This window comes from Hymenobacter lutimineralis, assembly GCF_008271285.1.
In the GTDB taxonomy this organism is placed as follows: Bacteria; Bacteroidota; Bacteroidia; order Cytophagales; family Hymenobacteraceae; genus Hymenobacter; species Hymenobacter lutimineralis.
On the sequence record NZ_VTHL01000015.1, the window covers coordinates 56619 to 112248 of the forward strand.

Genomic DNA, 55630 nt, shown 5'->3' on the forward strand with positions numbered 1-55630 from the left:
ATAACGAGGAAGGTCGCCTTACCGTGCAGGACCTCAGCCTCGACTACGTACACGACCACAGCGGGGCCACCAATAAAATTATGCAGTGGCTGGCGGAAAGATGAAGAAGCCAGTAACCGGATAAGCCCTCACCCATTCACTCATTTACCCACTGACTCCTTCACCGCATGACGGGAACCATCGTTAAATCTACCGGCTCGTGGTATGTGGTGCGCGAAACCAGCACGGGGCAGCTGCACCGTTGCCGGCTGCGCGGCAAATTCAAGCACAAAGGGCTGAAGGTGAGCAACCCGCTGGCGGTGGGCGACCAGGTAGATTTTACCGTGGAGGAGCAAACCGAAGGCGCGGGCGTGATTCACCACATCGAGCCGCGCCGCAACTACATCATCCGCCGCTCGGTGCACAAGACCGAGCACGCCCACATTGTTGCCGCCAACCTCGACCAGGCCCTTTTGGTCGTCACACTGGTGTCGCCGGCTACATCTTTTGGGTTCATCGACCGGTTTCTGGTTACCGCCGAGGCCTACCACATTCCCGTCACCCTCATCTTTAACAAGGTAGACCTCTACGACGAGGACCTGCTCGACTACCAGGAGCAGATTGCCGGTATGTACCTGCGCGTGGGCTACCCCAGCTTGCGCAGCTCGGCCCACACCGGCCAGGGTGTAGCCGACATCGATGCGCTGCTGGATGGCAAGGTTTCCTTGCTCTCAGGCCACTCCGGGGTGGGCAAAAGCACCCTGATCAATGCGCTGGTACCCGACCTGGATTTGAAGACGGCCGAAATCAGCGAGTTTTCGGATAAGGGCGTCCACACCACCACCTTCGCCGAAATGCTGGAGGTGCGACCCGGCACCTACCTCATCGACACGCCCGGTATCAAGGAATTGGGACTGGTGGATATGAAGCCCGGCGAGCTGGCCCACTACTTCCCGGAAATGCGCGCCCTGCTCAACCAATGCCGCTACCACAACTGCCAGCACCTGCACGAGCCCGGCTGCGCCGTGCGCGAGGCCGTAGACCAGGGCCGCATTGCGCTGCCCCGCTACGATAGCTACGTGAGCATGCAGCAAGGCGACGACAACCGGAAGTAGAACAATGAGTGAATAGAGTGAATGGAGGAAGAGTATGGTTGTCATCCTGAGCGCAGCGAAGGACCTTCTCACGTTAGAACGAAATCGGTAACAACGACTCGTGCAACCGTGAGAAGGTCCTTCGCTGCGCTCAGGATGACAACTTCACCCATTCTACTTATTCGGCCGGCGGCAGAAGTACCTGGTCGATGACGTGGGTGATGCCGTTGCTCGACACGACGTCGGGAATAGTGACGGTGGCGTTGTTGATCATGACCTTGCCATCCTTCACGGAGACTTTCACTTTCTCCCCATTCACCGTGGTTAGCTGCTGCCCGTCGCGGAGGTCGGCGGCCATGATGCGGCTGGGAATGACGTGGTATTTGAGTACGCCCTGCAGCTTTTCCTTGCTTTCGGGACGCATCAGGCCCGCTACAGCGCCATTGGGCAGATTATTGAAGGCCGCGTTGGAAGGTGCAAACACGGTGTAGGGGCCGGCGCCTTTGAGCGTTTCGGCCAGGCCGGCGGCCTGCACGGCCGCTACCAGGGTTGTGTGGTCCTTGGAGTTAGCGGCATTAGCTACAATATCCTTATCGGGCGTCATGCGGGCCCCACCTACTTCTACACCCTGGGGCTTGCCCATCCGGGCCGAGTCGGTGCTCATGGCAGCCGAGTCCTGCAGGGTCATGCCCGTGGGCTCGGTGGTTTCGGTGGCGGGCTGATCGGTACCGCAGCTGGTGAGTAGTACGCTGCCAGCCGCGCAAAACGCCATAGCCGCATTTCGTAAGGTCTTCTTCATCGAAAAAATCGAGTTAGGTGGAGGAAAAGGAAAGTGGGAACTGCCCGCATTTGTTGGGCGAAGATAGACTAGCGCCCCACTTACGCACGCATCCAGAGGCCGGATGTGGGCCCGCCAAATTGGCTACCTTTGCCTGGCCCCGCCGCTTTGGCCTGGGGCATTCACTTCTATTCTTCCCTCCATGAAAACCGCCGAAATTCACACGAGCAAAGGGGTTATGAAGGTCGAGTTCTACGAGCAGGACGCGCCCAACACCGTTAAAAACTTTACCGACCTGGCCAAGCAGGGCTTCTACGACGGCCTGAAGTTCCACCGCGTCATCCCGAACTTCGTGGTGCAGGGTGGCTGCCCCAACTCCCGCGACGGCGCCAAGGGCACGCCCGGCACCGGCGGCCCCGGCTACAAAATTGACTGCGAGCTGAAAGGCGGCAACCAGTACCACGACCGTGGCGTGTTGAGCATGGCCCACGCCGGCCGCAACACCGGGGGCTCCCAGTTCTTCATCGTGCACTCGCGCGACAATACGGCCCACCTCGACGGCAACCACACCTGCTTCGGCAAAGTAGTGGAAGGCATCGACGTCATCGACCAGATCAAGGCCAACGACGAGATTCAGAAAATTGTGGTGAGCGAGAACTAAGCCTCCTTGCCCAAAAAGCAAAAAGCCCCGCGCACTTTTGGTACGCGGGGCTTTTTTAGAAGGCTGTGTCTGCAAAGTTGTTCAGATCTATTCGACCGTCATGCTTCGGCTTCGCTCAGCATGACGGTCAACGAGTTCGAAATGAATTTTCGGACACAAGTAGCCGCTAGGGTTTCACCCGCACGTAGCGCTCAATGTTAATCTGGTCTACACCGGCGCTGGCTACCTTCTCCACCCCACTTTGCGTGAGAGTATCGTTTTGTAACGAGAGGGTGAAGGCAAAATCATTATCCTCCCAGTTGCGGGCGCTACAATACTCCAGGTGCTCCCGGTAGAGGCTGTCGTTAAGGGAATACCTACCGCCCCCCGCCACAAACACCGCCGCTGAATCCTGGCCTTTGCTTAAGTCATGCTGTAAGAAGGCGAAATGGGTGTCATTGATGACTTTGATAAAAGATTCGTTTTTGCTGACGGTGGTGGTTACCGTGTCTCCCTTCTCAATAACGGTTCTGTTAACAAGCTGCCAGGTACCGGTTATGGGCATTTTACTGGCTTTTGGAGTTGTCTGCGTTCCGGAAGTGCATGCCAGGAAGCTGACAACTACAGCGGTGAGGGCGACGACCGTTCCTGCTCTCATTGAATTGGTTCTTTTACAGATCCTGCACTATTGCTACTACGTTAGCCAAGGCACCGGGCTTTTATACTACCCGCGCAACTGGCGGCGGCTAAGGTAGCAGTATTGTATATAGACCTTTAAAGCTTTTTGCGCACGGCGGTGTCTAGGCAAAAGCCCCCTCACGCAGTGCAACGGCTAGGCGGACTTTCGACGCTGCCTGTCATCAGCCACAACACATGGCGGAATTGAAACGCCCCGCGCATCTTTCGATACGCGGGGCGTTTCAACGTTAAGCATCTGGCAATTCTTCAGGCTTAGGTTGCCGGACAAACCGCAAGAACTCTCTTTCCATAGCGCCAAACTCCTGGAAGTTCCGGCGGCTCTCTATCAGCCCAACCCGATTCGGCCCGCCGCCATCCAACGGGTGCTCCAGCTGGTACCAGTCATCCTCCCAAAAGCAGACAGGGCAGATTTCATAGGTCCCCGTTGTGCCTTCGGACAAGGTGAAATAGCTACAGCACGGACACTGTTAGTTACCGAAGCGGTTGGCGGGGTACATAGAGGCTACTTCCGCTTGCGCTTTTTCGAGGACTGGTAGTCCTCGTCATCATCGTCATCGTCGCCGCCGAAGTTGGGCATGGTGAACATGCTGCTGAGCAGGTCCTTGAACTGGGCACCGGCGGTGAGGCGGTTGCGGGAAATCAGGCTCATTTCGGCCATGCCGTGGAGGGCAAACTCCATCCAGAAGGCGGCGTTTTCCTGGGTGAGCTCCGTAGGCACGCTTTGCTGCACCAGCTCGCGCAGGCCGGGCACCACGCCCAGCACCTTCTGGTAGTCCTCATCGGAGGCGTCGTGCAGCAGGTCGATGGTGTGGGCACCAAACCAGTCCTGCACGGGCTTGTAGGGGTTGGGCTTGTCTTTCTGCTTTTTGGCTTTCTCGGGGTCGGGGAAGTACTGCAGGAACTGAGTGCGGATGGCCTTGCCCATGAGCTTCTCGGCCACGATGCCGGCTCCCTCCTGCTCGCCCTCGTACACCAGCTCTACCTTGCCCGTCACGGCCGGCACCGCCCCGATGAAGTCGCCCACGCGCACGTAGGTTTTGGCTTCGCCGTTGATGAGGGCGCGGCGCTCGGCCCCGGCAATTACCTGCTCGTAGGCCGAGATGGTAAGGCGGGCCGACACGCCCGACTTGGCATCCACGTATTCCGAGGAGCGGGCCTCAATGGCAATCTGCTCCACCAGGTCGTACACTACCTCGTTGGTAGTCACCAGGCCGCGCTGCTCCTCGCGGATGCGGGCTTCCTGCTTGGTGATGCGCTTCCCGATTTCCAGGCTCTTGGGGTAGTGGGTGATGATCTGGGCGTCGATGCGGTCCTTGAGCGGGGTCACGATGGAGCCGCGGTTGGTGTAATCCTCGGGGTTGGCCGTGAACACGAACTGGATATCCAGGGGCAGCCGCACCTTGAAGCCCCGGATCTGAATGTCGCCTTCCTGCAGGATGTTGAACAACGACACCTGAATGCGGGCCTGCAAGTCGGGCAGCTCGTTGATGACGAAAATGCCCCGGTGGGCGCGCGGAATCAGACCGAAGTGAATTACCCGCTCGTCGGAGTACGGCAGCTTGAGCGTAGCCGCTTTGATGGGGTCGGCGTCGCCAATCAGGTCGGCCACCGATACGTCGGGGGTAGCCAGTTTCTCGGTGTAGCGGTCGTCGCGGTGCAGCCAGCTGATGGGCGTGTCGTCGCCTTTCTCCTCAATGAGGTTCTTGGCAAACACCGACAGCGGCTGCAGGGGGTCGTCGTTGAGCTCGGAGCCGGCTACTATCGGCACATACTCATCGAGCAGGCCCACCAGGAGGCGGGCAATGCGGGTTTTGGCCTGCCCGCGCAGGCCCAGCAGGTTGATGTGGTGCCCGGCCAGAATGGCGCGCTGCAGCTCCGGAATCACCGTTTCTTCGTAGCCGAAGATGCCGGGAAACACGTCTTCTTTCGAACGGAGTTTGGTAATCAGATTGTCGCGCAGTTCCTGCTTCACGCTGCGGGGCTGGTAGCCGGACTGCTTCAGGGCACCCAGGGTGCGTATATGGTCGTGGTTCATCGAGATAGGTAAGGGAATTCGAGCTTCCTGCGTAACATAACCGGCAAAGGGGGGCGGAGGTTCAGAAAGTAGGGGGCCGATGGTTGTGGGGACGGGGCTTGCGCCTGCCCGCCGTATGCGCCACATTGCCCGGGTATAGCCGCGTGGCGCAGACGCCGGGCGGGGACGAGCCCCGCCCCTACCTCGTTTATCTGGGTGAGGCACCCACCCCGCCGCTGCACGGCACTGCAACTAGCCCGCACGCCGGGCGGGGACCAGTTCCGCCCCTACTGCTCACATTTTCAGGCAGAAATAGCCCGCAAAAGCTTGTCGTTACCGCCCTAAAATATCTATACTTGCTAATACTCCCTATTCTTCATTTCTCATGAAAAAATTCTTCAAAATTATTGGCGGCCTGGTGGCCGTGGTGGTGCTGGCAGTGGCGGGTTTTGTGGTATTCGTACAAGCCCGGGGCATTCCTTCGTACGACGTGCCTAAGGCTCCTGTCAGCCCGGCACCGGTTGCTACGGCGGCGCAGGTGGCCCTGGGCGAAAAGATTGTGCTGGCCACCTGCGCCGACTGCCACCGCAACCCGGAAACCAACACGCTGGCCGGCCAGAAGCTGCGCGACCTGACGCCGGACTTTGGCGCGGTGTACTCAGCCAACATCACCCAGGACAAGCAGCACGGCATTGGGGCCTGGACGGATGCCGAGCTGACGACCCTGCTACGCACGGGCATCGGTCGTGACGGGCGCTACCGCGTGATTATGCCCAGTTTCGCGCTTATGTCGGACGAGGATATGCAGGGTGTGCTGGCTTTTCTGCGCTCCGACAACGCCCTGACCCGGGCTACGCCCACGCCCTCACACGAGCAGGAGCCTTCGTTTCTGCTGAAGGCCCTTACCAACACGGTGATGAAGCCTACCCCCATGCCCACGGCCGCCGTGGCTACCCCCGCCCCCACCGATGCACTGGCTTACGGCCGCTACCTAGTAGTGGGCCGCTACAAGTGCTACGAGTGCCACAGCAAAGACTTTAAGAGCAACAACCCCCTGGAGCCCGAAAAATCGGAAGGCTACCTGGGCGGCGGCAACAAGCTACTGAACCTGCAGGGCCAGGAAGTAGTGTCGCGCAACCTCACCGCCGACGCCGAAACCGGTCTGGGCGACTGGACCGAAGCGCAGTTCGCGCAGGCCATCAAATTCGGAATGTCGCCGCACGGGCCGCTGAACTACCCCATGCCCAAGTACTCCCAACTGGCCGATGAGGAAGTAAAGGCACTGTATGCCTACCTGAAGTCGGTGCCTAAGCTGCAGAACGCCACCCCCGAGGACAAAGGCGCCGTAGCCGCCCGGTAGGGACTATTTGTTACAAGACTACGGCACTAATCTTCCTGTTGAGCGAAGCACTCGGCCAGCATCATTCAACGAAGCGGGAGAGATGCTTCGACTCCGCGGGCGCCAGATGAAGCAGGACAGACTAAAGTGGCGCGTCCGGCCCATCTCTTATTAGCTCATACCCAAGCGGGCACCCTCATTCATGGGGGTGCCCGCTTGTCGTTATGGCCTGCCCATCACATGCTTATGCGAGTGACACGCAGGGTCGTGCGGCTTACCTTTGTAACACTTCACGCCTCTTCTTCCTGCTATGAAAACCTTTTTCCTCTTCATCAGCTATGGCCTCGCCGCCGCCCTGTTTTTGGCCGCATACGCAGCCATGTTTGCCAGTCTGCGCGGGCTACCCCGTTACCCACTGCCTGGCCTGCGGGCCCAGGCAGTACCCGGGCTCCGGCCTGCTGCCAAGCCAGCTACTCGCCACCTTGTGGAGCCGGCCTTCTTTAAATCCCGCCAGCGCATAATTCCGCGCCAGCCGGCCCTGCTACTTGCTGCCAAACCCTCCGTGCAGCCGCATTACCAGGGCTAACGCCGCGTCTCACATCATCATGCGAGTGCCCCGCGTATAGCCCGCCGCTACTTTTGCTATCCTGAATTCCGCCTCTGTTTTCCCTTTTCGAGCTATGAAAAAAATCTTTCGCATCCTGGGCTTTACCGTGGCCGGGGTATTCTTTCTGGTGGCCTGCGCCGCGGCATTTGTGAGTGTAAGCGGCATACCTTCCTACGACGCCCCCAAGCCCCTGGTAGCCAAAATCGACTACACGCCGGTGCGGGTAGCGCAGGGGCAGAAAATTGTCAACTCCATGTGCGCCGACTGCCATTTGAACCGCACGACCGGCGCCCTCACGGGCAAGCCCTTGGATGATATGCCGGTGGCTTTCGGGAAGGTGTACTCGGCTAATATTACGCAAGACAAGCAGCACGGCATTGGGGCCTGGACGGATGCCGAGCTGGTCGGCATGCTGCGCACGGGCATCGGCCGCGACGGACGGCAACGGGTGATGCCCAACTTCGTGCATATGTCGGACGAGGATGTCTACAGCGTCATTGCCTACCTCCACTCCCCCGACGCCCAGGTGCAGGCCAACCCTACTCCCTCACACGCGCAGGAGCCTTCATTTCTGCTGAAGGCCCTCACCCATACCGTGATGAAGCCCACGCCCCTGCCCACGATGCCGGTAGTAGCCCCGCCGACCACCGATGCCGTCGCCTACGGCCGCTACCTGGTAATGGGGCGCTACAAGTGCTATGACTGCCACAGCAAGGACTTTAAAACCAACAACGACCTGGAGCCCGAGAAATCGGACGGGTATATGGGCGGCGGCAACGAGCTAACCACGCCCAAGGGCCAGCCCATTCTCAGCCGCAACATCACCCCCGATCCGGAAACCGGTATCGGCGACTGGACAGAAGCGCAGTTTGTGCGGGCCGTGCGGTTTGGCCTCTCGCCCCACGGGCCTCTGAACGCGCCCATGCCCAAGTTCTCCCTGATGGAGGAGAATGAGGCCAAGGCTATTTACGCCTATCTGCAAACCGTGCCGGCCCTTAAAAACAACGTTCCTGCCCTGGGAACTACAGCTGCCGTGGCTACGCGTTAGGGAAAACCATACGCCACGGAATTGAAACGGCGGCCCTTCTGGTGGAAGAGGGGGCCGCCGTTTTCTGCTTGCAGGAACGAAGCAGACTGACGTGATGAGGCGGGCAGCACGGGGCAGCGGCAGGCAGACGCACCATCTTGGATGGCTAAGGCTGCCGCTAGGGACGCCTGTTATCTTTCATTGGCTAAAGCCTTTTCCAAAACCGCTACCACCTCCGGACCAGAAGAAGGCCGGGGAGCCGCCCCGCGCCAGATGCGCCCGTCGCGCCCGATAACCCAGTAGCTGGGGAAGCTGCTTACCCCGTAGGCCGACGCAGCATTGGAGGCACCGGGGTCGAGCAGGTGTACGCTGTTGGGGCTGGCGAGGGCAAACTTGCGGATGGCCTGCTGCCATTCCTCGGCTTTGCGGTCCACGGAGATGTACAGAAACACTACGTCGCGGCCCAGAAACTGCTTTTTAAGTTTCTCCGCGGCAGGCGCTTCGGCCAAACAGGGGCGGCAGCTGCTGTACCAGAAGTCAAGGTAGATGACTTTGCCCTTGAAGTCGGCCAACGAAACAGTTTTTCCCTGAGCACTGCGCAGACTGAAAGCGGGAGCCGGCTGGCCAGTTTGCAGGCCTGCCGTAGTCTGCCAGGCAAGGCGCACATTCCGCACATACATAGAATCCTGAGTGCGGGCAAAATACGTGGGCAGCAAGCTCCCTACCGCCTCGCGGGTAGTAGTAGGATGGTCGTAGAGCTGGCCCATCAGCAACTCCCCTATTACCTGGTCGCGTAAAGGGGTTTCGCCCAGGTCGGCCGTGGCCCGTGCATACAGCTTCTCCGGCAGGCCGGGGGCTGAGGCTAGCTGACCCGAAGGCGGCAGCAAAAACAAGTAACTGTAGGCGCCGTGGAAAAAAGCCAGCGTCTGCATAAAAATTGGCCGAGCAGCCCACATCCCTTCGGCGGGCAGCGGCATCATTTTCAGGAAATCAAAATAGCCGGCTGGTAGCGTAGGCTCCTGCTGCGCCTGCCCTTTCTGGTTGCCCGCATAGCGCAGCATGGACAAGCCCCGCTGCAAATCGAGCAGCTGCCGACGCAGGACAACTAACTCCGCAGGCAACGGCGCTTTGGCCTGCCAGGAAGCCAGCGTATCGAGTTGGCGCTGGCGGTAGGCATCAGCAAGCTGCACAAACCCTGCGGGCGTAGCCGCCCCGTGCTGGCTTTCGGGTAGGTTCCCGAAATCGTAGTCAAAGTGGCGCTGGGCCTGGGTGAGGTAGTTGTTGACGTGAGCCCCTCGCCCACTAAACCGCAAGGTCTCCAGCAGATTTTTCCGGTCGACGGTGAGCGTGAGCGAGTCGCCGGGGCTGAGGTATACCGTGAGGGAGTTCCCCATCCCCAGCTGCGCATCAAAGGCTTCGGTAAGGCCCGTCAGACGCATTTCAAACGAGCCGTCGGCGGCGACTGGAAATTTGAGCTGGGTACGCTGGAGCTGGTCAGGCTCTTTGCGCCACAGCCGCACAGTATCGTTGGGCGCTACATTGCGGATAGTGCCGCGCACTACAGCAGTCGTAGGCGGTGACAGCGCAGGGGCGGTACGCACGGCGGCCGGGCGTGCCATGGTGCAACCGCACGCCAGCAGGAGCAGATAGCAATAACGTTTCATAGGTGCAGGAGACACAAAAAGCCGCCGAAGTAACAAACCTTCGGCGGCTTTTCTGCTAACCGTCACGCTGCTAAGAAGCTAAGTATCTTCTGAGCAACGCCGCTCCTTGGCCACTGCGGCTACAGGGACTTGCGGCGGTTGCGCTTGTAGTCTTCAAAGATCATATGACCCAGACCTTTCAACGAGGAGTAGTAGGCCTTGCCCTGGTTTACTTCGGTGAATTCCTCCACGAAGCGGCGCAGATACGGGTCGTCGGCAATCATGAAGGTAGTGATGGGCACCTTGAGGCGGCGGGCGGCGGCGGCCAGGTTCAGGGTTTTGTTCACGACTTTGCGGTCCAGCCCAAACGAGTTTTTGTAGTAGCCGGTGGGCTCCTTCAGGCAGGTGGGCTTGCCGTCGGTAATCATGAAGATTTGCTTGTTGGCCGTCTTCCGCTTGCGCAACAGGTCCAGGGCCAGCTCTAGGCCGGCCACGGTGTTGGTGTGGTAGGGGCCCACCTGCAGGTAGGGCAGGTCCTTCACCTCAATCTGCCAGGCGTCGTTGCCGAACACGATGACGTCGAGGAAGTCCTTGGGGTACTTCTGCTTTACCAGCTCGGCCAGGGCCATGGCCACCTTCTTGGCGGGCGTGATGCGGTCCTCCCCGTACAAGATCATGGAGTGCGAAATGTCAATCATGAGCACCGTGCTGGTCTGCGACTTATGCTCGTTCTCACGCACCTGCAGGTCGCCTTCCGTGAGCATGAACTCGCCCGAGCCCAGGCCGTGGTTGAGCTGGGCATTGCGGATGCTCTCGGTCATGGAAATCTGGTCGAGGGAGTCGCCGAAGCGGAACTCGCGCATGTCGGTGCTTTGCTCGTCGCCCTGCCCGGTGTGGGGCGTGCGGTGGTTGCCCGTGCCCGACTTCTTGAGCTTGCCGAAGATTTCCTCCAGGGCCGAGCGGCGAATGTTCTGCTCGCTCTTGGCCGTGATGTTGAACGCCCCCGGCTCCTGCGGATTCTCATCGATGTAGCCCTTCTTCTTGAGGTCTTCGATGAAGTCACCCATGCCGTACTCGTTGTCGGTGAGGCCGTACTGCTTGTCCAACTCATTCAGCCACGACAAGGCCTCGGCCACGTCGCCGCTGGTGATGGTGACGAGCTGCATAAATATCTTGAAGAGGGAGTCGAATCCTTTTTCGGACGACTCCTCGGGCGTGAAATCCCGAAAACGAAAGCCTGCGGACATAATTCAAAAGAATGAGCACTTAGAACAACGCGGGGCCGATTTTAGTTGTGAGGCTGCCTTGGTGCAGCCGATTACTCTGGCTACTACCGCCTCGCTCATTACCGATTCACCTTCTTTCCAATCCCCCATGAAAGCTATTTGGAACAACACCGTACTCGCGGAAAGCAATGATACTGTGGTCGTTGAAAACAACCATTATTTCCCGGCTGATTCCTTGAAGCAGGAATATTTTGAAGACAGCATTGCGGGTACTACCTGCCCCTGGAAAGGCCGGGCCAGCTACTACTCGGTGCGCGTAAATGGGGAGCTCAACAAGGACGCCGCCTGGTACTACGCCGACCCCAAGCCCGCCGCTGAGCAGATCAAAGGCCGGGTGGCTTTCTGGAAAGGCGTGCAGGTAGTGGCCTAGCGCAACCCGGGGCCCGCTGCCGCGGTAGAAAGAGCATGTTCAGACCCACCACTACCGCCGCCCGGGGCGCCGCCAGCCTTGCTTCGGCTAGCCTGTTTATTTGCCTGCTCAGCAGCTGCGACTCGCAACGCTCCACCATCGAAAGTACGCCGGAACTAAGCCAGAGCAGTGCGCCTACGGCGCCCGCCACCACGGTCAGCTTCCGCAAGGAGTTGGCTGCCGACGATCTGCGGTTTCTGGTGCAAACGACGGGAGAAGGGAGCAGCCGCCAGCTTAGCGTGCGGGCCGAGAAAAACGGTCGGGAACTAACCACAACGACCCAGGCCCTGGATGGCACGGTTACCGATGCCGTGGTCACGAACCTGAACGAAGACAAGTACCCGGAGCTGCTCGTGTTTGTGCGCGATGCCGGCACGGGGTCCTACGGGCAGTTGGTTGGCTACGAGTTTATGAATCAGGGCCGCAAACCCGTGGCACTACCGGCACTTCGGGGTAAAGCCGCCACGGGCTACCAGGGCCACGACGAGTTCCGAATTGAAGGCCGGGAATTGCTGCGCACGTTCCCCGTGTTTCAAGAGGCCGACGCCAATTGTTGCCCCAGCGGCGGCAAGCGCACCGTTCGGTACCAGCTGGCCGGCACGGGGCTGACCTTCCAGCAGCTCACCTTCGCTGATGATTTATCGGCCAAGTAAGGTGCCTTCTACCTAAAAAAAGCCTGCCCCAGCTTAAGTCCGGGGCAGGCTTTTTTTAGGTAGTACAAACGGACCTATTCAATCCATTTGAACTTGTATTCGAGCTTGGGCACCGGCATCCGGTCGGCCACCCGACGCAGACGATTGGGCAGGGCCATGATGTACTCCCGGGCTTTTTCGGCCGCCCCGTTCAGGTTCGAAATCTGGTCGATTTTCCAGTCCTTAATCAGGGTTTCCAGAATGTCGGTGTAGTCCTGGCTGGTGTACACGCCCAAGCGCTGGGCGGCGTCGGTAAAGTGGCCGAAGGTCTTGCCCATGTCTACGCCCAACTCGCGCATGTAGTGAGCAGGCATCACAATCTTTTTGCGCATCATATCCTCGAAGGCCAGCATCATCTCGCTGGGGTCTACTTCGAAGATTTTCTCCACAAAGGTTTTGTACACGCGGGCGTGGCGGGTTTCGTCACCTGCTATCATGCCGCAGATTTTGCTGAGCTGATCCTCGCCTACTTTGCGGGCCAGCGTACCCACGCGGCGGTGCGAAAGGTTGGTAGCCGTTTCCTGGTAGCTGGTGTAAATGAAGGCCCGGTACGGGTCGTGGGCCGTACCCAGGTCGAAGCCGTCGGCAATGAGGTACTGGGTGCTCACCTCAAACTCGCGCATGTTCACGCGGCCGCTGAGGTAGAGGTAGCGGTTGAGTAGGTCGCCGTGGCGGTTTTCCTCGGCCGTCCAGCCCCGGATCCACTGGGCCCAGCCGTTGTTGGGGTCGCGCCCCAGGTCATCCAGCTGATGAAACCAAGCCTCATAGTTGGGCAGCGCTTCTTCGGTAATGGTGTCGCCAATGAGTACGGCCAGCAAGTCGTAGCTCAGGTCTTTGGCCCGCTCGCGCAGCTGCTTTACTTCTTCGAAGAAAGAATCCAGGCGTGAGTCGGGGAGGAAGTCGGATGGCTGCCAGCTGTTCTCTACACTTTTCAGAAAAGAACCCAGGTTCTCTCGCAGGAAAGGTTCGAGATACTGCAGCACTTCCCCGCGGGAAGTGAGCGATGCAATCATGGTGGTAAAGAAAAAAAGGGAGTTCGGGAATCGAACGCCAAATGTATTGATTCACTTTCAGCACATACGCGGTAGGCCGGGCCGTTCCGCCTATAAAATTTTGGCTTTTAGCGGTATTTTACCGTTTGTAAGGCCATTACATACAGCCTTGGCACGGACGTATAGGAACTCCCTACCCGCTCCCGCGTAACCAGCCGCCACTGCGGCTCGGCCGGGGCAGTGCGCAAAGCGAGCTGCTTGTTGAGCAAGTAGGCCGTAGTAGGTGTCAGGTACCATTTCACGGCCGCCCGACGACGCGCCAGGCTCTGCAGGGCCAGCACCACATCGGTAGTGCCCGTGAGGTGCTTACGTAACTGAGCCTGCGAAGGATCGGCCGTGTACCAACCGGTGACGGACATAAACAGCACATTGCTTCCCAGGCGAGGCCGGCGCCACGGGCTTTGCGCTTTGTAGGCCAGCTCCAGCACGTCCGTGACGACCACGGCGGCCGGGTACGTGCGGCGGCGCATTTCCCGGAGCAGCTGCAGCCCCCGGTGCTGCTCGGCGCGCAGCATCTGCCGGCGGTGCCCGGTCTTGACGGCGTAGGGCAAGGCCGCTATGCCCAGCACCAGCACCAGCGCCCGCACGGCCCGCCGCTCCGACTCAATTTGGTCGCGCAGCACAAAAATCAGGGCGCTGAGCACCACCAAGTCCAGCAGTGGCAAGGCCAGCCGGGGGGGCAGCTTGAGCACTACGCCCAAACCCAGCAGCAAAACTGCCCAGGCAGCCAGGGCCAGCCAGAACTCCCAGCGCCGCCGCAGGTCGGGATGCGCCAGCACCCAGGCCAGGAGAGTAGCCATTGCAAGCAAAGCCGGGAAGTAGTCCCGAATCAACAGCAGGATGGTAGCCCGCAGCTTGAGGGGGGCCACGTGCTGGCGAAAAAATGGGACGTCGGTCTTGGTTGCCCGGGTAAACAGCGCCTCATTCACCAGCGTGGAATCGGCAAGCATCCAGTTGGCGGCCAGCTCCAGCCCCAGGGAGTCAGCAGCCGACTGGGGCCGGAGCTGGTAGAGCTGGTAGTCGTTGAGGTTGGATTTGAGCACGTCGAGGCGGCGGTAGGCGGCCTCCGTGGGCAGACGCAGCAGGGCTACGCTTAGGCCGGCCACCAGGGCCCAGGCCAGCGCCCCCGCTGCCAGCGGCATAGCCCGGCGCCCACTCAGCCACCACACCCCGGGTAGGGCAACCAGCAGGGCTACATCGGCGGCGCTGGGCCGGATCAGCCAGGCTACCACAAAGGCACCCAGGCCTACCACCTGCGCCCAGCGCTGGCCGTGCCGCTGGGCGGCATACAGCAGCCCGCAGCCTGCCAGCAGCACCGGCACGCGCAGGTAGTTAAACCACAGAGCATGCTCCAGCCACAGCGTACCGTAAAACAGCACCAGCAGCAGCGTAATCTTCCAGGTAGGCACGCGCCCGCGCAGAAGCCGGTCGATGATGGCAAAGGCCAGGGCCGTGGCCCCGTATAGCAAGCCGAAAAGCAGTACTCCGTACCAGGGCACGGCAGGCCATGTTTGGCAGAGGAAAGCCAGCAGCGAGCTTAGCCCGTGCAGGTACAGGTGCAAGTCCCCTACCGGGCCGGCCGCCGTGACGCCCCGGATCAGCTGGATAATGGCCAGGTCGTCGTTGGTTTCGAAGTAGCATCCCAGCTGCAGGCCCGTAACCAGCAACAGCGCCGCCGGCAACAGCAGAGAGTGTACATAACGAGGCCAGCGCGGGAACATGACTGCGAAGGTTGGACGAAGAATCGGGAATAGAAAATCGGGGCTGCCTACCGTACAGGTTTCCGGTGAATGTGGTTGCTTTGCGGGTGTGAACCGCTCCTTTCTCCGTCTGCCTCACTTCGCGTTGCTGGGCGTGGTGCTGTTTACCACCGTGTTCTTCTGGCTGGCCCACGAGGGGCTGTATGCCTTGGACGACTATTACTACGCCCGCTACGCGCACCAGCTGCTGACGGGCGCCTTTCGGGTGGAGCCCGACCCCCTGGGCCTACTGCACGACCCCCTCAAAGAACGCCCCCTGATTTTTGGTCCGGTGGCGTTGCTATACCGGCTGTTCGGCATTTCGATTATCACCACCACGCTCTGGCCGCTGCTGGCTACGCTGGGGTGCGCAGGGTTGCTATGGGCACTCTACCGGCGGCGCCACCCCGTGACGGCGGCGGGGGCCATGCTGCTGCTGGGGCTGCATTACTTTACCCTTAACCTGGCCACCTACCTCTATCCCGATAATATTCTGATGTTCTGGTGCCTGGCCAGCGCCGCTGCTTTGCTGCAGGGCCGCCGACCGCCGCAAACCCGGCCCGCGGCCTGGGGAGCAGGGTTTGCGGTGTTGAACTTTGCCGCCCTGCTCAGCAAGGAAACCATAGCCTACTACCTGCCCTTTTACCTACTGTTGCTGGGGCGCGACGTGTGGCGGCGTCAGCATCTTCGATTCTGGTTTTCGGCCCTGCTGGTGGGCGGAGCGCTGCTGGCGGGGCTGCTGCTTTTCTACCAACACTATACCCACGATGCCCTCTACCGCCTCCATCTGATTGAGAATACCAACGCCTTCCTGAGTGAGGGCAACTACCTCTCGGGCAACCGGGCCAGCCTGGTGGCGCGCCTGACCTGGCAGCCGGTAGCCTTCTTAGTAGGGAGCGGCCTGGGGGTAGCTTTCCTCCTAGCGGCCTGGGCTGCTGTACCCGCTTCATCTACAGAACAAGGGCCAAACGATGCCCGGTACTGGCTGGCGCTGGGCGGCTGCACGCTGGCTTTTTACTGGTGGGGCAGCACTTCGTTGGCGCACTACAATCCTATTTCATTGTTGCCGCGCATGACCACTCCCCTGCTGCCGCCCCTTTGTCTGGCCGCGGGATTTGGCCTGGAGCGGCTGGTGCGCTCTGGCCGCGGGGCGGGGCTGCTGGGCGGCCTGCTGCTAGGCTCTGCCGCCTGGCTGCACAACGGTGTATCCCTGCTCTACGGCGGCATGGGCTTGTTCTGCCTGCTTCTGACGAGTCGGCAACAGCTACGGGGGTTCTCGCGCTGGCTGGCCCCAGGCTCGGCTTCCCTGGCGGTGGGGGCCACAGCTGTGCTGGGCGCGCTGCTGGTGGTGCGCCCGGCCTACATCATGCTCAAGCCCACCAACTCCGCGCATTTCGCCCAGCAGCGCCTCATCCAGCACCACCTGCAGGGCAAGCCCGGCGGGGTGGTGCTGGTAGACGACTACCTGATTGGCAACTACGACTTTTTCTACGATTTCCGCGTGCCCACTACCCTTTCGTACCGTCGCTACTGGGCTCGCGACTCGGTACAACTAGGTCCGGGGCAGCACGCCTGGCTGCTGCTCAACCGCAGTATCCTGAGCAACGACGAACTCACCCGCAAGCTCATCCGCTACTCCCCCGACTCCGTGCTGAGCTGGTTTCCAAGGCGGCGCCTGTTGGCCCAGGATGGCACCGTGGAGCTATATCAGGTTTCGCTGTCTACTCCTGCCCAGGAGAACAGGCCGTTAGAACCAGCGCAGCACGCGCAGGGCTCCGCCCAGTAGTTGATCGGAAAGCTGCACTGCCCGGAGCTTGTGCAACAGCTGGTACAGCTCCCAGGCACCGGCAAAGCTCCGCCAGCGTGCGGCCTGGTGCATTTCCCAGCGCACCCGTTCGGCCAGCGCCTGCCGCTCCGCAGCCTCGCGGCAGAGCAGCAAGGCTTTCTGGCAGACTTTGATGGTGGACGCCAGGTACGGGTCGTGGGGGCGGTAGCCGCGCCGGGACATGGCCTGGGGGTGGCGGCGCTTTTGGGTGGTCACCTCATCCAGCAAGTAGAACTCCCAGTCGCGGGAAGCCCGTACCCAGAAATCGAAATCCTCATAGGCCAAGGTTTCATCGTAGCCGCCCAGGGCTTCCAGCGTGGCCCGGCGCATCAGCATGGTGGGCGTGCTGATAAAGTAGCGGCGCAGCACGTCGGCAAACACCCACCCGCTGGCCGGCCGGGGCGCCAGAATCCGGCCCTGCCTATCCCGCCGGAAGTGTCGCCTCATCACCCGCCCCTGCTCGTCAATCAGCTCGGCATCGGAGTACACCACACCGTAGCTGCCGGGCAGTTGCTGGAAAGCAGCGACTTGCTTGGCTACCCGCTCGGGCAGCAGCACGTCATCGGTAGCAAAGTCGATAACAAACTCGCCCCGGGTGCGCACCAGACCTTGGTTGAATGCCCGGCAGTTGCCCAGGTTCTCGGGCAGCAGCAGCAGTTGCCAGGTGGGGTTGGCCGCCGCGTATTCCCGCAGAATAGCCGCGCTGCCGTCCGTGCTGGCATCATCTACCAATATAACCTCCAAGTGCGGGTAGGTTTGGGCCCGAATAGAGTCAAGGGCGGGGCGCAGGTAGGGCGCGTGATTGTAGCACAGGGCCACAATGGTTACCAAGGGAGCGGACACCGGGCTAAGCATAACGACTCGGCCACCAAACAGACCTGAAATAAACCAGCCCGCCCAGCAGCACCAGCCCAAAGCGGGCCGCGTGGGCCAGGGGCGCCCCCAGCAGGCCATAGCGGGGCAACAGCACGGCCAGCAGCACCGCATACGCCCCCGCCGACAGTGCCTGCACCAGCACGTACCGGCCTACCTGCGCCCTCGCCGTTAGTAGAAACAGCAGCAGCCAGCTCATGAACTTAGCCCAGTCGCCGAGGAGCTGGGGGCCCAGCAGCGGAGCGGCCGCCGCAAACGAGGTATCAAACAGCAAGGGCAGCAGCCACCCGCGCAGCACATACAAAGCCCCCAGCCCCAGCGCCAGCACTGGGGCCAGCAACGCCAGCACCGTACGCACATACTTCCGCAGCTCCGCGGGTTGGCCCGCCAGCGCCGCCAGGCGCGGGTAGTACACGCTGCTCATCACGGCCGAGAAAACCATGGTATAGTTGTCGGAGAGTTTGGCTACGGCCTGCCACAGGTCGGTCTGGGCCAGGGAAAAGTAGCGAATCAGCAAGCTGCGCATGGCAAAATCCACGGCCTTGCTGAACAGCAGAATGCTGACGGCCATAAGCAGAAAACGCCCCAGCTCCCGTAGGGCCGGCCGGCTCACGGGGCCGCGCAGACGCGGCAGCAGCCCTTGGCGAAACGCTACCCAGACGGTCGGCAGCAGTGTAAGCCCCTGCCCCAGCAGATACGCCAGCAGCAGCGTGGGCACCGACCAGCCCAGGCCCAGTCCCACGCCCACCGCCAGCAGCCCGAATCCGCTCAGCAGCGTGGTCAGCACCACGTAGGCGCGCAGCCGCCCTGCCGCCAGCAGCACCGTTACCAGGTAGGTGTGCCCGGTGAGCACCGCTATGCCCAGGGCAAACAAAGCCACCCACAGCCACGAGGGGCTAAACACCCCGAGCAGTTCCGTACGGCCCAGGGCCAGCACGGCCGCCCCCAGCGCGAGTACCAGGGCATTCAGCACCAGCCCGACGCCAAACCAGACGCGGTACCGCCCTGACCCGGCCCGCAGGGGAGCCAGGTATTTTACTACCCCACTATGCACCCCGTCGTTGGGCAGGGTGGTAAACAAGGCCATCAGGTTCTGAAAATGCGCCAGCAGCGTGAGGCCGCCGGGCCCGCCGTAGAGGGCCAGCAGTTTGTTGAGGGCCAGGGCACCCGCCGTGCGCGCCAGAATGGCTACCCCGGAACCGGCCGAGCCGCGCACGAAGCGCCCTGCCACCGAGGGCTGCTTGTCAGCCGGCGGCGCAGTAGAGGGAGCAGAAGAAAACACGCGGCGCAGCATCAATGGGGTTGGCACCCAAAGGTAAACTTCAGGCTTGGTACGCCTCCCAAGTGTTCCTTGAACCGCAACAGCGAAAAGTTGGGCTCCTGCCCCAGCATGGACGTTCCCAGGTCGAGGAGCGTCATGCCGTTGGCCTGCCCGAAATGGTGCAAACCAGCCGTGAGCAGCACCACCGGGCTAAACGCATTGTAAGCCCGTGGGCTAGCCGGCGCAAAGTTGTAAAGCACTGCCCCGTTCACCCGCACGGCAATGGTGAGGGCGGCCCATTCCCCATTGGCATCCCGTACTGAAAACAGGAAATAGTCGCGGGGGAAGCGGCGGAACAGCGCCTGGAGCCGGGCCAGGTCCACCGAAAAGTGCTGGTTTTTTTCCTGCCGGCACTGCACGATAAACTCGTAGGCGGCGGGCAGCAGCAGGGGCGGCTCCTGCTCGAAGTGCAGGCCGGCGCGCTGGCACTTACGCAAGCGGCGGCGCTCCGAAGGATGCAAAACACCCTCGAAGGAGGTAGTCAAATCCAGATGATAATTAACCTCGGCCAGTTGTATGGCATAGCCCAGGACTGTTAGGCTTTGCGCTAGGCGCACGGCATTACGTGGGCTATAGGCGGCGGGGGCACATTTAATTTCCAGCGTTTCGATGCCCTGCATGCGCAGGTAGTGCTGAGCCGCTTGCAAAAAACGATGCAGCACTTCGCCGGGCACTGCTTCTGCGAGTTGCACTCCGCCAAAAGGAGCCTGATAAGCGTTGCGGGCAGCACCAGCGCCTGTGGCAAACACCGTCAGCCAGCCAATGGTCTGCCTTTTATGGACATCCTCCAGACAAAACAACCATTGCATAGGCGAGGGGGAAGCTACCTCCTGGTAGGCCGGCAGGAGATACAACCAGGGCTCAAAGGCCAAAGGAAACTCGGGGCCTGCGCCCTGCCCTGCCCGCACCCGCACCCGCAACTGGTAGCGCGCGGCCACAGCCGGGAGCGACAGATACACATCAGGAACGGAGGCAATAGACACGTCGCGGAACATGGGAGAAAACGAAAGTACGGAAACCCGGTAGCTCTGATGGCACGCCTAGCCGGTTTTTGGTCTTTTCGGGCTTATTTGCGTAGGAAGCCCCGGCTTTCTTCTCCTTCCTTCGCCTGCTTTCATGGACCCGCAGCTTTCTTCCTCCCTCACCGCTGAGTCCGACGACCCCTCGGAAACCACCCAGCGCAGCCACGTCTCCGACCGTCAGGCCACCCAGCAGGCCCGCGAGCAGGTGGTGGGCCAGCGCCCCGGCACGCTCACGGTCTCGGCCGATGCGCTGGCCCCACGCCTGTTCATGATTTCCTACGACGCCGATGAGTTCATCGAGCACGAGTACGCCAGCTACGACGAGCTATTGGCCTTCTTCCGGCAGAACAGCCACCTGCGCCACTGGATTGACATTCGCGGCTACAACGACCTGGGGCTGATGGAGCGCCTGATGCGCGACTTCGAGCTGCCTGCCCTGCAGATGGAAGACGTGCTCGGCGACTACCAGCGCGCCAAGGTGGAGGAGTTCGGCAACGGCCGCCTGTTCCTGGTTTCGCGCATGACGGACTTCACCTCCCAGCTCGAAGTGGACGACGACCAGCTGAGCCTGTTTACCGGCCCCAACTACGTACTCTCGTTTCAGGACGACTACAACGACTGCCTCGACGCCGTGCGCCACCGTATCCGCTCGGGCCGCAGCCAGATCATGCGCCGTCCGCCCCTCTACCTGGCGTATACCCTCACCGACGTGGTGCTGGACCACTACTTCCCCACCATGGCCGCCATTGGCGACTACATCGAGCATCTGGAGGAACTGATTTTCCGCTCCAAGCGCGCCGACCGCCGCCTGCTGGGCCGCATCCTGCAAGTCAAGAAAGATATTGTGCGCTTTCGGCGGCTGGTGTACCCGGAGCGCGACAAAATCACGGAAATCCTGCGCATGCCCGACGAAGTAGTGTCTGAGGACATGAAGGCCTTTTTCCGGGACTGCTACGACCACGCCATCCAGACCCTCGACTTGGCCGAGAGCTACAAGGAATCCGTCAACAGCCTGGTGGAGCTCTACCTGTCGGACCAAAGCAACCGCATGAACGAGGTGATGAAAGTGCTGACCATCATCAGCTCCATTTTCATTCCTCTAAGCTTTGTGGTGGGCCTGTACGGCATGAACTTCCAGCGCGAGAACCCGCACGGCGGCATCAACCCCCTCAACATGCCGGAGCTCTATCACCCGCTGGGCTACCCGGTGCTGCTGGGCGTGCTGTTAGCGGTGGTGATAGTGCAGCTGGTGTACTTCTACCGGAAAGGCTGGCTTAGCTAGCGCAGCGGCGCGGCTAACGGCAGGCGGCCATCATTGGGCACGAGCACGCGCTTCAGCTGCCGGCCCTGCACGTGGTAGAGCTGCCAGGCATTGGCCCCCACATCGTAGGTGGCCTGCACCCCGCCCACGGTGCTGGGGAAGGTTTGGTTGTTGAGCAGCTGACCCTTGGCATCAAACAAGTACACCTGCTGGGGCCCGGGGTCGGTAATGGCTACGAGCCGGCGGCCAGACCCGTAGTCGAAGAACTGCACCGGCTTTTCGTCGGCCGTGAGGAAGTGGCGCGTGAGCAGGCGCCGCCCCGCCGCGTCGAAGATGGTGAGCTGGCCGGTGGGTTCCTGCCGGGCCACCACGTAGCTTCGCTGCAGCTGATCGGGAATGATGCGGAAGGTGGTACCCCGCGTCCAGGTGCTCAGCCGGTTCCGGTTGAGGATGTACCCGCTCAGGTTGAACTGCACCCGCTCCCCCTGCTGGGTAACCACCGTCAGGCGGCTGCGCTGCAATGTGGGGCCAGCCTCCACGAAGGCAGCCGTGTGCAGACGGGCCCCCACGCTGATGGGGAAGCCGGGATAAGTACCGCCCGCGCGGTCGAAGGCGAAGATGTAGCCATTCTCCAGGAGCACCACCAGCACATCGGAGCCCCCAATAGTGAGGTAGTGCGGCGGGGCGGCCGGGGCAAAGTCCAGCCGCTTGGGCTGCCAGCCCGGCAGGGCGTTGCCGTTGGTGTCGAACAGGAAGAAGTTGCCCCCACCCCCACCCACCAGCAGGCGGGCCGGCTGCCGGCCGTCGGCCCCCGAAGTAACCAGGGAGCTAGCCTGCACCGAGTCGGGCAGGTTCAGGGGAAAATGCGGGGCCGCCCGTCCCTGCACGTCGTAGTGGTACACCCGGCTAGGCGTAGCCACCAGGAAACCCTGACTGCCGCCCAGCGCCAGGCGCCGCACCGGCCCTACCAAAGGCCCATTGAGCGTATCGGACCAGGCAATAATGCCCTCCGGGGTGATGTAGTGGAGCACGTGGGCGCTGTCCTGGGCCAGAATGCCCGGCGTACGGGCGTTGGCCACGCTCACCAGCACAGGCGGGCTCGTCAGGGGCGTGGGAAAGCGCAGGCCACTGGTTTCGCGGGTGAGGGAGCCGGTTTGCGTGGCCACCGTAGCAGCGGGGCGGCGCAGGAGGATCTGCGTGAAATACTGGCCGGCGGGGCCCTCTTCTACTTCGGCGGGCACCAGCTGCAGCGTCACCTGAGGAAAGCGCTTAAACAGGGTTTCGTTGCGCAGTAGCCCCGCCCGCCGCTCTTCCCGCAACCCGCGCAGCAGCACGTTCCAGCTATTCTGCGTGTCCAAGAACAGGCTGAAGCGGGCCAGGGGCTGGGTTTCCTGCAAAAAAGCCACTTGGGTGGGCGAGCGGGTCCAGACGTTGCCCGCCGCCACATCCTGCAGCCAGGGCCGGAGGGCGGCAGGGTCATCGGCGAAGGCCACGTAATGGCCTACCTGCGCTACGGCCCCCGCCGCCGGAAATCCCCCGAACATGGGCCCGAGCAGGCGGGCAGGCACTTCAGGCAAGCCCAGGCTATGAATCTGGTAGGGGCCTACCCGCTCGAAAGCCGGGCTGGCCCCAAGGGCGCGCCGCAGCTGCCCCAGCAGCGTTGCTACCCGGGTGGGGTTCTGGCAGCGCACCAGCACCAGCCGGGCCGGGGCCTGCCGCGGCGAAGGAGCCGCCAGGTAGCACAGGGCCGCCTCTTGGGTAAACTGGCGCCCGAGGCTGTCCAGGGCGCTGGCCGTAGCCGAATCGGGCGCGGCCAGCGGGCGGCCAGTACGCAGGCTGCCCGGCTGCTCTACTCCCAGGTGCATGAGCACGGCCGTGCGCAGGGACACTACCTCGGCCATGCCCAAGCGCTGCGCGGCTTGCCCGTGCACGCGCTGGTGCAGGGCGTCGCGGGCGGTTTCGGGGTTGGTGAAGCCGTTCATCAGCAGCTTGTTGCCCGCCAGCTGCACTTCCAGCAGGCCGTTGCGGCCCAGACCGGTGAGCACCTGCGCGCTGGGCCGGAGCTCGGGCCGAAAAAACACATCCAGAAAGGGCGGCAGCTGGCGGTAGTTCACCAGCAGGGTAGCATCTACCTCCCGCAGCTGCAGGTAGTCGATGTTGCGGAAGTCGGCCGCTACGGAGGCTTGGCCGGGGTGGCCAATGCGGGCAATGACCTTCTCAATCAGGCCCGGGTTGCTGCTGATGATAAGATGGTTGCGGTAGTTGAAGTACGTAACGCCGCTGCCGTTGCCGCGCTCCTGCACCGCCGTGAGCACGTGGCCCTGGTAGGTGCGGCTGCTGACGCGAAAGCGCGGATGGCGGGCCAAGGCTTCGGCGGCGGCGCGCACCTGCCGGTATTCGCGCACCGTGTTCAACGGCACCTGGTACAGCAAATCGAAGGAGCCCGGCCCGGTGATGTGCACGGAAGCCAGCACCGTTTTGCGGCCCAGGAAGCGCAGCAGGTTGTGGCGGCTGTTGGTCAGGGAGTCGAGCAGCTGGGCGTTTTCTTCCACTTGCTGGAAGTAAGGCAGCGCGGCCAGGTTGTCCCAGAGCTGGGTTTCCCGCAGGTGACGCACCAGGGTGGGATGGTCGCGGGTGGCCAGCACCAGCACGGCGTCGTCCGGCACCAGGGACCAGGCATCTACGGGTACCTGCGCCACGGTGCGGCGGTAGTACACGTAGGAGCCGAGCGCGGTAAGCAGCAGCAGCCCCGCCAGAAACACCAGTAGCTTATTCGACATGCAGCACGGGGCGGGAGGAAAATCGGAAGCGGCAAAGGTAACGACCTATTCGCTGCCCGCCGGCCAGGAGCCTGCGCCCGGGCTTAGTCCTGCTGGGAGGGCAGGTGCTCAGGCACGGCGGTGGCGGCGCGGTGGGCCAGGCGGTACGTCAGGGCCAGCACCACGTTGTGCTTGGCCGAGGTAACCTGCGGAACAAAATGCCCTTGCTTGTAGGCTGGCAGGTTGTAGTTGGCCTGGTTTACCCAGCCGGCCTGGGCCGTGAGGTGCTTGTTGAACTGGTAGCCGGCCCCGGCGTACACCCGGTTGCGCTCAAACACCGGCCCCTTCGGGTTAAGGAAGATTTCATCGTACACCGACAGGAAGACCGTACCGGGGCCGATGGCGCTTTTGTTGAGGGGCAGAAACGTGTTGAGGCGGTAGCGCAGGCGGTTGCGGGTACCGGTACTGTCGCCGCTGTAGTTAAACCAGCGCTGCTCCAGGCGGTAGCGGTGCTCTACCCGCAGCCGCGCCATGTACTGGTTCAGGGTAATCTGCAGCCAGAGGCGCGCCTCGGTGTTCAGCGGCCCCTCGCCCACTTCCTTTGGCTTGTAGGTGGCGTAGCGCCCCCCCGCCAGCATCACGGTGAAGTTCTTATCGAGGTCGTAGCTGACGCCGCCCTTCAGCTCGTGGTAGAAGTACTGCGAGAACAGGCCATTGGTGCGCACCTGCACCTCGCCGAAGCCGCCCCACTTTTTCTCGGGCGTGCCGGGCAGCTGCACCGTGCCGATAAACCAGCTGCCCCAGGTGCCCGGCGTCTGGGCGCGGCTGAGGGTGGCTTTTCCTACCATTGCCCCCAGGAGGCCCACTGCGCACACGGCTTTGTTCATGACAAGTGCTGGTTTTTAGCGCGGCGAAGGTACAGGAGAACCTGAAAAATCACCGCAGCCTGTCCCAACTTCTTTCCCGCCCCCCGGCCGCCCGGGCGTAGGCTAGCGACCCACGGGTGGCTGCCCCACGCGGGCGTAGTCGAAGCGCACCGGGGGCTGCACGGCGTGGTAGCCGTCGAGGCCCGAAATGCAGGTAGTGCCCAGGGCTTCCAGGTCCAGGGTACCATCGGGGCGCAGGCCTTCTTCGTGCAGGTACACGTGCTCTACCGCCCCCACCAGCAGCACCGTGCCGTTGGAGAGGGGCACCTGCTGCTGCAGGCGCAGCCCGATGCTCACCGGACTCTCGGCCACGTAGGGTGCGGCAAACCCGTCGCGGTACACCGGGGTGAACCCGCAGGCCGCAAACTCCGATACCTCGGGACCGAAGTTGGCGGAGGTATAGTGCGCGGCCGCGGCCCGGGCAAGGGGCACGTGGTTGAGGGTATAGCAGCCGCTGCTGAGCAGGTTCTGATAGGTATGCCGGGGCACCGTAGCCGGCCGCGTAACCAGCCCCAGCAAAGGTGGGTCGGAGCCCAGATGCAGGGCCGAGCTGAAGATGGCCAGGTTGGTGACGCCATCGGGGGCCGCCGTGCCTACCAGGTTGGCGGGCTTAAACCCAGGCAGACTGTTGACCAGATTGAGACGGTAGATTCGCTCCGCCGCGTGGATGTCGGCAGCCGTGAGGTGTAGCATAGCAGGTCGCGTAAGAAACTCAACCATGCAGACCAGCGGCCGGCTGCTTTGTTTCGACTGCCGGCATTTTTCCTGGCCTCCGGGCTTATTTTTCCGGCCGGTCTACGTCCGTAAGCTAGCCCTTCTGCTGCATCACCCGCAAGTCCAGCTGCGAAAGCGAAAACGACTCCTTGCTGTACTTGGCCGGGTCGTTGAGCTTATCCAGCGGGTGCGCGTTGTCGATGGCGTATTCGTTGGCCACCAGCTCCACCGTGTTGCCCTGGGTGCGCACCACTTTCAACAGGCTGTACTCGCCGGCCGAGTCGTTTTCGCGCACGGTGTAGATGTCGCCCACCTGCGGGGCAGCCAGGTAAGCCGCATTTTCCTTTTGGTCGCGCCCACTCGCCCACAGCCCCCAGGCAGCCAGCAACAGCAGCACTACCAGCCCCGACCAGTGCCACCAAGGGGCCATGGTCTGCTTCTTGAGCGTTTGGAGGTCCTCCCGGATGTTGGTGGCCTCGGGAGGCAGCTCTTTCAGGGTCCAGGCCCCCTTGCAGTGCAGGCACTGCGCCACGGCGGGTTTGGCATAGGGCACTAGCGGCACCCAGTAGATGTGGGCGTAACGGCTGAACACGCTCAGGCTCAGTTGCCCGGGGTTGGCGCAGGCCGGGCAGGCCAGCGCCGGCGCCGCCACGGTGCGCACGTGGGAGCCATTGGTTCCGTAAATAATCATTGACGGTAGTAGTATGGGTAACGGGTAAGACCCAAAGGTAGAAACCGCGGCCGGGCGGCCACCGGCTTTATTTTGCCCGCCTACTCTGCCAAGCTGCCCTTGCCTGACTGCGGCAGCTCTGGTCTGCCCCTAGCCGGCCCAAGCAGGCCCCCGATTGCACGGCCGAACAAGCTACTTTTCAGGCGGCCCGCACTTCCTGTCAGAAAGCGGTACCTTACTGCCTCGCTTGTAGTAGCCACCAGCAGGTTGCGGGTTGATTATTGCTTCCCCCGACTTGTATGCCCGACTCTACTTCCCGCCCGCCCGCCGCCCCTGCCCTTGAGGCCGAACTTCAGCGCCTGCGGGCCGAGAATGAACGCCTGCGGGCGGCGCCCAACGCGGCCTACGAGCAAAGCCAGGTGCGCTTTCGTACCGTGTTCGAGAACACGCCCCTGGGCCAGAAAATCATCGACCCCGACCTGAACATTCTCCAGGCCAACCAGGCCCTGGCCGATATGCTGGGCTTTGCGCGGGCCCAGGAGCTGGTGGGTAAGCGCATTCTCGACTTTGCCCACCCCGACCACCGAGTCGACTGGGAAAAGCTCCAGACAAGCCTGTGGGCCCACAAGGAGCCCTACTTTGTGCTGGAAACCTGCCTGGTGCGGCAGGATGGCACCTCTTTCTGGTGCCAGGTCACGTCCGTGCTGTTCCCCGACGACGGCGGCGAGCTGGGCTACACCACCCTGGAGGATATTTCCGAGCGCAAGAAATTGGCTATAGCGCACCAGCGCCTCTACGATGCCCAGGAAACCATCCTGCACCTTGCCGCCCACGACCTGAAAAGCCCCATCAGCAACATCCAGCTGCTGATTGACTTGCTCAGGCGCGAAGAAGCCCTGCAGCTGCTGCAGCCAGCCGACGCCCAACACAACGTACACAAGCTTTTGAGCTTGATTGAGCAGGCCTGCACGGAGGCCGAGGTACTGCTGAAAGACGTGCTCTACCTGGGGCAGCTGGAAGCTACCAAGCTGGAAACCCACCAAACCAACCTGGGCGCTTTTCTCACCGAGCGGCTCCTGGTTTTTCGGGTAGTGGCGCAGGACAAAGGCATTACCCTGGAGCTGGACCTGCCCCAAGTCCCGCTGATGGCCAACATCCACGCCGATAAGTTTGGCCGCATCCTCGACAACCTGCTCACCAACGCCATGAATTTTACGCCACCCGGCGGCAGCATCTGCGTGCGCCTGCAGCAGCACGAAGGGAACATCCGGCTGGTGGTGAAGGACACGGGCCTGGGCATTCCGCAGGAGCTGCAAGCGAAGGTGTTCGACAAGTTCAGCACGGCGTCCCGCTCCGGCCTCTACGGCGACACCACCACCGGACTGGGCCTGTTCATCACCAAGCAGATTGTGGAGCTGCACGAGGGCAAAATCTGGCTGGAAAGTACGGAGGGCGAAGGCACCACCTTCTTCATCGACCTGGCGTAGCGCACAGGTACAGCAGCAACAAGCAGTCCGTGCGCTAAGCCAATGCCGCGCATACTCGCAGGATGAGTGCCGTAAAAACAGACCGTCATGCTGAGCTTGTCGAAGCATCTCTACCGCTGGCTAATAATAGCGCCGTTGCCCTCAGCCCCAAGCTGCCAAAACGGGTATCTTGCGCCGCTGGGCCACCTATTGCCCGCTCCCCCAATGGCCCTGCTCGATTTCCTGAAAGAACTGCCCTGGCAGGTGGCCCTGCCCCTGTTCCTGGTCGAAAACCTGCTGGTCTTGTTGCTGGCCGTGGGCTTCGGGTACCTGCTCCAATGGCTGTTTGGCCGGACCCGGGCGTTGGGGCCGCTCTACCAGCCGGTGACGCGCCCGGAAATCGGGCTGGCTGCCTGCACCCTGCTCCTTAACACCGGCATTACCTACGCGGGCTGCTGGCTCTGGCAGCAGGGGCTTATCCAGATCCGAACCGGCGTTTCTTACCGGGTGCTGCTCGATTTCCTCGTGCTGTTCCTGGGCATGGACCTGCTCATGTATGTGTTCCACTACCTCATTCACCACACCGTGCTCTACCGCTGGGTGCACGGCCTGCACCACCACTACACCGCCCCCCAGCCTATTGACCTGTTTGTGCTCCACCCCATCGAAACGGTAGGCTTCGGCGGGCTGTGGCTGCTGCTGATGTACGTGTACCCGGCCAGCTTTGCCGCCATTGTGGCCTACCTCACCGTGAACGTGCTGTTTGGGGTGCTGGGCCACTGCGGCGTCGAGCCGTTTCCGGCTTCCTGGGCGCGCCACCCCCTGCTCAGGCACCTGGGCTCCTCCGGCTTCCATTTCCAGCACCACCAGCACGACACCCACAACTTCGGCTTCTACACCTCCCTCTGGGACTGGCTGTTCGGCACGTACGCGGGGCCTTCATCCTCTTGAGTTTACTAATATTGCTTCAGCCTGATATTCTGCCCTATGAGTTAACTCTGCGCTAACAAGAGCCAAAGTTGGAGAGTTGTCAGAAATACTATGATCTTCCGGTATACTTGAACAACCGTTGTCTCCTTGCTCATTATTTAATTTAATCAAGCGCCTATGCGTCTTTTTACAATCCCTGCTATCGTCAATCAGCTTGGCTTTCTGATTTTATTAGGCATAACTATTCTCACACCCTACGCAGGGCACGCTCAAACAGTCGAGTTTGGCCACGCTGTGTCCGCTGGGCACACACGAAATCGGGGGGAAAGCTGGGGAGGAAGATTGGCCGTCGATACGGATGGCAATATCTATGTGGTCGGGAGCTTTGGCGGTAGTCTATACTTTGGCGACCTGGAGTTAATAAGCTATAGAAATCAGACAAACATGTTTGTAGCCAAGTTTGATGCTCGGGGTAATTACCTCTGGGCTAAACAGGTTGGAGGTTCTTCCCGTCCCTCTGTCACTGCCGTAGACGTTGATGCGCAAGGGAATGTATACGTTGCGGGATCCTATGGCAATGAAGCTGTCTTTGGCACCATCATCCTACCAGCTTCCTCCAATCAACGGGCTAACGTCTTCGTAGCCAAGCTCGATACGAACGGCAATTGGCTGTGGGCCACACAAGGGGGCAACAATGGCGAAGCCTATGCGTCGGCCTTGGTAGTGGAGGAAACAGGCAGCTTGCTGGTAGCAGGTGGATTTAGCAGTACTCAAGCTACTTTTGGCTCCTCTATCCTTACCAATGCTTCTGCTGTTGGTGGCAGCACCGATATTTACGTGGCTCAACTCGATGCTAACAATGGTCAGTGGCTTAAGGCTCAGAGCATAGGTTCTCCTGCTATCGAATCCATTCATTTCATGGATTTAGACGCCGCTGGTAATGCCTACATAGGTGGCACGTTTCAGGGCGCCAGCTTTCAGATTGGTAGCACCTTGCTGACTAACGCTGCCCCGAACACTAATGACGTCTTTGTGGCAAAGCGTACGCCTATGGGCAGTTGGTCGTGGGCAGCCAGTGCAGGCGGTATCGACCATGAAAGTATACTGGGCATAACCGTTGAGCGCAGTGGTCAGGTCTATATCACAGGTAGCTTATCTAGTCGGGTATCTATGTTTGGCACTACTACGTTGGACAATAAAGGTCAGGAGAATACTATCGACACCTATGTTGCAGCCTTAAAGGAAGATGGTACTTGGCGCTGGGCAACGCAGAGTGGTAGTGACGCGCATGACTTTGCCAGCGGTATCGTGCTTACCCCGAATGGGGACTTGGTAGTGGCAGGAGGTTTTTTTGGCCCAACTATGCAGATAGGGTCAACCACGTTGAAGAATTCTGGCTCTGAAACCACGGAAGACCTCTACGTAGCCAGGCTCAGTTCAGCCGGGCAATGGCTGGGCGCCAAAAGCACCGGTGGTGAGGCCGATGAAGAAGTATACCGCGCAGTTCTTATGCCTGATGGGGGCATTTGCTTATTAGGCAATTATTGGGGCCAAGCTGCTTTTGGCACTACCACTTTAGCAGGTGGTGGCTTACCCAACATCTTTTTAGCTTGGCTTGACGATAACCAAGCAGTACCGGCTGTTGCCAGCTTGGCTCCTAACAGTGGTGCTCCTGGGCAGGAAGTTACCCTCAATGGCTCTGGCTTTGTGGGGGTCAGGGAGGTATACTTCAACGGAGTTCCGGCGGCGGCACTGCGCGTACAATCATCAACTCAACTCTTGGCTAAAGTGCCTGAGGGAGTTATATCGGGCCCCATCAGTGTGCGCACTAGGGTGGGCACAGGCGAGTCCAGTAGTTTCTTTCACGCAGCAGTCTCTACGGCCACTGCATCGGCCGCAGCTAACTCTTTCACGCTGTACCCCAACCCTGCTACTAACTGGCTGACCCTCTCTATCCTTCCTGCCGGCAGCCGCATCCAACTGCATGATGCCCTCGGCCGCGTAGTGCGCGCAACTTCTCTGACCGCACAAAAACAGGTATCCGTTGTGGGCCTCACGCCTGGCCTCTACACCCTGCAGGCTACCGATGCGCAGGGCCGCCGGTATACCAGTCGCGTGCAGGTTCAATAAGCTTTTTCAGCCCAAAACAGCCGCCCCGTAATCCGGGGCGGCTATTTGTATTTTTCCGTAGTGCAGGGTTTGGAGAAGATTCGGAGTGGGTTCGGTGTGCCTTCGGTCAAACTGGCCACTTTACCTAATCCGAGCTGGAGCTACAAGTTGTACTCCACCGGGAAGCAACAACTACAAGGTGCGGGTAGTAGTGCTCAGGTTGCCGGGCTTATCCGTGGCCCAGATGGTTATTTTGTCGCCCGCCAGGGAAGCGTTGGCTTTCTTAGCGGTGAAGGTCCAGTCCAGGCCGTTGGCGTCCGGCACGGCGGCACCTTCCTCCACCAGCGTCCCGTCACTGTTCTCGATGCGCACCGTCACGGCCTGCACCCGGAAATCATCCGTCACCCGCACCCGCAGCGTGTCGCCTATTTTGCCGGTATAGTACGTCAGGTCGATTTCGTGAATGTCGGGAGCCTGCATAAAGTCGGCTACGGCGATGGTGTAGGCAGTACTACCATCTTCGTCGCGGGCAGCCTCATACGCGGCCTTGCTGGCGGGGTCTGCCAGTTGCGCCTTGGCATAGAGGGCCGCCTGCTGAAACTGCTCCCGCTGGGCCAGCTGCTTGGCCGTGGGCGCCTTGTCCGTTTCGCGCGGGGCCGCCGATACAATGGTTCGGTCGCCCACCTGCCGGAATACCAGCGTGCCGCCGATGGTGCCGCTCAGGCCCTGGGTGATAATGTTGTTCTTAACGCGTGCCATAAACGTAAATAAGTGAAAGGTGAATAATGCCTGCCTAACGCCCTCCCGCTTGCTAGTATTATACATTCGCTATATGTTTTTTACGGTCGGTACCGGGCCCCGCTGGTACCCGGGCCGTGTGGCCGGCCTCGCCGGTAACTCGTTGCCCGTGTTGGGTATCCGCGTCGTTGCCGTTGTGAGGTAGCCCGGGTACTGCGGCCCGGCCGCAACCGCTAATTTCATGGGCTGATAGCAGAGTAGTAATTTACCTGCTCGTATAGCGCCCACACTTCCTTTCAACTTGCGTGCGGCTGCCCACAACGCTGTTATTCCCATCTCCTTCGTTTTTATGCCCCTTTCTACTTCCGCTTTTCTTCGCGGCTCGGCCCTCCTGCTCACGGTGCTGGGCTGTAGCTCCGGAGCCTGGGCCCAAACAGCCCCCACCTGGCAAGCCGCCTATAACATGGGAACAGGCTCGCAGTATGCCACCATGATAGGAGTAGATGCCGCTGGCAACACCTACGAGGTGGGCGGCTTTACCAATACGACCACCATAGGCACTACCACGCTCACCAGCCTGGGTAACGTGGATGGCTACCTGGCCAAATACGCCCCCGATGGTACCGTGGCCTGGGTACGGCAACTGGGCTCCCCCGGCAACGACCTGGCCGTGGCCTTAGCCCTCGATGCGGCCGGAAATCCCTACATCACGGGCAACTTTTCGGGTACTATCTCGCTTGGCAACGGCCTCACCCTGGAGGATGGGGCCAGCACCACGGGCAAGTCTTTCGTGGTCCGGTACACCCCCGACGGCACCCCCACCTGGACCCGGCAGAGCGTCCCCAGTACCCGCACCAATGGGGGCAACGACCTAGACCTGGATGACCAGGGGCACGTAGTCGTCTCGGGCATTTACAGCAGCAGCCTCAGCATCGGCTCCACCAACATCACCTATCCCGGGCCGATGGGTACCCCTGGCTCCTTTGGCACCTACCTGGCCCGCTTCGACGCCGCTACCGGAGAGTTACAGTCGCTCACGCCCAGCGTGTTCTATGTCCCAGCTGCCGGCACTACCTCCGCTACCTACGCTGCTCCCCGCGTCACGGTGGCTCCTACGGGAGAAATGTATCTGCTCACGGTTTTCACCCAGCCCGCTGTGGTGGGTAGCACCACCTTCACTACCCGGGGCGAAAACGACATCCTCCTGGTGAAATACGATGCGGCCGGCACACCGCAGTGGGCCAGGCAGCTGGGTGGCCCCGCCGCCGACTACAACGGGGAAGGGCTGGTAGATGCGGCTGGCAACCTCTACCTGGCGGGGGGCTTTACCGGTGAAGCCAACTTCGATGGTAAAACCGTCACCAGCGCGGGTAACTTCGATGGGTTTCTGCTCCGCTACTCGCCCGAGGGCAGCCTGCAGTGGGTAAGCACCTCCGGTGGCCCCGGCTCCGATGGCTGGAGTGGCCTCGCACTGGACGAGGCCGGCTACCCGTACCTTTCCGGCAACTTCGCCGAAACTGCCCACCTAGGCACCAGCACTGTTACCAGTGCGGGCAGCCGCGACGCGCTAGTGGCGGCCTACACCCCCCAGGGACAGGTGCGCTGGACCCAGCAGGCCGGCGGCACCGGCTTCGACAACGCCCGCCAGCTTGGGTTCGACGCCAACGGTATCCTGCACGTCCTGGGGTCTTTTGAAGGCACCAGCGCCTTCGGGACACTGTCGCTCAGCACCGGCGCCCGAACCACGTTTCTGGCCCAGCTCGGAGGTACGGCACTGGCCGTGCACCCGAGCCAGACCACGCAACTCAGCGCCTATCCCAACCCCGCCTACCACGTAGTACACCTGCCGGGTTTGCCTACCGGCACCTCCGTCCGTTTCGTTGATGCTCTTGGCCGCCTAGCATACCAAGCGCCCATCAGCGCAACCGGACAGGTAGCGGTGATGGGCCTCAAGCCCGGCCTCTATACCCTGCGCGCCACCGATGCCCTGGGCCGCCGCTACACCAGCCGCGTGCAGGTACAGTAGTGCCCGCCTGCCCCCCCATTCCCCATAGCTGAGCGGTAGGCCAACAGGGCGCGCTACGCCCGCTGGTCTGTAGTTGGGTCGTGCCCGCCCCGGATGCTGTGTTGTCGGCCTGCGGGAGCTTAGTGGGCTGCCTTCCTGTCGGGCTTCGCTATATCCCCCCGTCAATTCCTATCTTCCGCCCAAACTTCACCTTCCCCCCTCTATGCCCGAAGAACAGCAAGGCCACTTTCAGCGCGCCATCACCCTCTTTGACGCCATCATGATTGTGACCGGGAGCATGATTGGCTCCGGTATTTTTATTGTGTCGGCCGACATTGCCCGCCAGGTAGGCAGCAGCGGCTGGCTCTTGGTGGTATGGCTGCTCACGGGCGTCATCACCATGGCCGGGGCCGTGAGCTACGGGGAGTTGGCCTCCATGTTTCCGAAGGTCGGCGGCCAGTACGTGTACCTGCGCGAAGCCTTTGGCCGCCTCACCGCCTTCCTCTACGGCTGGACGCTGTTTCTCGTGATTCAGACCGGCGTAATTGCCGCCGTGGCCGTGGCCTTCGCCAAGTTCACGGGGGTGCTGGTGCCCTGGTTTTCGGTGAAGAACGTGCTGTTCCGCCTCGGGCCGTTTGACTTCAGCAGCGTACAGCTGCTGGCCATCATCCTCATTGTGGGCATCACGGCCCTCAATGCTCAGGGCGTGCGCACCGGCAAGCTTATTCAGAACGTGCTGGGCTCCACCAAGCTGGTGGCCTTGGCTTTGCTCATCATCGGCGGCCTGGTGCTGGGCCTCAACGCCGAAGCCGTGCAGGCCAACTTTGCCGATATGTGGACGGCCACCCGCTACCCCGCGCCCGGCGTCACGGCCTCGCCCCTGCCCCTAAACCTGTCCGGCCTCGTGGTAGCCATCGGCATGGCCATGACCGGCTCCCTGTTCTCCTCCGACTCCTGGAACAACATCGGCTTCGCGGGCGAGGAAATCGTGAACCCCGAGCGGACGCTGGTGCGCAGCATGGCCACCGGCACCGCCATCGTCACGGCCCTCTACATTCTGGTGAACGTGGTCTACCTGCTGGCTTTGCCCCTGGTTGGCTCGCCGGAGGCTACTACCCTGGCTGGCCGCGGCATCCAGTACGCCACCGACGACCGGGTAGCCACCGCCGTAGCCGAGCACGTGCTGGGGCCGGTGGGTGCCATCGTTATGGCCGTGCTCATCATGCTCAGCACCTTCGGGGCCAACAACGGCATTATCCTGAGCGGGGCCCGCGCCTACTTTGCCATGGCCAAAGACGGGCTGTTCTTCTCCGGCCTGGCCCGCCTGAATGCGGCCGGTGTGCCGGCCCGCGCCCTCTGGGTGCAGTGCCTGTGGGCGTCCCTGCTGTGCCTAAGCGGCTCCTACGGGCAGCTGCTCAACTACGTCATGTTCTCGGTGATTCTGTTCTACGTCATCACCATCATCGGCATTTTCGTGCTGCGCCGCACCCGGCCCGAGGCCCCGCGCCCCTACCGCGCCTGGGGCTACCCCCTGGTGCCGGGCCTCTACGTGGCCCTGGCCTCGGCCTTCTGCATCATCCTGCTCCTGGCTCCCGACACGGCCGAGTACTCCCGCTACGGTCTGCTGCTGGTCGCCCTGGGCGTGCCGGTGTACTACATCTTCCGCAGCCGCCTGGGCAATACGCCGGCTGCCTAGGGCTGCTCCAGCGGTGTGCTATACAGGCTGCACAAAAAAAGGCCCCGGCGGTAAGCCGGGGCCTTTTTACGTTTGGGGTTATCTGGCTTCTTTTCTGCGTTTCAGACAGAGGGTCAAGACTGCTCTAGCGGCGGCGGCGCTTCGCCCCGTCCTTGGGCAGCAGGGTTACGTTGACAGCCTGGCCCGTGCGGGCCCGGGTTACCTGGTCCTGGTAGCCGCCGTAGCCGTAGGTTAGGGTGTTTTCGCCCACGGGTACCTCAATGGTGTAGTTGCCGTTGGCGTCGGTGCTGGCAATTTTCTTCGAGCCGTTCAGGAACACCGTGGCGCCGGCCAGGGGCTGCCCATCCTCATCCAACACACGGCCCTTGAGGTTGGTGGTTTGGGGAGCTTCCTCCACGGCAGGCGCCGGGGCGGGTGCAGCGGCCACCACCGGGGCTTCTTCTACGGGAGCCGCCGCGGGGGCGGCATCGGCCGCCGGCGCGGCAGCTACGGTGGCACTACCAGCAGTGGCGGGAGCCGCCGTTTTGGTTGTGGTCGTTGTCTTCACGGTGGTCGTTGCAGCATCGGCCGCAGCAGCCTCTTCCGTGGTAGCCTCAGCCGCCGCAGGCTTCTCCGAGGTCCCAGTCACGCTGGCCTCCCCATCGAGCAGCACTGCCCCGGCAAAAGACGTCGAAGTACCATCGGCTTTCTTGGTGGTGCCGGGGGCAAAGGCAATGCCCAGCCCAGCCAGCAGCAGCACCGCGCCCACAATAAGGCCAAGGCGCGTGTTGCCGGCGGAAAGGGCGCGCTCTTCTTCTTCCCAGGCAGCGTTATCGTTTTCGTAAGGGTTCTGGCTCATACGCAGTAGCAAGAGGTTATGGGGTGGATTACAAAAAGGTTAGAATTCGGAACGAAGTAGTCAGGTTGGGGGCGAGGTGCCCGAGCAGCCGGACTTGAGTTGCTAAATATATTTTGTCGGAGGGTGATAATCCTAATTTTTTTTCAATCTGCTTTTTTCTTTCTTCAACCTATTATCCTACTCTTCACGGCCGGAGGCTCCTTTTGGGGTGGATGCGTGGGTTGTGCTTCACCCTGAAATACAAAAAACCCCGCTCAGGGGCTGAGCGGGGCTGGTGGGGCATACACCGGTGCGTTTTGCCGGGTGGGTGCCTAGTCGTGTGCGGGCTTGGCCGGGCCCGAGGGAGCTGCTTCCCCAAACTCCTGGTCGCGGGTGCGAATGGGGCTGCCCATCTCGTAGCTGCCCTCTTTGTCGAAGCCGGGTCCCTGCTGCTGTTCGCTCACGGGGGCCGAGCCGTGGTCATTGGCGCCGTAGGGCGTGGTATCGTCGCCGTTGATGTGCAGGTTTTCGAGCTGGTCTTTCTGGTTATTGCGCTGGTCGTAGCCATTGGCTCCTATGTTGCGCTGGGCCGAAGGGTCGCTGGACTGCTTTTCGTTGCTTTGGTCTTCCTTGTACTCCCGCTCCTTTTCGAGCTGCTCGTTGTGGGCGGCTTTATTTTCGGAGGCGGGCACGTTTTCGTTCTGGTTGGTGGGCGTTGCCATAGTATTTCGCTGGTTGAAGGGTGATGCTTCCTCCTACGCGCGGGGCGCGGCATAGTTCCAAGGAAACGCCCCCGTCTACATCCGCCGGGGCCGGCGCGTGCGTATGGCAGGTGGGCCCGGTTTTCTGCTCATCTTTGCCAGCATTCCGCTGGCTGTCTTTCCCGCTTTTTTATGCACCTGGTTATCATCGGCAATGGCATTGCGGGCGTGAGCTGCGCCCAAACCGTGCGCCGCCTGCAGCCCGAGGCCCGCATCACGCTGGTTTCTTCGGAAAGCCCGCACCACTTCTCCCGGCCGGCCCTCATGTACCTCTACATGGGCCACATGCGCTGGGAAGAGGTGAAGCCCTACGCCGACTGGTACTGGCCGGAAAACCGCCTGGAGCTGGTGCACGACCACGCCACGGCCATTGACGCGGAAAAGCGCCTAGTGCACCTGGCCGCCGGCCCGCCCCTGGCCTACGATGCCTTGCTCCTGGCTACCGGTGCCACCACACGCTACGCCGACTGGCCCGGGCAGCAGCTAAGCGGGGTGCAGGGCCTGGTTTCGAAAGCTGATGTAGAGCTGATGGCGGCCACTACCCCCGGCGTGCAGCAGGCGGTGGTGGTGGGCGGTGGCCTCATCGGGGTAGAGCTGGCCGAGATGCTGCACGCCCACCGCATTCCGGTCACCGTGCTCGTGCGCGACGCCCACTACTGGGGCTCCGTGCTGCCCCCGGAAGAAGCTGCCTTGGTTGATGCGGAGTTCCGCCGACATGGCGTGCAGGTGCAGTACCGTACTGAGTTGGCCGAGCTCCTGGGCGACGAGGGCGGCCGGGTGCGGGCCGTGCGCACCTCCACGGGCCAGGAGCTACCCGCCCAGTGGGTGGGCATTGCCACCGGAGTACAGCCCAACCTAAGCCTGGCGCAGAGTGCCGGCCTCGACACCGACCGGGGCGTGCTAGTAGATGAGTTGCTGCAAACCTCCGTGCCGGGCATCTACGCCGCCGGCGACTGCGCCCAGCGCCGCCTGCCCCCGCCCGGGGAGGCGGCTATTGAGCCCCTCTGGTACACGGGCCGCATGCAGGGCGAAACCGTGGCCCACACCATCTGCGGGCACCCTACGCCCTACCGCCGGGGCCCGTGGTTTAACTCGGCCAAATTCTTCGACCTCGAATACCAGACCTACGGCGTGGTTCCGCCCCGCTCCGTAGAAGGCCAGGCCAGCTTCTGGTGGCAGCCCGACCGCGGCCACTGCGGCCTGCGCCTGCACTACCGCCTCGACGACAACCTCACCCTTCTTGGTTTAAACGCTCTGGGTTTGCGGCTGCGCCACGCGGTCTGCGACGGGTGGCTGCGCCAGGGGATATCGGTGCGCCACGCCCTGGAGCACTTGGGAGAAGCTAACTTCGACCCGGAGTTCTTCCCCCAGCACGAGGAGGCGGTCCTGGCTGCCTTCAACCGACAAAACCCGACGCTACCGCCCTTGGTTTTACGTCGTCGCAAGGGCCTGCTGACCCGCCTTTTTTCCGCCTAGCCTTCCACATGAACGATAAACCCGATTTCCGTAAGCTCTACCACCCGGCTTCCTTTAATGCCTGGCAATACATTGCCTTGGTGGGCATAGTGATGAGCCTGGGGGCCCAGCTTATTCTTTCCCTGATCAGCCATCCGCAGCCCGCTGGCTTCCACTGGCTGTACGTGTGCTGGGCGGGCCTGTTTGTGGTGGGCACCCTCAGCAATTTCTTCAGCAAGCCCCCTACCGGCCACCATCATCACTAGCACTGGCTAGTTGACTGAATGGCTACACCAATAAGCCGTTATGCTGAGCGCAGCCGAAGCATCTTCGCTGCTGACTGATTCATGACATGAGGACAAAGCGGTAGCGATGCATCGACTCCGCTCAGCATGACGTTTTGAACTACACCGTTGTATGACTACAATTTCCTCCTTCCCTGCCCAACCCCTGGCCCACCCTACCCCGGCTACTGCCCCGGCCGAGCGGGGCTGGCTGGCTTTGGTTGCCCTGGGCCTGCTGGCTTTGCTGGTAACGGCGGCAGCCCCGGCGGGCCTGCGCGGGCCGGCTTTCTGGCTGGGCATAGCCCTGCTGAGTACGGGTACGCTGGGCTGGAGCTGGTGGAAATTTGGCCAGGGTCCGGCCGGGGTGCGCCACAACTTTCTGTGGGCCCGCTCCAGCACGGCCCGGGGCGCCGTGGCCTGGATAACGGGCATCGTCCTCACGGGCTTTTACGTGGTACTGTACTGGTGGCCGCAGTACCTGGAAAACCTCATCCGTCCCCTCGACGGCCTCAGCCAAACCCTGCGCCACCGGCCCGCCGACCAGTGGTTTCTCTACGGCACGTTCTATACGCTTGCGGTGCTGCTGATGGGGGCGCGGGCTTTGTATAAGTACCGCCACTCTCCCTACCAGCGTATTCGCACGGGGTCAGTTATGTTTTTTCAGCTGGGCTTTTCCTGGCTGCTGCCGGGGCTGCTGCTGGCCCTACAAAAGCCGGAGTTCTACTTCAGCTACTTCTGGCCCCTCAAGTACGACTACCTCTTTCCCGGCACTGTGGACTACCTCGTGCGCGACGGCCGGGCCCTGGGCGTGTTCATGGTGTTCTGGGGCGCGGTGATGTCGTTGGTAGCCACGCCGGTGCTGACGTACTTCTTCGGCAAGCGCTGGTACTGCTCCTGGGTGTGCGGCTGCGGGGCCCTGGCCGAAACCGCCGGCGACCAGTACCGCCACCTCTCCGACAAAAGCCGCACAGCCTGGCGCTGGGAAGTACGTCTCATCTATCCCATCCTGGGCTTTATCGTGCTGGTTACGGCGCTGCTGTGGCTGGGCGCGGCGGGCGTGCTGCCGGGCTGGTTTACTTCGTCCCACAGCTCGGGCTTGCCCCTGGTTGATGGCGTGAGCCCGCTCGAAGGGCTGAGCAAGGTATACGGCTTCTTTATCGGGTCTATCTTCTCCGGGGTTATCGGGGTGGGCGCCTACCCGCTGATGGGCGCGCGGGTGTGGTGCCGCTTCGGGTGCCCCATGGCGGCGTACCTGGGGCTGCTGCAGAAGCACTTTTCCCGCTTCCGCATCAGCACCAACGGAGGGCAGTGCATCAGCTGCGGCAACTGCTCCAACGTGTGCGAGATGGGCATCGACGTGAAGCAGTACGCCCAGCGTGGGGAGCCCATCATCCGGGCCGCGTGCGTGGGCTGCGGCCTGTGCAGCACGGCCTGCCCCCGCGGCGTGCTCAACCTGGAAAACGGCCCGCGCGAAGGGCGCTACCAGGCCTCTCCCCTGATTTCGGCCGAGAGTCTGCGGATATTGGAATAACCCGAGCTACCGCTGGGCTTGCACAGCCGGAGCCAGGGAGTCCTTTAGCTGGGCTAGTTGTTGCTGCAGCGTTTGCAGCATTGCGTGGTCGGCTTGCTGGGCGGCCTGGGCCTGTTCGGCACGCTGGGTTTGGATGAGTAGTTTGGCATCCAGCTCTTTGATGGCTTCGAGCAGCACGGGCGTGAGTTGGGCGTAGTTCACGGCTTTGTAGCCCTGAGCATCAGTGCTTACCAACTCAGGATATATTTTCTCGATTTCCTGAGCCAACACCCCCACTTGCTCGGCCCCGGCTTGCCCGCCATGCTGCACGCCCAGGGCATTCCACTGGTAACGCACCCCGCGCAAAGAACGCACGGCGGCCAGGGCGCCACTAAGGGGGCGCACATCCTTCTTAAAGCGTACATCGGAAGCCGACACGTTGCTGCCGCGGATGGTGCCGTTCACGTCGAGCCTATACGCTGGGGCGGTGGTGCCGACCCCTACATTGCCCGTGCCTTGGTCCCAAGTCATAACAGCCACGGCCCCGGCACCGTTCAGGCGGTCCAGAATCAGGCGGTCTGCGGTGCTGCCGCCCTCGTTACCCCCGTTATTATGACGCAGGTTCCAGCCGTAGTTGACATCATTTTCGCGGAAGCGTAATGTGGCTCCATTCACACTGTAGTTGGTATTGGAGTGCAGCAGCAGTGAGGGCGTGGCCATGCCCCCTAGCTCCACTTGGCCAGAGTTGCTGATGGTGAGGCCTTGACTTCCGCCGTTGCCCACTAGTTTGTAAGTACCCAGGTTGAAGTTACCTCCCGCCGCCGTTATCGGCATCCACTTGCCGTTGCCTACCCCGTCGGAGGTGAGCACCTTGCCCACGCCCTGCGTACCGTCGACGATGCGGATGGCCGAGTTGGCGTTGACGTAGCCAGGGTGACCAGCCAGGCCCACCCAGCGCAGGGGCTGCCCGGGGCGGCCCGCCGTGAAGATGCCACCCCAACCTTCGGAGCGGTAGGCGTTGCCCCACACGGCGTAGTCGATATCCAGGCCGTATGGCCCCACACCATAGCCTGAGAGCATGGTGCGGGTGTAGTTGCGGCCGTAGATGCTGCGGGTCATCAGGGCCACGCTTTTGCTGGGTACTAAGGAGCGGATTTCCACCTGGGAAGTCGAGTCGCCGAGAGCAGCGGTTGCAATGCCCTGCAGGCGTTTGTTGTTCAGGTCCAGGGTTTGCGTGGCCACGTGGTTGCCGAGGTTGTCGCCCGATCGGGCCTTGTCGGGGATAAAGAGCCAGGTACCACTCATAGCGTACCAGAAGCCCCGACGGCCATTGGTTTGAAACACCATCAGGCCGTCGGGCGGGCTACCGATGCCCACGCGCGTTACAGAGTCCATCCGCGGAATCAGCAGACCCTTGTCGGTGGCGGAGAGGTCGAGTACCGCTTTGGGATCAGGAGCGCCGGCTGAGCCGATGCGTACGCCGCCGGTTTGGGCTACGGTGGTGCTTATAGTGCAGGCAGCCAGGCCACAATAAATATAAAAGTGCTTCATAGGATTCGGACGCACAGAAATTTTGCTGGCCAAATCTAATTAAATTACTACTTCATCCTGCTAAATGAATGGCAAATAGTAGCTCAGGCCGCGCCCCACCTGGAAGCAGCCATCGGCCTGAGGTTAGGCGCACCTTGTGCTGACCTAAACGAACTGGAAATGTAACTGGCAGAAGCAGTAGTCGGCGTTGGCCGTTTTCGCGCGTAGCTCCGCTGCCGATACGCTTCACCGCAAAAAAGCCAGCAGCGCCGCCTGAAACTTGGCTGGGGCTTCCAGGTGCGGGATGTGGCCTACGCCCGGCAGCGCAACCAGCTTGCTGCCTCTAATTTGCGCGGCGGTGCGGCGGCCCAGCTCGGGATACTGGCCCATGGCGGCTAGGGTTTGGGGGTCTTTGATGAGGCCCTTGCCCACCACGGTGCGGTCATCCTGGCCGATGATGAGCAGCGTGGGCACCTGCACCCGGCTGAACTCGTAGCTCACCGGCTGCTGGTAGATCATATCAAAGGTGAGAGCGTTGACGCGGGCTACCTGCAGAAAATCGGGGTGGCGGGTTTGGGCGGCCAGGGGTAGCAGCCACTCGTCGTGGGTGGCGGGGTAGCCGTGGGGGTAGTAGGTAGCGTGGTACTTGCGGATGCTGGCTTCGGTACTTTTCAGCTCGGTGGCTTCGGCCTGGGCTATGGTTTGGTAGGGTACACCCACGCGGTAGTCTTCCAGCCCGATGGGATTTTCGAGCACCAGCTTCTCGGTGGCTTCCGGGTACATGAGGGCAAAGCGCGTGGCCAGCATCCCGCCCATGCTGTGCCCCACCACCACGGCCTTGCGCACGCCCAGCGTATCGAGCAGGTGGCGCGTGTTCTGGGCCAGCTGGTGAAAGGAGTAGTGAATATCCGGCTTGTCGGACCTGCCAAAGCCCACCTGATCGGGCACCACTACCCGGAACCCGGCGGCCGTCAGGGCCTTGATGGTCTCGCGCCAGTACGCCCCGAAGAAGTTTTTGCCGTGCAGCAGCACCACGGTGCGGCCATTGGCCTTGGCGGCTGCCGGCACGTCCATGTACGCCATGCGCACCGGTTTCGCCTCCAGCTTGAGTGGCAAGTAGCTTACCGGAAAAGGATACGCATAGCCGTCGAGCGTAGCGTTGAGCGAAGCAGGTACGGTGGAGGCAGGCTGGGCCAGGCAGGCCAGCGCGGCCAGGAAGCCAAAGCAGGTAAAGAGCAAGCGAAGCATAAGCGGGGAGCCAGACGGTACGCGAAGTTGTACGCGCCTCGCCCCCAAAAGTCAGCTGCTGCAGGGTTTTACGCGGGCCGCTCTTTGCGGGCGCGCAGCAGCAGCTCAATAGTGCGGGAGTCCTCGTCGCTCCAAATCACGCTTCGAACGTCCTCCAGGCGGAGCACCGTGTGCCCATCTGCCTCACCATACTGCGTGTAGGCCTCCACCAGCAGCTCGTCATCGGTAAGGCGGGTTACGTAGCCAAACAGGTTGTGGTCCGTCAGCGTTTCGAGCTGCACGAGCTGGCGCACTTCCTGGGCGCGCTGGAGCAGCACGGGCACTGTCAGGTACTGCTGCTCCAGCCCATCGGGGGCCACGGCCACGCCGTAAACGGCTTCGGGGTTGTTTTCCTTGAACTCGATCAGACGCACGTACCGGTCGTCGAAATGCACCTGCGACACCTCGCCCAGGCTGAGCGTGCGCACCCCGGTGGGCAAGCCCTGGGGCGTGATGGTGCGCAGCAGGAGCAGCTCCGGGTTATGGCTCAGCACGTAGCCCAGGTACATGCCCCCGCTGGTTTGCAGGGACACTACCCGGCGGTTTCGCTGCGCGCGGTGCAGCAGATCAGTCAGCAGCTCCCCCATGTCGTCAGGTCAGTTTCACACGTCATTATCTCCATTCTAGACTACTGCGGGGGGCCATTATCTGGTTTAGGCCCGCTGCAGGGTGGTCAGCACCTGCTTGGCCTCGCTCACGTGGTCGGTGGCGCGGTTTAGCGAGTTAAAAATATACTGCACAATTCCTTCCTGGTCAATAACAAATGTGACGCGACCAGGCAGAATACCCAGCAGGGCGCGGGGCACTTCGTAGAGCTTACGCACGCGCCCTCCCTCATCGGCCAGCAGCGGGAAGGGCAGCCGGTGCTTCTGGGTGAACTTCTGGTGGGAGGCTTCCGAGTCGGAGCTGATACCGACTACCTCGGCCCCCAGGTCCTGAAAGTCCTGGTACTGGTCGCGGAAGGAGCAGGCCTGCGCGGTGCAGCCGGGGGTGTCGTCTTTGGGGTAGAAGTACAGCACCACGGCCCGGCCCCGCTGCTCGGAAAGGCGGAAGGTAGTACCGTCGGTGGTTTTCAAAGTAAAGTCGGGGGCGGGCTGGCCTACGTGCAACATGGTACTGGCAAAGGAAAGTATTGGGAGAATCTGCTTTCAACCCGTTCCGGCGCGAAAGGTTGCCGCAGGCGCTGCATCTTTGCCAGCTCATCTGTTCCCTTCCGCGCCCCCATGGCCGTCATCGACGTTATCATTCCCGCCTACAACGAGCAGCACTCCATTGGGAAAGTGCTGGCCGAAATTCCGGCGGGCCTGGCGCGGGAGGTGGTGGTAGTCGATAATAACTCCACCGACGAAACCGGGGCCGCCGCCCGGGCCGCCGGGGCTACCGTGGTGCGGGAGCCCCGCCCCGGCTACGGCTTTGCCTGCCTGGCCGGCATGGCCCACTGCTTTGCGCGCCCCCTCGCCGAGCAGGCCGATATCATCGTGTTTCTGGACGGGGATTATTCTGACTACCCGGAGGAAATGACCCAGCTGGTGGCCCCGCTCCTGGAGGGCCGCGCCGACCTGGTTATCGGCTCCCGGGCGCTGGGGCAGCGCGAGGCGGGCTCCATGCTGCCCCAGCAGATCTTCGGCAACTGGCTGGCGACGTCCCTGCTGCGCACCCTCTACGGGGCGCAGTTTACCGACCTGGGCCCCTTCCGGGCAATCCGGCGGGAGGCCCTGCAACGTATCGGGATGCAGGACCAGACCTACGGCTGGACGGTGGAAATGCAGCTGAAAGCCGCCCGCCTGGGGCTGCGCAGCGTGGAAGTACCCGTGCGCTACCGCCGCCGCATTGGCACCAGCAAGGTGTCGGGCACGGTGAAAGGCACGCTGGGGGCCGGCTACAAAATCCTCTGGACCATCTTCCGCTACTGGCGTAGTTGAAGTCGGTTTTGCTAGCTTGCGCCCCCGCTGCCCCCGGCCTGGGCTTCAGGGCAGATGAAACCAAACCTCGTATTCATATACAACAACAATACTTACTGATTTATAGAATTTTATAAAATACAAAATCTACTAAACCGCTTACCCAAACGACACCCCCGCACCGCATGGAAGTTGCCCTAGTGATACTGTATGGCGGGTGCCTGCTTTTCATGCTGGGCTTCAGCCTTTCGCAGTTTCACCTCACGCAGCTGGCGCGGCAGGCCTACCGCGCCACTCCCCTGCCCGCCCCCGCGCCGCCCGCGCAGTGGCCCCTGGTAACCGTGCAGCTGCCCGTCTACAACGAGCTGTTTGTGGTGGAGCGGCTGATTGATGCCGCCGCGGCCCTCAGGTACCCGGCCGGCCGCCTGCACATCCAGGTGCTCGACGATGGCACCGACGAATCGGTGGCCGTGGCGGCGGCGCGCGTGGACTTCTACCGCCGCCGGGGCCTGCACATCGACCACGTGCGCCGGCCCTCCCGCGAGGGGTACAAGGCCGGGGCACTGGCCCACGGCCTCACGCTCACCGAGGGCGAGTTCGTGGCCATCTTCGACGCCGACTTCGTGCCCCCACCCGATTTCCTGGAGCGCACCATTCCGTATTTCTCCCAGCCGAAGGTAGGCGTGGTCCAAACCCGCTGGGGCCATTTAAACCAAGGTTTTTCCCTGCTCACGGAGCTCCAGGCTTTTGCCCTGAACGCCCACTTTCTGGTGGAGCAGGTGGGCCGGGCCGCCGGCCGGCACTTCCTCAACTTCAACGGCACCGGGGGCGTGTGGCGCCGCGCCTGCATTGCCGATGCCGGCGGGTGGCACTCGGATACGCTCACCGAAGACCTCGACCTGAGCTACCGGGCCCAGCTGCGCGGCTGGCGCATTGCCTACCTGCCCGGCGTGGTGGCCCCCGCCGAACTGCCCGCGGCCATGGATGCCGTGAAGTCGCAGCAGTTTCGCTGGAACAAGGGCGCCGCCGAAACGGCCCGCAAGCACCTGGGCCGGGTGCTCCGCTCCGGCGAAACGGCCGCCACCAAGCTGCACGCGCTGTTTCACCTGCTCAACAGCAGCGTGTTTGTGGTGGTGCTGCTGATGGCCCTGCTCAGCGTACCCATGGTATTCATCAAGCATCATTCCCCGGCCCTGCGCCCCTTGTTCCAATTGGCCTCGGTGTTTCTGCTTACGCTGCTCCCGCTGCTGTACTATTACTACACGGCCTGGGAGCAGGAGCCGGCTACCACTTCCCGGGGCCTGGGCTTTGGCGGGCGGTTTCTCTTGTTTCTGGCCGTTTCCATGGGCTTTTCCCTGCATAATGCCCAAGCGGTAGTGCTGGGTTTGGCGGGGCGGCAGTCGGCGTTTGTGCGCACGCCCAAGCTGGGCGTGGTGAAGCGGCAAAGCAGCTGGCTGCGGCGGCGCTACCGCACCGGCTCCCTGGATGTGCTTACGGTCCTGGAAGGGCTGCTGGCCTTGTATTTCCTGTTCGGGCTGGGCGTGGGCGTCTATTTCCGGGAGCTGGGGCTGGCCCCCTTTCACCTGCTGCTGACGGTGGGCTTTGGGCTGGTGTTTTCCTACTCGGTGCGCCATAACCGCCAGGCGGCATGAGCACCCGCCGGACGGCGTGGCTGGGCACGGCCATGGTGCTTAGCGCGGGCGCCCACCTGGCCCTGGCTTACTCCACCCCGCGGGCGCATACGGCTCAGCTGCTGGGCTTGCTGCTGCTGGCCTTTGCCGGCTACACGGCTCTGCTGTGGGCCCGCGTGCCGCTCTGGCTGGGCCTGACCGTAGCACTGCTGCTGCGGCTGCTCTGGCTGCCGGCTACGCCCGCCCTTTCCGATGACTACCACCGCTTCCGCTGGGACGGGCTGCTGGTGGTGCATGGCTTCAACCCCTTCCGCTACCAACCCCGGGAGCTGGTGGCCGCGCGTCCTCCTACCCCGCTGCCGCCGGCCCTGGCGCGGGAGCTGCGGGCGTTGTATCCTGCCCTCAACTCGCCCCGCTACTACTCGGTTTATCCGCCCGTGTGCCAGGCGGCGTTTGCCGCCGGGGCTTACCTTTTCCCGACTTCGGCTACGGGTTTTATTTGGGTTATCCGCCTGCTCCTGCTGGCGGCGGAGGCGCTTACGGCCGTGCTACTGCTGCGGCTCTTAAGTGCCCTGCAGCTGCCCAAAACCCAGGCGCTGTGGTACCTGCTGCACCCCTTGGTAATAGTCGAGCTAACGGGCAACCTGCACTTCGAGGCCGTGGTTATTGCGGGTCTGCTGGCGGCGGGAGCTTTGCTGGGCCGGGGGCGCTGGCGGGCCTCGGCGGGGGTGCTGGGGCTGGCCGTAGCGACTAAGCTGCTGCCGCTGGTGGCCTTGCCCCTACTGGTTCGGCGCCTGGGCTGGCGACGCGCCGTGGGCTACGGGCTACTGTGCGGCCTGACGACGCTGCTGCTTTTTGCCCCCTTCCTGACTCCCGACCTGCTCCAACACATCGGGCAAAGCCTGGGGCTGTACTTTCGCACATTTGAGTTCAATGCCAGCCTTTACTACCTGTTGCGCGCCCTGGGCTACCTGTACTGGGGCTACAACAAAATTGCTTTGATTGGGCCTGGGCTGGCCTTACTGGCCGCGGTGGGCATGTTGGGCATAGCCTGGCGGGAAAAGCGCCCAACGGTGGCTACGCTGCCAGGCACGCTGCTGCTGCTGCTCACGCTGTATTACCTTATGGCTACCGTAGTACACCCGTGGTATCTGACGCCCCTGGTGGCCCTGAGCGTATTTACTCCGTACCGGTTTGCGTTGGTGTGGGGGGCCATGGCCGTGGTATCCTACGCCGCTTATCAGTTCAGCGGCTACGCCGAAAACCCCTGGCTGCTAGGCGTGGAATACGCCGTTGTGCTGCTGGTGCTGGTAGTGGAACAGCCCTGGAGGGCGGCTTTGGCCAGACTGGCTAAGAATTGACTATAGGCGCTTTAATGCTGCCAGTACGCGTAGCGTCGCACGGATTTCAGGTTCAGTGTGCGGCCGTCCCAGGTTTGCTGGCGGAGCAGCAGATTGGGGTAGGCTTTGGCAAACCAGTAAGTATTGGTCTTGGCGCTGTCCAGCTGTACCGTCACCTGCCAGGCGGGCTGCGCTAGCTCCTGGGCGGATGCTTCCACTTGAACACGCGCCTGATACAGTACCGGCGGGGTGGCTTTACTGGTTTGCTGCAGCTCGCAGATGGGCACGTTGAAGGCTCCGGGCTGGTCGAAGCGCAGGCTCCGCAAGGTGTAGGGCAGCGCATCCTCGAATAGCATAGCACCGGGCAGCGGCCGCGTGCCTTCCCCCTGCCCGTCCCAGTAGGAATTGTAGGTTAGCTGGTAGCCCGTTGAACCTGCCTGCACGGCTTTAAACGTGGTTCCGCACCACTCCTGCGAGGAAGTGGTGAGCTTGTGCAGGGCCGTAGGCTGCTCCCGCGGAAAGAAAAGAGAGGTAAGAAAGTGGTACGGGTAGTTGTCGGTCGGGATGCGGCAGAACTCGTTCACCTTCATCACCGGAAATAAGTCGGGCCGCTGGTAGTCGTCGGTTTTGACGTTGAATTGGCGATTGAAATCTTCCTTCACGGTAATTAGGGTGTACTCAAACTGCCGGGGCTTGTTGTAAATAACGCGCTCGGCCTCATAGGTAGCTACCTCGGCCAGCCCATCATCCCACCAAGCCCGCTGCGCCCAGCCGGCGTCGAAGTGTTGCGCTACTTCCGGGGCCAACCCGGGCGGTGCGGTCTGCGGAGACTGGGCGCAGGCGCCGGCCAGCAGCGCCGCTACCGGTACCAGGCATGTGCTGCTGTACCTCTTCAACCTTAAAAGCGCGTTTTCTTCGGACATGTACGTACGATAAGCGGGGTTCAGAAGGACTGCTTCCATCGGGCCAGGTCGGCGGCGGTATCTACATCGTGCAGTTCCGGGAGCAGGTGTACCCGCAGGCCCAGTTGGGTAGCGTCATGCAAGGTAGCATCCTGCACCGCCGAGGTGCTCCAGGGTTTCTGCCGGAAAAGCGCTGGGTACAGCTGCTTCATGCCCAAAAGGTAGTAACCGCCATCGGCGGCGGGGCCCAGCACCAGCTCGTGGGTTTCGAGGGCCTGCAGCGCCTCAGCCAGATGAGCAGTAGCTAGCCCCGGGCAGTCGGTGCCGATGATGAGCACCTGCCGGGCGCCAGCGTCAAACGCGTGGGCAAAAGCGGCTTCCATCTTAGCGCCCAAGTCGCCGGGCGTTTGGGGTAGTTGGTCGTACCCGGCCCAGTGGTCGGTACGGTCAGCGGCCGGACCGGGGGAAGCCAGCCAAACGGTTTTATGCACCGCCAGCGGGGCCACTACGGCTCGGGTATGGGCCAGCAGCTGCCGGTACACGGCCAGCGCCGCTTCGTCCCCAATGTCGGCCGCCAGGCGCGTCTTCACTTTCCCCAGCTCGGGGTAGCGCGCAAACACCAGCAGATGGGCGGCGGGCTTACTCATAGGCGGGAGTGCCACGCTTTAGCCAGGGCCGCCACAGCACCGAATAGGGGTGCACCTTCTCGGTAGGGCCCTGGGCGTTTACCACGCCGTGTCCGTCGTTTACCCACTGAAACAGGCCGCCGTAGAGGTTGTGCACGTTCCGAAAGCCCTGTTCCCGCAGCCACGCGCCCACCTGCTCACTGCGGGCCCCCACCGAACAATACACCACTACCGGCTGGGTGCGAGCCAGGCCCTGTAGGTTCAGCTGCCGAAACGCAGTGAAGTCGACGAAGCGCGCCCCGGGCAAATGGCTTACCTGGTATTCGGCCGCCCCGCGGGTATCGAGCAGGAGCACTCCAGCCGGATTCTTGCGCAAGAGCTCCGCCAGCTCGCGGCTCTGGATGTAGGGAACAGTGGGCTTAAACAAAAGCCGCAGCATGTGGTCGTAAGCCGACATAGAAGTAGAGGAAGGCGCCGGCTCCCGCTGCTGGCCGCACGCCGATAGGGCACAACCCAGCAGCACAACCAGCAACCGGATTTTTCGCCAGGCAGCCGACGAGGCGGCCTTTTTCAGCGGAATTGGGGGAGAGTACATGCCCAGAGAAATTGCCGCTAGGTGGTAGCACCGCCGCAGCTGGAGCCGGCCCCCGCCGTGCACCCGTAGCAGTGCTGGTTGATGACGATAGACCGATCCTGGAGGCGTTGCTCGTTGAAGTCGCGGATGTGCTGCGGAGCCTGGGCATCCACGGGCAGCTCCAGCATTTGGTTGAAGTCGCAGTCGTAGAGCTGCCCATCCCAGCCAATGCTCAGGGTGCTGCGGCACATCACGTTGGCCGCCGCCACCGGGTTGTAGGCCGCCACCAGCTTCTCCATGTAGCTCTCGTAGTTACCGCTTTCCAGCAGGTATTCCAGGAAGCGGCTCACGGGCAGGTTGGTGATGGTAAGCAGGCTGTTGAACACGATGCCGTGCTCCCGGCCCAGGCGCTGCTTGAACTCGCGCTCCAAACTGATCTGATTTCCAGGCATAAACGCACCCGAGGGATTGTACACCAAATCCAGCTCCAACCCCGAGCCCTCCACCCCGTAGCCCACGGCGTTCAGCATTTTCAATCCCCGAATGGAGCGGGCAAAAACGCCGTCCCCGCGCTGGGCATCGGTGCGGGCGGCCGAGAAGTGCGGCAACGAAGACACCACCCGGACCCGGTGGCGCGCAAAAAACTCCGGCAAGTCGTGGTACTTCGGGTTGGCCACGATGATGGTCAGGTTGCAGCGCACAATGGTTTGCCGCCCCAGGGCCGATATCTGCTCAACCAGCCACCGGAAGTCCGGGTTCATTTCGGGCGCGCCGCCCGTCAGGTCCACCACGCCGATATCGGTCTGAGCCAGGGCCGTCAGGCACTGCGCCATTGTTTCCCGCGTCATGATTTCGGTGCGGTCGGGTCCGGCATCCACGTGGCAGTGCCGGCAGGTCTGGTTGCACATCTTGCCCACGTTAATCTGCATCACAGCCAGGGACGTGGGGCGCAGGGGCAGCAGCCCGCTTTCCCGCAGCTGGTGCGCGAAAGGCGGCAGGTGGGCGCCCCCGGCTTCGGCCTGGGTCAGCACCGTCAGCTGGTAGCCCGTATCGGCTAGCGGGGCCTGCCGGGCATGGAGAGACTTCATACGTAGTGAGTAGGCAGAGTAAGCATAAGGAGGAAACAAGTGAAATGATTCAGATGCCTGGCATCCCCCCTGTTCATTTCCTCCCCTCCCCTGGTATTACATACTGAGTTCCTTGGCCTTGTTCATCATCTGCACTCCGTGCACCAGCACGGCGCCACCCTTGATGGCGGCCGCCACGTGCACCGCCTCCATCATCTGGGCCTCGTCGGCACCTTTCTGGAGTGAATCGGTCGTGTAAGCGTCGATGCAATAGGGGCACTGCACAGCGTGGGCTACGGCCAGGGCAATGAGGGCTTTTTCGCGCTCCGTGAGGGCCCCTTCCTTAAACACCTCGGCGTAGTAGCCAAAGAACTTGTTGCCCATTTCGGCCTGCCACTCGGTGATGTTGCAAAATTTGGCCAAGTCGGCGGGGTTGTAGTAAGTAGATTTTTCCATGTCTTGCAGAAGTTGAGTGCGGGAAGCGTGGTAAGTAACAGGCAGGGGCGGCAATTGATTTCTTCCCTAGAAAGGATTGCGCCGCACCCGGATGCGCACTTCCTGCCCATCTTCGCTGGTCGTGGGCGTCACGTCAATCAGGTCGGCTTCGTCGTAATACCGCGCTACTCCCCGCACAATACCCACCGCCAGGGGCCCCATACGGCGGGCCGAAACGTAGTCGATAACCAGCTCGTGGACCGATAGGCGCGTGACGTTGAGCACTGGGGGCGCGTTCTGGCTGTGCTCCCGCCGCACCTGAGCGTGCATCGTCAGCTCCGTATGTTCCAGCATGTCCAGCGTGTTCCAGTGAGGCTGCAGCAGCTTTTGGTACATGTACATCAGGTCGGGCACCAAGTATTCCCCAAACCGCTCCTGCAGCTCCGCCACGGGCAGGCCGGTCATGCCGGCAGCGGCCCCCACCAGCGCATCCATCTGCTCATCGGGGTACACGTCTTTGTGGCTGAAGTCACCGGACTCCAGGCCTGCAGCTTCTACCAGTCGCAACCAGGTGCTATGGTCGTACTGGGTCTGAACGTAACGCTTAAGAAGGGCGAAGATGGTGCCGTGCACAGGAGTAAGAAGAGGGTACGAGTCTACAATAACGCGACCCGCCGTCTATTTTCAACGCTGCCCACGGGGTAAAAGAGCGGGCTCCGAAGACGAAGCCCGCTCTTTCAGATCAGCCCGGATGGCTTAAATGCTACCCAGCACCGTCATCGTGCTCAGCGTGGGCGTGGGACTGCCCCCGGCGTTTTCCACCGTTACGGCAAACGCCTGGGCGCTGGCAATGTCCTTCATCTGCTGCAGCGAGTCGCCGGTAGTAGCCTCCAGTGTGAGCACGCCAGCATCTACGGGCTTGCCTTTGTCGAGGGCCCAGAGCTGGTATTGCTTCCCGCTGGGCAGGGCCGGCAGGTGCCGCACGTCTACGTACACGGCGTGCGAGCTGGCGTTGTAGTACACGCGGGCCAGGGCATCGGGCGCGTTGGGTGTGCCTTTGAGGTCTACGGCCCGGAACTGCTCGCTGCGCAGAATCTCCAGCTGCCGGGCCCGGTCGTCGCGCTCCTTCAAGGCTGCCTGCTGGGTAGCCGCGTAGCGTGACTGCTCCGTGCGGGCCACCTCCAGGTTAGTTTCGGTTTCCTTCAGGCGGTTGTAGAGCAGGTAGTTGCCAATGGCGCTCAAAGTAAGTAGTGCCACGGCCGCTGCTACGAGCCAGCCAAATTTACTGGCTGAGGAAGGCGCCGAATCGATGGAACGTACTACCGCCTCCGGCTGGGGCGCGGGAGCTACCGGCGCGGTCACAGAGGCCACCAGGCGAGGTGCCTCGTCGGCGGCTGCCTGGCCATTGGGAGTGCGCACAGCCTGCTGCCAGCCCGCCAGCACCCGTTCCCGCATACCGGCGGGGGGAGTAGCGGCGTAGGCCGCAGCGTAGCCATCCAGCGCCAGCCGGATAACCTGCAACTCCTGCTGCACGGCCGGAAACTCCGCGGCCAGTTGTTCAACTTCCTGTTGTTCGCGAACCGTAAGCGTACCGAGTACGTACTGCTCCAGCACGCCCGATTCGATGTATTGCTGAATGTCCACGGCTAGCGAATCAATTTTGCGAGTACTTTGATGGCCGCCCGGGCCCGCGTCTTCACGGTGCCGAGCGGTAGGTCGAGTTCTTCTGCCACTTCACTTTGGGTATAGCCGCCGAAATACAGCAGGTCGATGATCTGCTTTTGCTCCGGATTTAGTTGGCGCGTGATTTCCTCCAACCCGATATGCTCGGGCTTGAACGCGGACGGAGCGGCCTGCCATTGGGCCGCGCTGTCTTCCAGCGGCTGTGTGCGAGTACCTACGCGGTACTGGCGCGAGCGGATTTTGTCGATGGCTAAATTCCGGCAGATATTCAGCACCCAGGTAAACAGCCGCCCTTTGCTGGCATCGTAGCTCAGAAAGGAGTGCCAGATCTTCACCAGGCTTTCCTGCAGCACGTCTTCGGCTATTTCCTCTTTCTTGACGATGCGGGCAATGACGCCGTACAGGGCCGTGCCGTACTTATCGTAGAAGATGGTCATGGCCGCCTCGTCGCGGGCCCGCAGGCGCGCCACCAGCTGCTCTTCGGTTATGGCCGCTACCTCGGAAGTTTTTGATGTCACGAAGCTAAAAGTTGAAGTGACGAACCCAATGCCGATTTTCGGTCATCCGGCTCAAAAGTAGGAGTTCCTGCTCGTTTAACTGCTATTTTCCGCCCGCAACAAAACCACGGCTCCGGGTCGGGCGTTGAGCATACGCAGCCTTAACCAGCCAGTCGGCATTTTGTCCCGGCCCCGCGGCCTGCCAAAGGCTTTTCTTTCCGAACAGTTTCTGCGTCAATATGGCCATAGAATCCTATAACCCCTACACCGGGCGCGTGCTGCGCCGCTTTCGGGCTTTCAGCTGGGCGAAAACCGAACGTATTTTGGCCCAGGCCCACCGGGCCGCAGCCGAGTGGCGCACTACTTCGTTTGCCCACCGGGCCCGCCTGATGCACCGCGCCGCGGCCCTGCTGCGTGAGCGGCAGGACGAGTTGGCCCGCCTCATGGCCCTGGAAATGGGCAAGCCTATAGCAGATGGCCGCGCCGAAGTGCTGAAGTGCGCCCTCACCTGCGACTACTACGCCGAGCACGCCGAGCAGTTTCTGGCCGATGAGGAAATAAAAACGGAGGCCCAGCGCAGCTTTATTGCCCACGAGCCCATCGGAGTGGTGCTGGCCGTCATGCCCTGGAACTTCCCTTTCTGGCAGGTGGTGCGCTTCGCGGCCCCGGCCCTGATGGCGGGCAACGTGGGCCTGCTCAAACACGCTTCCAACGTGCCCCAGTGCGCCCTGGCTTTGGAGCAGGTGTTGCACGACGCTGGCTTCCCTCCTGCTACCTTCCGCACCCTGCTCATCAGCTCCGACCTGGTAGGCCGGCTGATTGAGGACGACCGGGTGCGGGCCGTGACGCTGACGGGCTCGGAGCCAGCCGGGGCTGAGGTGGCTGCCACGGCCGGCCGCGCCATTAAGAAAACGGTACTGGAGTTGGGGGGCTCCGATGCCTTCGTGGTGCTGGCCGATGCTGATGTGGCCCTGGCGGCCAAGACGGCGGCCCAGGCCCGCATGATTAACGCCGGGCAGAGTTGTATTGCGGCCAAGCGCTTTATCGTGGAGAAGCCCATCATCCGGGAGTTTATTGCCCAGATGAAAACCCACCTGCTGGCCTTGCGCACCGGCGACCCGCTCGAAGAAACCACGCAGTTTGGCCCCCTCGCCCGCCCCGACCTCGCCGATGAGCTCACCCAACAGGTGGAAGACTCCGTGCGGCAGGGCGCGAAGGTGGAGCTCTACGGCGGTCAGAGCAAGCCTGGCACCGCCCTTTTCCGGCCCATGATGCTGTCCAACGTGAAGCCCGGCCAGCGCGCCTACAGCGAAGAGTTGTTCGGGCCCGTAGCCCTGATCCTGGAAGCCCAAGACGCCGACGACGCCATCCGCCTGGCCAACGACTCGCGCTTTGGCCTGGGAGCCGCCATCTGGACGAAGAGCGCGCAGCGCGGCGAGGAGCTGGCCCGGCGCATTGAAGCGGGGGCCGTATTCGTCAACAGCCTGGTGAAATCGTCGCCGGAAATGCCGTTTGGGGGCGTGAAGAAGTCGGGGTACGGACGGGAGCTTTCCCACCTTGGTATCAAGGAATTTGTCAACCAGAAGTCCATCTGGGTGGGCGGGGAGGCGCCCGTAGCCAAAAAGAAAGTTGAGTAAGCAGATCCACAGGTAGCGGCCTTACCGGGTCAACTCCCCGCTTTAGCGCTAACAGTACCCTAGGATTTTGTAAGTCAGGTAGCCGCTGATTTCGTGGAGCAGCCTAGTCCACTGCTCCAGGGCTTCAACCGAGGGAATAAGCCAGTAATCGGCCCAAAGACTGCGGTCGACGCTGTAGAAGGCGGCCGGAAACGGCGTAACGGGCAAGCCAGCCTGCTCAAAGCAGCCAATGGCCCGGCGCTGGTGAAAAGCCGAGGTCACCAGCACCAACGACTTGATATCGGGGTGGCGGGCCAGCAGCTCCTTGGTGAACAGGGCGTTTTCGCGGGTGTTGTGGCTCCTATCCTCCAACAGCACCGCCGACCGTGGCACCCCAGCCA

The 55630-nt window shown here is 62.1% G+C and carries 52 protein-coding genes and 1 pseudogene (2 of these 53 only partly in view); 22 read left to right on the forward strand and 31 right to left on the reverse strand.

Going from position 1 to position 55630, the window contains the following annotated elements; all coding sequences use genetic code 11:
- Both FY528_RS14160 and rsgA read left to right on the forward strand, forming a co-directional pair.
- Positions 1-104, forward strand: partial view of a 3-deoxy-D-manno-octulosonic acid transferase gene (locus FY528_RS14160; RefSeq protein WP_262384003.1) — the 3' end only. It extends 1114 nt beyond the left edge of the window; only the last 104 of its 1218 coding nucleotides appear in the window; its start codon lies off the left edge, out of view; it ends in the stop codon at positions 102-104.
- A gap of 63 nt (positions 105-167) precedes the next feature.
- Positions 168-1094 (forward strand): ribosome small subunit-dependent GTPase A, encoded by a 927-nt coding sequence (rsgA, locus tag FY528_RS14165; protein ID WP_149071687.1) that lies wholly within the window; start codon positions 168-170, stop codon positions 1092-1094.
- A 157-nt stretch (positions 1095-1251) separates the two neighbouring features.
- Here rsgA and FY528_RS14170 read toward each other — a convergent pair whose 3' ends face one another.
- Positions 1252-1872: a fasciclin domain-containing protein gene (locus tag FY528_RS14170; RefSeq protein WP_149071688.1), complete on the reverse strand. Its 621-nt coding sequence runs from the start codon at positions 1870-1872 to the stop codon at positions 1252-1254.
- Positions 1873-2053: 181 nt separating this feature from the next.
- Here FY528_RS14170 and FY528_RS14175 point away from each other — a divergent pair, with 181 nt between their 5' ends.
- Positions 2054-2512 carry a peptidylprolyl isomerase gene (locus FY528_RS14175; RefSeq protein ID WP_149071689.1) on the forward strand — a complete coding sequence of 153 codons (459 nt, stop codon included), beginning with the start codon at positions 2054-2056 and terminating at the stop codon, positions 2510-2512.
- Positions 2513-2678: 166 nt separating this feature from the next.
- On the opposite strand, the gene FY528_RS14180 is transcribed toward FY528_RS14175, so the two are convergent.
- The 3 genes and pseudogenes from FY528_RS14180 to FY528_RS14190 all read right to left on the reverse strand — a co-directional run bounded on the left by FY528_RS14180 (position 2679) and on the right by FY528_RS14190 (position 5225).
- Entirely contained in the window at positions 2679-3056 is a 378-nt protein-coding gene (locus FY528_RS14180) for a hypothetical protein (protein WP_262384004.1), read from the reverse strand.
- A 361-nt stretch (positions 3057-3417) separates the two neighbouring features.
- A pseudogene (locus FY528_RS21820) lies at positions 3418-3645 on the reverse strand (CPCC family cysteine-rich protein); the annotation flags it as partial.
- Between the two features lie 47 nt (positions 3646-3692).
- A complete protein-coding gene (locus tag FY528_RS14190) occupies positions 3693-5225 on the reverse strand; it encodes a sigma 54-interacting transcriptional regulator (RefSeq protein ID WP_149071692.1) in 1533 nt (510 codons plus the stop codon).
- Positions 5226-5589: 364 nt separating this feature from the next.
- On the opposite strand from FY528_RS14190, the gene FY528_RS14195 reads away from it, so the two are divergent.
- From FY528_RS14195 to FY528_RS14205, 3 genes are all read left to right on the forward strand, one after another.
- Entirely contained in the window at positions 5590-6564 is a 975-nt protein-coding gene (locus FY528_RS14195) for a c-type cytochrome (RefSeq protein ID WP_149071693.1), read from the forward strand.
- A gap of 289 nt (positions 6565-6853) precedes the next feature.
- Entirely contained in the window at positions 6854-7129 is a 276-nt protein-coding gene (locus tag FY528_RS14200; protein WP_149071694.1) for a hypothetical protein, read from the forward strand.
- Positions 7130-7223: 94 nt separating this feature from the next.
- On the forward strand, positions 7224-8198 hold the full coding sequence (locus FY528_RS14205; protein ID WP_149071695.1) for a c-type cytochrome: 975 nt from the start codon (positions 7224-7226) through the stop codon (positions 8196-8198).
- A gap of 170 nt (positions 8199-8368) precedes the next feature.
- Here FY528_RS14205 and FY528_RS14210 read toward each other — a convergent pair whose 3' ends face one another.
- Together FY528_RS14210 and FY528_RS14215 are read right to left on the reverse strand one after the other, a co-directional pair.
- Positions 8369-9841: a TlpA family protein disulfide reductase gene (locus tag FY528_RS14210; RefSeq protein ID WP_149071696.1), complete on the reverse strand. Its 1473-nt coding sequence runs from the start codon at positions 9839-9841 to the stop codon at positions 8369-8371.
- 119 nt (positions 9842-9960) lie between these two features.
- Positions 9961-11067 carry a vWA domain-containing protein gene (locus tag FY528_RS14215; RefSeq protein WP_149071697.1) on the reverse strand — a complete coding sequence of 369 codons (1107 nt, stop codon included), beginning with the start codon at positions 11065-11067 and terminating at the stop codon, positions 9961-9963.
- Between the two features lie 127 nt (positions 11068-11194).
- Between FY528_RS14215 and FY528_RS14220 the strand changes: the two genes are divergently transcribed.
- Entirely contained in the window at positions 11195-11476 is a 282-nt protein-coding gene (locus tag FY528_RS14220; RefSeq protein ID WP_149071698.1) for a DUF427 domain-containing protein, read from the forward strand.
- A 35-nt stretch (positions 11477-11511) separates the two neighbouring features.
- Positions 11512-12168: a hypothetical protein gene (locus tag FY528_RS14225; RefSeq protein ID WP_149071699.1), complete on the forward strand. Its 657-nt coding sequence runs from the start codon at positions 11512-11514 to the stop codon at positions 12166-12168.
- Between the two features lie 74 nt (positions 12169-12242).
- On the opposite strand, the gene FY528_RS14230 is transcribed toward FY528_RS14225, so the two are convergent.
- Together FY528_RS14230 and FY528_RS14235 are read right to left on the reverse strand one after the other, a co-directional pair.
- On the reverse strand, positions 12243-13220 hold the full coding sequence (locus tag FY528_RS14230; protein WP_149071700.1) for an acyl-ACP desaturase: 978 nt from the start codon (positions 13218-13220) through the stop codon (positions 12243-12245).
- 107 nt (positions 13221-13327) lie between these two features.
- Positions 13328-14980, reverse strand: a complete 1653-nt coding sequence (locus FY528_RS14235; RefSeq protein ID WP_149071701.1) for a hypothetical protein — start codon at positions 14978-14980, stop codon at positions 13328-13330.
- 88 nt (positions 14981-15068) lie between these two features.
- On the opposite strand from FY528_RS14235, the gene FY528_RS14240 reads away from it, so the two are divergent.
- Entirely contained in the window at positions 15069-16784 is a 1716-nt protein-coding gene (locus tag FY528_RS14240) for an ArnT family glycosyltransferase (RefSeq protein ID WP_187632127.1), read from the forward strand.
- On the opposite strand, the gene FY528_RS14245 is transcribed toward FY528_RS14240, so the two are convergent.
- The 3 genes from FY528_RS14245 to FY528_RS14250 are packed head-to-tail and all read right to left on the reverse strand — an operon-like array spanning position 16746 to position 20012.
- Positions 16746-17666 (reverse strand): glycosyltransferase family 2 protein, encoded by a 921-nt coding sequence (locus tag FY528_RS14245; RefSeq protein WP_187632128.1) that lies wholly within the window; start codon positions 17664-17666, stop codon positions 16746-16748. The genes FY528_RS14240 and FY528_RS14245 overlap by 39 nt on opposite strands.
- A 4-nt stretch (positions 17667-17670) precedes the next feature.
- Positions 17671-19005 (reverse strand): MATE family efflux transporter, encoded by a 1335-nt coding sequence (locus FY528_RS21280; protein WP_222931822.1) that lies wholly within the window; start codon positions 19003-19005, stop codon positions 17671-17673.
- Positions 18990-20012: a GNAT family N-acetyltransferase gene (locus tag FY528_RS14250; RefSeq protein ID WP_149071704.1), complete on the reverse strand. Its 1023-nt coding sequence runs from the start codon at positions 20010-20012 to the stop codon at positions 18990-18992. Before FY528_RS14250 ends, FY528_RS21280 begins: the two co-directional genes overlap by 16 nt.
- A 121-nt stretch (positions 20013-20133) precedes the next feature.
- Here FY528_RS14250 and corA point away from each other — a divergent pair, with 121 nt between their 5' ends.
- Positions 20134-21321: a magnesium/cobalt transporter CorA gene (gene corA / locus FY528_RS14255; RefSeq protein ID WP_149071705.1), complete on the forward strand. Its 1188-nt coding sequence runs from the start codon at positions 20134-20136 to the stop codon at positions 21319-21321.
- Here the strand turns inward: corA and FY528_RS14260 are convergent.
- The 4 genes from FY528_RS14260 to FY528_RS14275 form a co-directional block, all read right to left on the reverse strand.
- Positions 21318-24080, reverse strand: coding sequence for a hypothetical protein (locus FY528_RS14260; RefSeq protein WP_149071706.1), 2763 nt, complete (start codon positions 24078-24080; stop codon positions 21318-21320). The genes corA and FY528_RS14260 overlap by 4 nt on opposite strands.
- Positions 24081-24163: 83 nt before the next feature.
- Entirely contained in the window at positions 24164-24946 is a 783-nt protein-coding gene (locus FY528_RS14265) for a DUF2490 domain-containing protein (RefSeq protein ID WP_149071707.1), read from the reverse strand.
- A 102-nt stretch (positions 24947-25048) separates the two neighbouring features.
- A complete protein-coding gene (locus FY528_RS14270; protein ID WP_149071708.1) occupies positions 25049-25678 on the reverse strand; it encodes a flavin reductase family protein in 630 nt (209 codons plus the stop codon).
- A gap of 115 nt (positions 25679-25793) precedes the next feature.
- Positions 25794-26390, reverse strand: coding sequence for a hypothetical protein (locus tag FY528_RS14275; protein ID WP_149071709.1), 597 nt, complete (start codon positions 26388-26390; stop codon positions 25794-25796).
- A gap of 278 nt (positions 26391-26668) precedes the next feature.
- Between FY528_RS14275 and FY528_RS14280 the strand changes: the two genes are divergently transcribed.
- The 3 genes from FY528_RS14280 (at position 26669) to FY528_RS14290 (ending at position 30895) form a co-directional block, all read left to right on the forward strand.
- A complete protein-coding gene (locus FY528_RS14280) occupies positions 26669-27856 on the forward strand; it encodes a PAS domain-containing sensor histidine kinase (protein WP_149071710.1) in 1188 nt (395 codons plus the stop codon).
- Between the two features lie 204 nt (positions 27857-28060).
- Positions 28061-28786, forward strand: coding sequence for a sterol desaturase family protein (locus tag FY528_RS14285; protein WP_149071711.1), 726 nt, complete (start codon positions 28061-28063; stop codon positions 28784-28786).
- Between the two features lie 156 nt (positions 28787-28942).
- The gene (locus tag FY528_RS14290) at positions 28943-30895 is read left to right on the forward strand and encodes a T9SS type A sorting domain-containing protein (RefSeq protein WP_149071712.1); all 1953 of its coding nucleotides are present in this window, start codon (positions 28943-28945) and stop codon (positions 30893-30895) included.
- 171 nt (positions 30896-31066) lie between these two features.
- On the opposite strand, the gene FY528_RS14295 is transcribed toward FY528_RS14290, so the two are convergent.
- Entirely contained in the window at positions 31067-31633 is a 567-nt protein-coding gene (locus tag FY528_RS14295) for a hypothetical protein (protein WP_149071713.1), read from the reverse strand.
- A gap of 328 nt (positions 31634-31961) precedes the next feature.
- Here FY528_RS14295 and FY528_RS14300 point away from each other — a divergent pair, with 328 nt between their 5' ends.
- Together FY528_RS14300 and FY528_RS14305 are read left to right on the forward strand one after the other, a co-directional pair.
- Positions 31962-33638, forward strand: a complete 1677-nt coding sequence (locus FY528_RS14300) for an SBBP repeat-containing protein (protein ID WP_149071714.1) — start codon at positions 31962-31964, stop codon at positions 33636-33638.
- Between the two features lie 202 nt (positions 33639-33840).
- Positions 33841-35313, forward strand: coding sequence for an APC family permease (locus FY528_RS14305; RefSeq protein WP_149071715.1), 1473 nt, complete (start codon positions 33841-33843; stop codon positions 35311-35313).
- A 124-nt stretch (positions 35314-35437) separates the two neighbouring features.
- Here FY528_RS14305 and FY528_RS14310 read toward each other — a convergent pair whose 3' ends face one another.
- Positions 35438-36151: a carboxypeptidase-like regulatory domain-containing protein gene (locus FY528_RS14310; protein ID WP_149071716.1), complete on the reverse strand. Its 714-nt coding sequence runs from the start codon at positions 36149-36151 to the stop codon at positions 35438-35440.
- 311 nt (positions 36152-36462) lie between these two features.
- Positions 36463-36852, reverse strand: a complete 390-nt coding sequence (locus FY528_RS14315; RefSeq protein WP_262384005.1) for a hypothetical protein — start codon at positions 36850-36852, stop codon at positions 36463-36465.
- Positions 36853-37023: 171 nt separating this feature from the next.
- Between FY528_RS14315 and FY528_RS14320 the strand changes: the two genes are divergently transcribed.
- The 3 genes from FY528_RS14320 to FY528_RS14330 all read left to right on the forward strand — a co-directional run bounded on the left by FY528_RS14320 (position 37024) and on the right by FY528_RS14330 (position 40161).
- Positions 37024-38367, forward strand: a complete 1344-nt coding sequence (locus FY528_RS14320; protein ID WP_149071717.1) for an NAD(P)/FAD-dependent oxidoreductase — start codon at positions 37024-37026, stop codon at positions 38365-38367.
- A gap of 8 nt (positions 38368-38375) precedes the next feature.
- Entirely contained in the window at positions 38376-38612 is a 237-nt protein-coding gene (locus FY528_RS14325) for a hypothetical protein (RefSeq protein ID WP_149071718.1), read from the forward strand.
- 151 nt (positions 38613-38763) lie between these two features.
- Positions 38764-40161, forward strand: coding sequence for a 4Fe-4S binding protein (locus FY528_RS14330; RefSeq protein ID WP_149071719.1), 1398 nt, complete (start codon positions 38764-38766; stop codon positions 40159-40161).
- Positions 40162-40167: 6 nt separating this feature from the next.
- On the opposite strand, the gene FY528_RS14335 is transcribed toward FY528_RS14330, so the two are convergent.
- The 4 genes from FY528_RS14335 to FY528_RS14350 form a co-directional block, all read right to left on the reverse strand.
- Positions 40168-41691, reverse strand: a complete 1524-nt coding sequence (locus FY528_RS14335; protein WP_149071720.1) for a tail fiber domain-containing protein — start codon at positions 41689-41691, stop codon at positions 40168-40170.
- Between the two features lie 225 nt (positions 41692-41916).
- Complete coding sequence (locus tag FY528_RS14340) at positions 41917-42918, reverse strand: alpha/beta fold hydrolase (protein WP_149071721.1); 1002 nt, start codon at positions 42916-42918, stop codon at positions 41917-41919.
- Positions 42919-42986: 68 nt separating this feature from the next.
- A complete protein-coding gene (locus tag FY528_RS14345; RefSeq protein ID WP_149071722.1) occupies positions 42987-43544 on the reverse strand; it encodes a hypothetical protein in 558 nt (185 codons plus the stop codon).
- A 66-nt stretch (positions 43545-43610) separates the two neighbouring features.
- Entirely contained in the window at positions 43611-44069 is a 459-nt protein-coding gene (locus FY528_RS14350) for a peroxiredoxin (protein WP_149071723.1), read from the reverse strand.
- Between the two features lie 111 nt (positions 44070-44180).
- Between FY528_RS14350 and FY528_RS14355 the strand changes: the two genes are divergently transcribed.
- The 3 genes from FY528_RS14355 to FY528_RS14365 all read left to right on the forward strand — a co-directional run bounded on the left by FY528_RS14355 (position 44181) and on the right by FY528_RS14365 (position 47850).
- Positions 44181-44879, forward strand: coding sequence for a glycosyltransferase family 2 protein (locus FY528_RS14355; protein ID WP_149071724.1), 699 nt, complete (start codon positions 44181-44183; stop codon positions 44877-44879).
- Positions 44880-45043: 164 nt separating this feature from the next.
- The gene (locus FY528_RS14360; RefSeq protein ID WP_187632130.1) at positions 45044-46510 is read left to right on the forward strand and encodes a cellulose synthase family protein; all 1467 of its coding nucleotides are present in this window, start codon (positions 45044-45046) and stop codon (positions 46508-46510) included.
- Complete coding sequence (locus FY528_RS14365) at positions 46507-47850, forward strand: MptA/MptB family glycosyltransferase (protein ID WP_149071725.1); 1344 nt, start codon at positions 46507-46509, stop codon at positions 47848-47850. The genes FY528_RS14360 and FY528_RS14365 overlap by 4 nt, the downstream gene beginning before the upstream one ends.
- An 11-nt stretch (positions 47851-47861) precedes the next feature.
- Here the strand turns inward: FY528_RS14365 and FY528_RS14370 are convergent, their stop codons facing one another.
- From FY528_RS14370 to FY528_RS14405, 8 genes are all read right to left on the reverse strand, one after another.
- Positions 47862-48752 (reverse strand): hypothetical protein, encoded by an 891-nt coding sequence (locus FY528_RS14370; protein ID WP_262384006.1) that lies wholly within the window; start codon positions 48750-48752, stop codon positions 47862-47864.
- A gap of 20 nt (positions 48753-48772) precedes the next feature.
- Positions 48773-49378 carry a TIGR04282 family arsenosugar biosynthesis glycosyltransferase gene (locus FY528_RS14375; protein ID WP_149071726.1) on the reverse strand — a complete coding sequence of 202 codons (606 nt, stop codon included), beginning with the start codon at positions 49376-49378 and terminating at the stop codon, positions 48773-48775.
- On the reverse strand, positions 49371-49952 hold the full coding sequence (locus FY528_RS14380) for a rhodanese-like domain-containing protein (RefSeq protein WP_149071727.1): 582 nt from the start codon (positions 49950-49952) through the stop codon (positions 49371-49373). The genes FY528_RS14375 and FY528_RS14380 overlap by 8 nt, the downstream gene beginning before the upstream one ends.
- Positions 49953-49969: 17 nt before the next feature.
- On the reverse strand, positions 49970-51019 hold the full coding sequence (gene arsS / locus FY528_RS14385; protein ID WP_149071728.1) for an arsenosugar biosynthesis radical SAM (seleno)protein ArsS: 1050 nt from the start codon (positions 51017-51019) through the stop codon (positions 49970-49972).
- A 96-nt stretch (positions 51020-51115) separates the two neighbouring features.
- Positions 51116-51454, reverse strand: a complete 339-nt coding sequence (locus FY528_RS14390) for an arsenosugar biosynthesis-associated peroxidase-like protein (protein ID WP_149071729.1) — start codon at positions 51452-51454, stop codon at positions 51116-51118.
- A 66-nt stretch (positions 51455-51520) separates the two neighbouring features.
- Complete coding sequence (locus FY528_RS14395) at positions 51521-52066, reverse strand: heme NO-binding domain-containing protein (RefSeq protein ID WP_168683009.1); 546 nt, start codon at positions 52064-52066, stop codon at positions 51521-51523.
- 123 nt (positions 52067-52189) lie between these two features.
- A complete protein-coding gene (locus tag FY528_RS14400; protein ID WP_149071731.1) occupies positions 52190-53077 on the reverse strand; it encodes an anti-sigma factor in 888 nt (295 codons plus the stop codon).
- A 2-nt stretch (positions 53078-53079) separates the two neighbouring features.
- Complete coding sequence (locus FY528_RS14405) at positions 53080-53634, reverse strand: RNA polymerase sigma factor (RefSeq protein ID WP_232066313.1); 555 nt, start codon at positions 53632-53634, stop codon at positions 53080-53082.
- Positions 53635-53852: 218 nt separating this feature from the next.
- On the opposite strand from FY528_RS14405, the gene FY528_RS14410 reads away from it, so the two are divergent.
- On the forward strand, positions 53853-55250 hold the full coding sequence (locus tag FY528_RS14410) for an NAD-dependent succinate-semialdehyde dehydrogenase (protein ID WP_149071732.1): 1398 nt from the start codon (positions 53853-53855) through the stop codon (positions 55248-55250).
- A 48-nt stretch (positions 55251-55298) separates the two neighbouring features.
- On the opposite strand, the gene FY528_RS14415 is transcribed toward FY528_RS14410, so the two are convergent.
- A protein-coding gene (locus FY528_RS14415) for a YdcF family protein (RefSeq protein ID WP_149071733.1) crosses the window boundary here: on the reverse strand, positions 55299-55630 show its 3' portion. It continues 430 nt past the right edge of the window; only the last 332 of its 762 coding nucleotides appear in the window; the start codon falls outside the window, past its right edge; its stop codon occupies positions 55299-55301.

What these genes read in the sequence shown, in the direction of transcription:
- rsgA (WP_149071687.1), top strand. Translation starts at nt 168, where the DNA reads ATGACGGGAACCATCGTTAAATCTACCGGCTCGTGGTATGTGGTGCGC.
- FY528_RS14170 (WP_149071688.1), bottom strand. Translation starts at nt 1,872, where the DNA reads ATGAAGAAGACCTTACGAAATGCGGCTATGGCGTTTTGCGCGGCTGGC.
- FY528_RS14175 (WP_149071689.1), top strand. Translation starts at nt 2,054, where the DNA reads ATGAAAACCGCCGAAATTCACACGAGCAAAGGGGTTATGAAGGTCGAG.
- FY528_RS14180 (WP_262384004.1), bottom strand. Translation starts at nt 3,056, where the DNA reads ATGCCCATAACCGGTACCTGGCAGCTTGTTAACAGAACCGTTATTGAG.
- FY528_RS14190 (WP_149071692.1), bottom strand. Translation starts at nt 5,225, where the DNA reads ATGAACCACGACCATATACGCACCCTGGGTGCCCTGAAGCAGTCCGGC.
- FY528_RS14195 (WP_149071693.1), top strand. Translation starts at nt 5,590, where the DNA reads ATGAAAAAATTCTTCAAAATTATTGGCGGCCTGGTGGCCGTGGTGGTG.
- FY528_RS14200 (WP_149071694.1), top strand. Translation starts at nt 6,854, where the DNA reads ATGAAAACCTTTTTCCTCTTCATCAGCTATGGCCTCGCCGCCGCCCTG.
- FY528_RS14205 (WP_149071695.1), top strand. Translation starts at nt 7,224, where the DNA reads ATGAAAAAAATCTTTCGCATCCTGGGCTTTACCGTGGCCGGGGTATTC.
- FY528_RS14210 (WP_149071696.1), bottom strand. Translation starts at nt 9,841, where the DNA reads ATGAAACGTTATTGCTATCTGCTCCTGCTGGCGTGCGGTTGCACCATG.
- FY528_RS14215 (WP_149071697.1), bottom strand. Translation starts at nt 11,067, where the DNA reads ATGTCCGCAGGCTTTCGTTTTCGGGATTTCACGCCCGAGGAGTCGTCC.
- FY528_RS14220 (WP_149071698.1), top strand. Translation starts at nt 11,195, where the DNA reads ATGAAAGCTATTTGGAACAACACCGTACTCGCGGAAAGCAATGATACT.
- FY528_RS14225 (WP_149071699.1), top strand. Translation starts at nt 11,512, where the DNA reads ATGTTCAGACCCACCACTACCGCCGCCCGGGGCGCCGCCAGCCTTGCT.
- FY528_RS14230 (WP_149071700.1), bottom strand. Translation starts at nt 13,220, where the DNA reads ATGATTGCATCGCTCACTTCCCGCGGGGAAGTGCTGCAGTATCTCGAA.
- FY528_RS14235 (WP_149071701.1), bottom strand. Translation starts at nt 14,980, where the DNA reads ATGTTCCCGCGCTGGCCTCGTTATGTACACTCTCTGCTGTTGCCGGCG.
- FY528_RS14250 (WP_149071704.1), bottom strand. Translation starts at nt 20,012, where the DNA reads ATGTTCCGCGACGTGTCTATTGCCTCCGTTCCTGATGTGTATCTGTCG.
- corA (WP_149071705.1), top strand. Translation starts at nt 20,134, where the DNA reads ATGGACCCGCAGCTTTCTTCCTCCCTCACCGCTGAGTCCGACGACCCC.
- FY528_RS14260 (WP_149071706.1), bottom strand. Translation starts at nt 24,080, where the DNA reads ATGTCGAATAAGCTACTGGTGTTTCTGGCGGGGCTGCTGCTGCTTACC.
- FY528_RS14265 (WP_149071707.1), bottom strand. Translation starts at nt 24,946, where the DNA reads ATGAACAAAGCCGTGTGCGCAGTGGGCCTCCTGGGGGCAATGGTAGGA.
- FY528_RS14270 (WP_149071708.1), bottom strand. Translation starts at nt 25,678, where the DNA reads ATGCTACACCTCACGGCTGCCGACATCCACGCGGCGGAGCGAATCTAC.
- FY528_RS14275 (WP_149071709.1), bottom strand. Translation starts at nt 26,390, where the DNA reads ATGATTATTTACGGAACCAATGGCTCCCACGTGCGCACCGTGGCGGCG.
- FY528_RS14280 (WP_149071710.1), top strand. Translation starts at nt 26,669, where the DNA reads ATGCCCGACTCTACTTCCCGCCCGCCCGCCGCCCCTGCCCTTGAGGCC.
- FY528_RS14285 (WP_149071711.1), top strand. Translation starts at nt 28,061, where the DNA reads ATGGCCCTGCTCGATTTCCTGAAAGAACTGCCCTGGCAGGTGGCCCTG.
- FY528_RS14290 (WP_149071712.1), top strand. Translation starts at nt 28,943, where the DNA reads ATGCGTCTTTTTACAATCCCTGCTATCGTCAATCAGCTTGGCTTTCTG.
- FY528_RS14295 (WP_149071713.1), bottom strand. Translation starts at nt 31,633, where the DNA reads ATGGCACGCGTTAAGAACAACATTATCACCCAGGGCCTGAGCGGCACC.
- FY528_RS14300 (WP_149071714.1), top strand. Translation starts at nt 31,962, where the DNA reads ATGCCCCTTTCTACTTCCGCTTTTCTTCGCGGCTCGGCCCTCCTGCTC.
- FY528_RS14305 (WP_149071715.1), top strand. Translation starts at nt 33,841, where the DNA reads ATGCCCGAAGAACAGCAAGGCCACTTTCAGCGCGCCATCACCCTCTTT.
- FY528_RS14310 (WP_149071716.1), bottom strand. Translation starts at nt 36,151, where the DNA reads ATGAGCCAGAACCCTTACGAAAACGATAACGCTGCCTGGGAAGAAGAA.
- FY528_RS14315 (WP_262384005.1), bottom strand. Translation starts at nt 36,852, where the DNA reads ATGGCAACGCCCACCAACCAGAACGAAAACGTGCCCGCCTCCGAAAAT.
- FY528_RS14320 (WP_149071717.1), top strand. Translation starts at nt 37,024, where the DNA reads ATGCACCTGGTTATCATCGGCAATGGCATTGCGGGCGTGAGCTGCGCC.
- FY528_RS14325 (WP_149071718.1), top strand. Translation starts at nt 38,376, where the DNA reads ATGAACGATAAACCCGATTTCCGTAAGCTCTACCACCCGGCTTCCTTT.
- FY528_RS14330 (WP_149071719.1), top strand. Translation starts at nt 38,764, where the DNA reads ATGACTACAATTTCCTCCTTCCCTGCCCAACCCCTGGCCCACCCTACC.
- FY528_RS14335 (WP_149071720.1), bottom strand. Translation starts at nt 41,691, where the DNA reads ATGAAGCACTTTTATATTTATTGTGGCCTGGCTGCCTGCACTATAAGC.
- FY528_RS14340 (WP_149071721.1), bottom strand. Translation starts at nt 42,918, where the DNA reads ATGCTTCGCTTGCTCTTTACCTGCTTTGGCTTCCTGGCCGCGCTGGCC.
- FY528_RS14345 (WP_149071722.1), bottom strand. Translation starts at nt 43,544, where the DNA reads ATGGGGGAGCTGCTGACTGATCTGCTGCACCGCGCGCAGCGAAACCGC.
- FY528_RS14350 (WP_149071723.1), bottom strand. Translation starts at nt 44,069, where the DNA reads ATGTTGCACGTAGGCCAGCCCGCCCCCGACTTTACTTTGAAAACCACC.
- FY528_RS14355 (WP_149071724.1), top strand. Translation starts at nt 44,181, where the DNA reads ATGGCCGTCATCGACGTTATCATTCCCGCCTACAACGAGCAGCACTCC.
- FY528_RS14360 (WP_187632130.1), top strand. Translation starts at nt 45,044, where the DNA reads ATGGAAGTTGCCCTAGTGATACTGTATGGCGGGTGCCTGCTTTTCATG.
- FY528_RS14365 (WP_149071725.1), top strand. Translation starts at nt 46,507, where the DNA reads ATGAGCACCCGCCGGACGGCGTGGCTGGGCACGGCCATGGTGCTTAGC.
- FY528_RS14370 (WP_262384006.1), bottom strand. Translation starts at nt 48,752, where the DNA reads ATGTCCGAAGAAAACGCGCTTTTAAGGTTGAAGAGGTACAGCAGCACA.
- FY528_RS14375 (WP_149071726.1), bottom strand. Translation starts at nt 49,378, where the DNA reads ATGAGTAAGCCCGCCGCCCATCTGCTGGTGTTTGCGCGCTACCCCGAG.
- FY528_RS14380 (WP_149071727.1), bottom strand. Translation starts at nt 49,952, where the DNA reads ATGTACTCTCCCCCAATTCCGCTGAAAAAGGCCGCCTCGTCGGCTGCC.
- arsS (WP_149071728.1), bottom strand. Translation starts at nt 51,019, where the DNA reads ATGAAGTCTCTCCATGCCCGGCAGGCCCCGCTAGCCGATACGGGCTAC.
- FY528_RS14390 (WP_149071729.1), bottom strand. Translation starts at nt 51,454, where the DNA reads ATGGAAAAATCTACTTACTACAACCCCGCCGACTTGGCCAAATTTTGC.
- FY528_RS14410 (WP_149071732.1), top strand. Translation starts at nt 53,853, where the DNA reads ATGGCCATAGAATCCTATAACCCCTACACCGGGCGCGTGCTGCGCCGC.